The following is a 52,671-nucleotide window of genomic DNA, read 5'->3' as shown; positions in this document are numbered from 1 at the left end:
GTTCGCAGCATGTCCTTCATGAGCGTGCCCCGGCCGGGACCGATCTCCGCAAGAATGGGATTGCCCGGCGCACCGCTGGCCTTCCACGCGGTGTAGAGCCAGACGGCGCACAGTTCGCCGAACATCTGGCTGATCTCGGGCGCGGTGGTGAAGTCGCCTGCCGCGCCAAAAGGCTCGCGCGTCGTGTAGTAGCCCTGTTCGGGGTCGAACAGGCAAAGCGCCATGTAATCCGCGACGCTCATCGGTCCCGTCGTCGCGATCTGCGCCCTGATGCGCTCCTCCAGTGTTTTCATGGGGCTGTCGCCGGAGCGGCCTTGGCCCGCGCCCGCAGCATTGCCCAGACGCCCACCAGCACCATCGGCGTCGAGAGCACCATGCCCATGGTGAGCCAGTCGCCCGCCAGATAACCGATATGCGCGTCCGGCTCGCGGAAGAATTCGACGATGATGCGCGACAGGCCGTAGCCGCACACAAACGCGCCGGCGACGAAGCCGGGCATCTTAAGCTTCAGCCCCTTATGGGTGAGAAGGCGCAGAACCACGAACAGCACCAGCCCTTCGAGTGCGGCCTCGTAAAGCTGGCTCGGGTGGCGCGGCTCCGGCCCGCCATTGGGGAAGACGAAGGCCCAGGGCGCGTCCGTCACCCGGCCCCACAGTTCCGAATTGATGAAGTTGGCAACCCGCACGAGGCCGAGCCCGATGGGCACAACGGCGGAAATCGTGTCGAACAGGCTCCATGCATTGATGCCGCGCTTTTTCGCAAAGAGAAGCATGGCGAGCGTGACGCCGAGCAGCCCGCCGTGAAACGACATGCCGCCTTCCCACACGGCGAGAATGTCGAGCGGGTTCGCGATGTAGCGGGGGAGATCGTAGAAGAGAATGTAGCCAATGCGTCCGCCGGCCACGATGCCGATGGCGGCCCACAGAACGAAATCGTCGAGATCCGTGACCGTCATTGCCGGCTTGCCGCCGGCCCAAAGACGTTCGTTCGAAACCAGCCGTCGCGCATACCACCAGCCGAGCAAAATGCCGACCACATAGCCAAGCCCGTACCAGTGAATGGCAAGCGGTCCCACCTGCAGCGCCACCGGGTCTATGTTGGGAAAGGGCAGGGCGGCCAGCGGCGTCATCAGATAGTCGGTCAATCGGGCCTCCCGGCGCGTGAATTCAGACGCGGCAGGTATTGCGGAGCATCGGGGCGAGGTCAAGGCGCGCAGTGCCGCGGCTTCCCATCTTCAATCTGGAGAAGGCGCTAAGGCTTTCAGCCTAGTCGCTACCTCAAGTCCCGAGGCGTAGAATTCCGGCTCCTCAGTCTCGGCAACAGATTTCTCGATAAGGAGCAGTATCAACCCCGGGAGGTAATGATGACCGATACCAAGTGGATGATCAGGGGACGTGAATTTATTCACTGCAACTGCGCTTATGGATGTCCATGCCAGTTCAATGCCCGGCCCACACATGGAGGCTGTCACGCTGTCGGGGTGGTGCATATCGATGAAGGCCGGCATGGCGACGTCAAACTCGACGGTCTGAGCATGGCCATGATCGTGTCATGGCCTGGCGCCATTCACGAAGGCCATGGGAGTGTCGTGCCCATCATAGATGAGCGCGCCGATGAAAAGCAGCGCGAGGCAATGCTGCGGATCATGAGCGGTGAGGATACGGAGCCCGGCGCAACCTTCTTCCAGGTTTTCTCAACCACCTATGAGAAAGTGCATGATCCTGTTTTCGCAAAGATCGATTCCGATGTGGACGTCACTGGCCGCTCGGCGACGTTGAACGTGCCCGGCTTGATCGAGGCGCGCGGTGAGCCGATCATCAATCCGGTTAGCGGCCAGCCACACAACGCACGCATCAACCTGCCGAACGGCTTTGAATATGATGTCTGCGAGGTCGGACGCGGCTGGGCGGACACGCAGGGGCCGATTGCAATGTCGATACCCGACTCGCACGCCCACTTTTCCAGGGTCCACATGACCGGCGAGGGCGTTGTTCACTGACCTGATCCTTCGAGGAGGACAAAGGCATGGCTTCCACCGCACTGGAAATCACTCTGCGGCGTGATCGCCTGATTGTTGGCGCGGCCCTTGCCGCGCTGACGGTCGTTTCCTGGCTCTACATACTGTGGCTGGTTGAGAGCATGGATATGGGCATGACCATGCCTGCAGGCGACATGACCTCGTCCATGCAGGACGCTGCGCCGATGAGCGACATGGCGATGGGCGAGACGGTGATGGCGGGCCTGCATCCGTGGAGCTTCACCTATTTCGTCTTCATGTTCGTCATGTGGGCGGTGATGATGGTCGGGATGATGACGCCATCCGCCGCGCCCATGATCCTCATCTATGCCCGCGTCGGTCGCGCCGCTGAAGAAAAGGGCAGGCCGCTTGCGGCGACCGGTTTCTTTGCCGGCGGCTATCTTCTTGCCTGGACCGCATTCTCCCTTATCGCGACCCTCGGCCAATGGGCGCTGGAGCAGGCGCTTCTTTTGACACCCATGATGGCAAGCGCGAGCGCGCTCTTCAGTGGACTTGTGCTCATTGCCGCCGGTCTGTTCCAGTGGACCCCGCAGAAGGATGCCTGTCTGAGCCATTGTCAGGCGCCGCTTGCCTTTGTTCATGCCCATGGCGGCTTCCGGCGCGAGCCTCTGGGTGCGCTGGCGCTTGGCTTCCATCACGGGCTTTACTGCATCGGCTGTTGCTGGGCGCTGATGGCGCTTCTGTTTGTCGGCGGCGTGATGAACGTTCTCTGGATTGCCGCCATTGCGATCTTCGTGCTTGCCGAAAAGCTGTTGCCGCCGCGCTGGCCGGTGTCGCGCGTGGCCGGTGGCGTTCTGATTGCGCTCGGCATCTGGGTGCTTGCCGGCGGCACGCTTTAGGCTGCGTTCTTGATGCCGCTGCGACAGCAAATGACCTTGCATTCGGCGCGCTGGGCCACTACCTCAAATGGATCAACCTGAAAGGCGCGCCATGACCAACGGAAGCAACCGGATCCTCGACGAATTCGCCAAGCTGATGACCGATGCCGCAGGCGCGGCCCAGGGCGTGCGCCGCGAGGTGGAGACCGCATTTCAGGCGCAGGCCGAGCGGGCCCTGAACGCGATGGACGTCGTCCAGCGTGAAGAATTCGAGATGGTGCGCGAAATGGCGCTCAAGGCGCGCGAAGAAAACGCTGCCCTGACAGCGCGTATCGAAGCACTTGAGGCTCAGCTTGCTGACGCCGGAGCGTCCAAGGCTGCGAAAACTGATTCTAAGCCGGCGTCATCCACCCGGACGAAAAAATAATTTTTTATTACCGTCGCCTGTGTATGGCGTCGAAAAATCCTTGTTCGAGAGTCGCTTACGCCGCGTTGCCCTTGGCAGCGCGGCGTTTCTATCCACACGCCCCCGGTCCTTTCGGCAAAAAAGGTCTGGTCACGCGACTCTGCATCAATAGACTGAATTTACAGCGTGATTCGTAACTGGTCATGCAGTTGGGCAGGGGCGGGCCCGTAGTAGTTCCATGCGTTGTCGTTGTCGCTCCACAATGTGTTTCAGGTTTGAAACGTCTTGCGGGGGAACCCTCCCGCCGTGGATTCTTGCGGGGTGCTTCGGTGCCTCCAGATACGGGAAAGCAGATTAATGAGCCTTCTTGAACTCGACATGACCCGTGATGCGCATCCCGTGGATGTCATCGAACATGTCGCGAACACCAATGACTGGAGCTTCGAGCGCAATGGCGACGACGAGATCGCCATCGCCGTGGCCGGCACCTGGACCGACTACAACGTGTCCTTCTCCTGGATGGAGGAGTTCGAGGCGCTGCATGTGGCATGCGCATTCGATCTGAAGGTGCCCGCGAAGCGCACGCTCGAGGTCATGCGGCTCCTTTCGCTCATCAACGAACAGATGCTGTTCGGTCATTTCGATCTCTGGGAGCGCGAGAACGTCGTCATGTTCCGCCAGGCGCTCGTTCTGTCCGGTGGCGTCGAGCCCACGGGCCAGCAGGTGGAGACCATGCTGAACAGCGCCCTTGAGGCATGCGAGTGCTATTATCAGGCATTCCAGTATGTCATCTGGTCCGGCAGCACCGCACAGGAAGCGCTCAACAGCGTCCTGTTCGAAACGCACGGCAACGCATAAGCTGCAGGGCAGGGGAGCGGGCATGTCCTCCGACAAGACACCGGAAATCACCTTTGACGATTTCCTGAAGGTCGATATTCGCATCGGCACGGTCGTCGAGGCAGAGCCCTATCCCGAAGCCCGCAAGCCGGCGATCAAGCTGAAGGTCGATTTCGGTCCCGAGATCGGCATCAAGAAATCGTCGGCGCAGATCACTGCTCACTACACGCCGGAGGCGCTCGTCGGTCGCCAGGTCGTGGCGGTGGTCAACTTCCCTCCGCGCCAGATCGGCAAGTTCATGTCCGAAATCCTCGTGATGGGTTTTTCGGATGAAGACGGCGCGATTGTTCTGGCCGGTTCCGACAAGAAGGTGCCGAACGGCAGCCGCCTGCACTAGATCGCCATGCGTTCATCCGGGCGCATGAAGGACGATCCAGACTTCTGCCCGCGCATCTGGCGTCAACGGTCGCAGTCGCCGATTTTCTCTTCATTGCGGCGCCCTGAGCGCTCAGCCGATCACCGGTCTCTTGCTGATGCTGGCGAAGCCGGTTTTCTGATCCGCCAACTCCTTGCTGAACCGACCGTTCTTCGCGCATGAAAAAGGCCGTGCGGAGGTCCCATTCCGCACGGCCCCAGACGACCTTATGGGCCGAATGCAGTGATTTGCGTCAGGCGAGTTCTTCGTCGCGCTGGTTGACGAAAATCAGAACGCCGAGGATCGCGACGTAGAACTTGAAGGCAGCGTCCTGGCCGTTCCAGATCTTGGACTGCCACATCAGGAACCACTCGCCGCCAACGACCATGAAGCCGAAGAACCATACGAGGAAGCCGATGGTTGCACCCGCGATCATCAGCTTCTTCGAAGCGTTGAATTCTGCGGCCGAGCCGTTGCGGGCGCCGAGCATCTTCAGGCCGCCGAGCAGGAACAGGACGAAGGTCAGGCCTTCACCTGCGATGATGAGCCAGTAGCCGGCATGCCAGAACGCGGGCGTCGTGATCGCGCGGTACATGGCCGAGTTGCCTTCGAACGTCGTGTCCATGCTGAACACGTGCTGCACGAACGCGAAGTTCGAGCCGTAGTCGGTGATGTTGTTGAACGTAACCATGAACGCGAAAGCCGCGAGGGCCAGCGTCATGGCGATTTTTGCGTAACGTGAGGTCATTTGCCCCTTCCCTCCGATAAGCGACCGGGCAAAACCATTCGTCTGTGGCCCGGGCGCGACTCAGTGTGTTAGACGAAAGGCGTAGGTGCAATCTTTTGTAAGCAAAACGTCAAGCGCGCGCGTATTTTTCGACAAAAGTTTCGACAGTCTGGAGCGGAATTCTTGAAAACGGCTATTGAACTGACCCAAACCGCGCTCCGGAAGGTGGACGCTGAAGGCCTCGGTGACCGTGTCGCCCGGCTGGTGCTTGGCGAATGGGCGCAGACGGGAGACTTCGTGGAACTCGCAGGCGATGGCGGGGTTCTGGTCTTCATCATCCACGCGCGCCGCATCCGCATTGAGGCTGATGGCCGTCAGACGCTTGTCTTCAAACTGGATCATCCGGCGCGACCGGTCACGCGCTGAACCGGACGGAGCGGGTTCTGCGGCCCGGCCTCAGGCCGGAACCCGGATCACCGCCCGCAGACCGCCAAGCGGACTGTCATCCAGCGACACGTCGCCGCCATGGCTGCGCGCAATGTCGCGCGCGATGGACAGGCCGAGCCCGGTGCCGCTCTCATCCTGATTGCGCGCCTCGTCCAGCCGCACGAACGGCTTGAACACGCTTTCACGCATGTCCTGCGGAATGCCCGGCCCGTCATCGTCCACGGTGATGGTCAGAATGCCGTTTGCATTGCGCGCCGTGATCTCCACCTTGTCGGCATAGCGGAACGCATTGCCGATGACATTGTTGAGCAGGCGGCTGAAGGCATTGGGCCGCACATGCAAAAGCGTGTCGCCCGTTGTCACGATCTTCAGCTCGCAGTCGCGCAGGCCCGCTTCTTCCTGCGCGCGCTCGAAGAAGGCGGCGAGATTGAATTCGCCCGGATCTTCCGCAGCCTCGCCACGGGCGAAGGCAAGATAGCCCTCCAGCATCGAGCGCATGTCCTCGATGTCCTGATTCATCGCCTCAATGTCTTCCTTGCTGCTGGCCACGGCCAGTTGCAGCTTGAAGCGGGTCAGGATGGTGCGCAGGTCGTGGCTCACGCCGGTCAGCATGGCCGTGCGCTGTTCGATCTGTCTTTCGATACGTTCGCGCATCAGCAGGAAGGCGCTGCCGGCGCGGCGCACTTCCTCCGCCCCGCGCGGGTGGAAGCCGCTTGGCGTCGGCCGTCCCTTGCCGAAACTGTCGGCAGCCTCCGCCAGTTGCAGGATCGGACGGATCTGGTTGCGCAGGAAGGCGACGGCGATGGCGATCAGGACAAGCGATGTGCCCACCATCCACAACAGGAAGATGTGCGTGTTTGAGGCATAGGCCTGGCTGCGCCGCGCAAAGACGCGCAGAACCCTGTTGTCGAGCTGGATGCGGATCTCGACAATGTTGGAATTGCCCACCGTGTCCAGCCAGAAGGGGCGGTTGATCTGCCGTGTGATCTCTTCGCCCAGCGTCTGATCCAGGATGGAGAAAAAGGGCTTGGGCCCGGGGGCGGGCAGGGGGTCGGGCGGCAGGAGGTCGATCTTCAGCGCCAGCCGCTCCTGCGCAATGCGGATCACCTGGGCGTAGCCGTCGTCGTCGGGATAGGTCTCGATCATGTCGATGATCGCGGAGATGTCGCGTGTCACCGCCTGGCTGAGGCGCTGCGTGACGGTCTGCCAATGACGTTCCATGAACACGAAGGCGATGACCGACTGCAAAAGCAGCATCGGCGCAATCACGATGATCAGCGAGCGCGCATAAAGCTGTTTTGGCATATAGCGCGAGATGACGCGCCAGAAGCGCCGCCATGGTCTGCGCATCGCCCCCAGTGCCTGCTTCAGGCGCGCCAGCGGCGTGATCTTTTCGTTCGAGTTAACCTGCAAGTTCGCCTTCCGCCCTGTGGGCGCCCATTCCCGAGATGCGATTTCGGTTTGATCGTAGAGCATCAGGCCGAAAAGTGGAATCCGGTCTTGCCACATCAGGTACCCGAAACACTGTCTCTCTGGCAGAGGGTAATTTCTGCGCTTGACTTCAAGTCGACTTGAACTTCGACACTCTGCCTGTCGGTGGATGGGCCGCCGGCATTTCAGAAGGAAAGATGCATGTCGACGATTTCGACAGATGCCGCGTTCGCACCGGTCTACCGGGTCGACAAGTTCGCCGTGCCGGCGGCCGGACGTCAGGAATTTCTGGAGCGCGTATCAGCGACCCACGATGCCCTGCGCAGGCAGGATGGTTTTGTGCGCGATGTCGTGCTGGAGCAGGCCTCGGGGCCGGGCGACTTCAATTTTGTCACGCTGGTGGAATGGCGCGATGAAGCAGCCTTTGCCGGAGCCTCACAGGCTGTCGCCAGCATGCACCGGGAAACCGGGTTCGACCGTCATGAAATGATGGAGCGTCTGGGTATCCGGGCGGACATCGCCAATTATCGGGCGTTGCCGGTCTAAGACTATTCCACGCTCAGCCGGTAGCCGATGCCGCGCACGGTCTGGAGATAGACGGGGTTGGACGGGTCGCGCTCGATCTTGCGGCGCAGGCGATTGATCTGCACGTCGATGGTGCGCTCGCCCACTTCCGAATCCTCGCCCACAAGCTCGTGCCGGGGCACGGTCTCCCCGGCGCGTTCGGCAAAAATGACCATGATGTCGCGTTCGCGATCTGTCAGCTTCACGAGCTTGCCCGTGTGCTTCAGTTCGCGCTTGGCAATCTGGAACGAGTAGGGGCCGAAAACGACCTGTTCCACCTTTGGCGTGGTTTGCGGGCTGCTGCGGCGCAGGATGTTGTTGATGCGCAGAACCAGTTCGCGCGGGTCGAAAGGCTTTGGCAGATAGTCGTCCGCGCCGGCTTCCAGCCCCGATACGCGGCTGTCGGTCTCCGAGAGCGCCGTCAGCATCAGGATGGGGGTTTCCTTTTCCTCGCGGAGAGATTTGGTCAGCGAGACGCCGTCTTCGCCCGGCATCATCACATCGAGAACTACCAGATCGAAGTCGAGCCCGACGAGCTTGCGTCGCGCTTCGGCGGCATTGCTGGCGATGGTGACGCGGAAACCGTTTTCGCGCAGGAAGCGGTTGAGAAGGCTGCGAATGCGTGTGTCATCGTCCACGACCAGCAAATGCGGCGCATCATCGCTCAGGACCGTCTTGTCCTTTTCGAGATTGCCGGTTTCGCTCATCGTGATGACCTCCTGAACTTGTGGCGCCTGAATCGGTGCCTTACTTAGAACGCCCGTTTGGCAGTTTGTCCATCTGGGGGCGCAGTTCCGGGTTCACCATGGCGCGCAGGAAGCGCTCCACTGCGGCGACGTCGCCCGGCTCCGCCTCTTCAAGTGCCGCACGGATGCGGCGGGACTGTGGCAGGGCGAGTTCCATCGCCAGGTCACGCCCCTTCTGCGTGGGATAGAGCTCGCGCTGGCGGCGGTCGCGCGGGCCGGGAACCTGCACGATGTAGCCATCATCGATCAGCTGTTTCAGAACGCGCGCCAGGCTCTGCTTGGTGATCCTCAGAACATCCAGCAATTCGGCCACGGTCAGGCCGGGCAACCGGTTCACAAAGTGCAGCACCCGGTGGTGCGCCCGCCCGAAACCATACTCGGCAAGGATGGCGTCCGGATCGGCGGTGAAGTCGCGATAGGCGAAGAAGAGATGCTCGATAACGGCAAAATCCACGCCATCGTCCAGCGTCAGCGGGGTTTTGATCGGCTCATCGTCGATTGTGCTCATGGGCTGCTTGCAGTCGATTTCATTTGTTGGCGAAGAAATTATGTCAGCCTTATTGACATAATTTCGGCGCGTTGATAATTTTTGACAACGTTTTAGGCCTGTAGCGCACAAATTGGTATCTGGAAGAAGCTTTTACGGAACTTCCTTCAAATTCCTGTCCGCCACAGGTAGGCTAAGACGATTGAAGGCGCCGCCCGAGGGGCGGCATTTCGGTTTGTCCGGTCGTTGGAATACGGACCGGCAGGAGAGGTTACATGGCAGCGGTTCCTTTTGATCAGCTCGAGGGCTTTATCTGGCTCAATGGTGAATTCGTCAAATGGGCAGACGCCAAGATTCACGTACTGACCCATGGCTTGCATTATGCAAGCGCGGTGTTCGAGGGCGAGCGCGCCTATGATGGCGAGATCTTCAAGCTCACCGAGCACACAGAGCGTCTGCATGAATCGGCGCGGATTCTCGGCTTCACCATTCCCTGGTCGGTGGAAGAAATCGACGATGCGTGCCGCGAGCTTCTGGCGCGTCAGGGCTTCTCCGATGCCTATGTGCGCCCGATTGCCTGGCGCGGCAGTGAGCTGATGGGCGTTTCGGCCCAGCAGAACCGCATCAACCTCGCCATCGCCATCTGGCAGTGGCCGAGCTATTTCGATCCGGAGCAGCGCCTGAAGGGCATCCGTCTCGATATCGCAGAATATTGCCGTCCGGACCCGCGCACTGCGCCGTCCCGGTCCAAGGCTGCCGGTCTCTACATGATCTGCACCCTGTCCAAGCACGCCGCAGAGGCCAAGGGTTATGCCGACGCGATGATGCTTGACTGGCGCGGTCAGGTTGCCGAGGCGACCGGTGCGAACATCTTCTTCGTCAAGGACGGCGTTCTCCACACGCCGACCCCGGACTGTTTCCTGGATGGCATCACCCGGCGCACGGTGATCGAGCTCGCGCGCCGTCGCGGCATCGAGGTTGTCGAGCGTGCGATCATGCCTGAAGAGCTGGAAGGCTTCGAGCAGTGCTTCTTATGTGGCACGGCCGCCGAAGTTACGCCGGTTGCAGAGATCGGGCCGTACCGTTTCGAAGTCGGTGAAATCACGCGTCTTCTGATGAACGACTACGCCAGCGAGGTTCGTCCGAGCCTGCGCGTCGCTGCGGAGTAAAAGGGATGCAATCAGAGGTTTATCCTCTGATTCTATACACCCTTTATTTGACATGGGCCGGATTCGCGTTTTCATGGGCGCGCCGGCCACGAACGGTCGGCTCTAGATGAGGGACCGAATATGGAAGCTCTACTTCCGATTATCATTCAGGCGGTAACGGGTGTGCTCGGTGGCGAAGCCATCGGAACAGTTGTGAAGAAAGCCGCGATGGGCCATGGCGCCAAGATTTTGAGCGGCATCATTGGCGGTGTTGGCGGCGGTGCTCTGCTGTCGGGCATGGGCGGTGACGCCGGCGCGCTGAGCGGTCTGCTCGGCGATGCCGTTGGCGGCGCTGTCGGTGGCGGTGTGTTGACGGGCCTTGTCGGTGTCGTTATGGGCGCCATGAACAAGAGCTGAGTTCTGTCGAATTCTCGAAGCGGGCAGCCTTGCGGTTGCCCGTTTTGCATTTTTGCCGCATTGCGGCATCTGTAACCTGGAGGGCTTCATGGGAAATCTTCGCGCCGGTGTCATTCCCGTGACGCCATTTCAGCAAAACTGCACGATCCTCTTCGATGAAGAGACGAAGGTTGGTGTCGTTGTCGATCCCGGCGGCGAGGTGGATCGCATCCGTGCCGCGATTGAGGAAAACGGCATTGCCGTCGAGGCCATCTGGCTTACCCATGGTCATATCGATCATGCGGGCGGCGCGATGGACCTGAAAGAGGCGCTTGGCGTGCCGCTGATCGGGCCGCATGAGGATGACCGCGACCTTCTCTCCAATCTGGAAAATCAGGCGCGCATGTTCGGGCTGGATCAAAGTGTGCGCAACGTCACGCCGGATCGCTACCTGAACGAAGGCGAGACGGTTTCCTTCGGCGATCATGTCTTCGAAGTGTTTCACTGCCCGGGGCATGCGCCGGGCCATGTGGTGTTCTTCAATCGCGATGCGCGTTTTGCCCATGTCGGCGATGTGCTCTTCAATGGCTCCATCGGCCGCACCGACCTTCCGGGCGGCGATCACGACGCTCTGATCCGGTCGATCAAGGACAAGCTCCTTCCGCTGGGCGATGATATCGGCTTTCTGTGCGGGCATGGTCCCGGCGGACGGTTTGGGGACGAGCGCCGCAGCAATCCCTTCCTCGTCTAGTTCCAGGCAGCGTTTCATGGAAACGCTGCTTACGCCATCTCTCCTTACTGCTCGCGCATTCCCGCGAGGGCCGGTTATCTGGCTGACTTGCGGGTTGCTTCGTACGTCAGGCCCGGTTCGGGTTCAGTCGTGCGAGGCCATATCCCGCCAGGGCGAGGGCGATGCCTGATGCAATCGTTCTCGTCTGGTTCCAGAACTGCCAGCGCGAAGAATAGTCGGTCCAGATTTCCTGCGCCGCATCCAGCTCCTTGGGCACGACGACAAGAGCCAGCGCTTCGTTCATCGGCACGTTGATTGCCGCTGTCAGAAGCAGCCCCAGTGCGAGATAGACAAGCGCTCCGACGCCGAAAAAGGCTGCGGATGTCTTCTGCCCGCTGCGCAGGATCAGGAACGCGGCAAGCCCCATCACCACCGGCGTCAGAAAGAATGCCGGGAAGAAAACCGTGTTGCGCACGGAGGCGTTCATCGCCTGCATGGCCTGGATTGCCACGCGGGGATCTGCCTGATCGAGCCCCCACATGGTCGAGCAGACCCAGGCATAGAAGAAGCCGAAAATCGCCCCCGCAAACAGGATCGCGGTTACTGAAACGGCAGTGGTCAATGCGCGCATCATCATCTCCTCGGCTTTCGTACACATATGTACGGTTTTGTAATTCCGTACATTGATGTACGATTTGAGTCAACGAGACCGGAGATTCGGATGCGGGACGAAACGCGGGCGCAGAGACAGCTCCAGATAGAAGAGGCTGCCTACGCGCTGCTTGGCGAGAAGGGGTATGGCGCAACATCGATGCTCAGTGTCGCCAGAGTGGCGCGGGCCTCGAATGAAACGCTCTATCGCTGGTATGGCGACAAGCGCGGGCTCTTCAAATCGATGGTCGAGACCAATGCGCGTGATATCCGGGCCGCGCTCCGCGATGCAATCGACAGCGGGGCTGATCCTCTGGCCAGTCTTGAGAAAGTCGCGCCGGTTCTCCTCACCATGCTTCTTGGAGAGAAGGCGGTTTTGCTCAACCGCGCGGCCGCTGCCGATGAAACCGGCGAGCTTGGAGCGGCGCTGGCAGAGGGAGGGCGCAATGCGGTTGCGCAGCTGATCGAGGCGCTGCTTCGCCAATCTATGAAAAGCGGTGCGATCCGGGCCCCTTCCGCTGCGACGGCGGCCGAGTGGTTTCTCGGGCTTCTCATCGGTGATCTGCAGATCAGGCGGGTCATCGGGGTGCTGCCAGAACCCGGTGCGGACTTTGTTGCGGACAGGGTGGCTGGCGCTTTGGCTGCTTTCAGGGTGCTATGCGCCAATGCGTCTCAGGGTTGAATTTTTTATTAAGAATCATCTATAGGTAAATTCTGCATCCTGAGAATGCAGAATTTGTTCCGAGGGTCGCATTTGTCCCGAAAATCGCATTTGTCCGTGTTGGCGATTTCCGGAGTGGCGACGCGTAATCTGTCCCGCGTCAGTCTCTCGTGTTCTGATCTCGTTTTACGCATGCGTGTTATCCGGGCTGTGTCTTGACGCCCTGATCAGCTTTTTCATGAAGAAAGGCCGGGCAAAGCCCGGCCTCTTTTTCTGGAGCAGGGAAACTCCGGGTGTCTAGCGCGGCTGGCAGAAATGCCGGTTTCCATCATATCCCATGAAGGTGCCGGTCCGGCCATCGAAGCTGCGGTAGCGGTTTGAGCAATAGCGGAACCATTCACGCGACCAAGGTTCCATGCTCGCACGATACTGAACGGGACGTTCACGATAGGCCGGGCGTTCGCGGTAGGCGGGTGCGCTCGGATAGTAATCACGGTAGACCGGCTGGTAATCCGGGTAGCGCGGACGACGCGGCGGATCGATATAGACGCGCTCATTTCCGCGGCTCGATTCCGAGAGCAGACCGCCGACAATGGCGCCCGCAGCCAGGCCGAGCACGCCAGCAGCGATGGCGTCATTGTTGTTGTTGTGCCGGTGGCGATTGCGGTGGCCGGCGTCGGCCGTCGAGATCGCCCCAAGCGTTGTTGCAGCCACGGCAAGCGAAAGAATGCCCGTCTTCAGGATGCGTTTCATGACCTTACCTCTTCAAGTGTCGCTGCCGTGTTCAGGGGGAGGGGGCAGCTGTCACAGAGGGTTTATTCACTGGCACCTGAATGCTGCCTGAATAAGGCTGCCACCTTGTGTTCAACCGTTATGAAGGGGCCACATATTCCGTGTTGCCGCGAGGATGGCTTTACGGGGGCGGTCGGTGCGGGTATCGCGATTGTCATTTCCGCGTCGTCGCGCCTGCGCTAGAATTCGATTCCGGTGCGGCCCGCGCCTCCTCCCTCCATCGGGAAAGCACAGTTCATGCAAGGGCGTTCCCGTTTCGAACCGACTGTTCGGGCAAGCGCATAAGGAGGGATTGCGAAATCCGCTCGCGATAGGAGGTTTCAGATGAAACTCACTGCACCGCTCTATGTCCTGAAACGCAGGGCGAAACTTATCTCCCGCCGTGATGGCCTGCCGCTTCATGCTGCTCTCGACCGCATTGCGAAAGAAGAGGGCTATGGCGCGTGGAGCCTGCTGGCAGCGAAAATGTCGGCGGCTTCGCCGGCCTCAAGGCTGTTCCCCGTCTTGCACCCCGGCGATTGCCTTCTGCTGGCTGCGCGTCCCGGGCAGGGCAAGACGCTTCTCGCTTTCGAGCTTGTAATCGAGGCGATGCGGAATGGACGCCAGGGCGTCTTCTTCACGCTTGAATACACGCAGCGGGATATTGTTGAGCGCTTCGGTTCGCTGGCGGCGCAGGCGGATGGCTTCGCAGATCGCTTCACTTTTGACAATTCGGACGGGATCTGCGCCGGGCACATCACGCGCGTGCTCGCCAATGCCGAGCCGGGCGCGCTTGCCGCCATCGATTATCTTCAGCTGCTCGATCAGAAGCGTTCCAACCCGGATCTTCTGGATCAGGTGCGTGCGCTGCGTGCTTTTGCGCGCAGGCGGGGCATCGTCTTTGTCTTCATTGCCCAGATTGATCGCTTGTTCGATCTTTCCGGTCGGGCCATGCCGGGCATGGCCGATATCCGTCTGCCAAACCCGCTTGATTTGGCCCTGTTCAGCAGAGCCTGCTTTCTGCATGACGGCGAGATCCGGTTTGAAACGCTGATGTGAAGTCGTGCCAGATCTGCTGGCGCGGGGTATTCGCATAACTGTTAAAAGGATGGGGCGTTTGGGCCGGGCGCGGTTCGGGCTGACGCTGCCGCGATCTTCTCGCTCGCCTCGTCTTTACCGTCTTGATTTGGCCGGGCTTCGCTGAGGCAGCGCCTGAACTTCAACGCCTCAAGTTCAATGTGCTGGAGAAGCCCAAATCTGACCGAATAGAACCGTCGCGCGACCATCTGGTGGTCGTGCGTCTTCACCCTCTCCGGGTGCAGGTGGGCCTGCCACGGAGGGCAGGCAATACGGCGCCTCAGGCGCCGCAGGCCCTGGTCAGGAGGCAACCATCAGGTTGACGGCCTTGGGACCTTTGCCACGCTTGTCGGGCTCGGTCTCGAACGTGACCTTCTGCCCGTCTTCCAGTCCCGCCAGACCGGAAGCCTGAACTGCTGAAATATGAACGAAAACGTCCTTCTCGCCATCATCCGGGGTAATGAACCCGTATCCCTTGGCTTGGTTGAAGAACTTTACTGTACCACTCTGCGACATAGGAAGGAGTCCTTTCTCCCTTTATGCTGGTTTCGGCGGGCCAACCTCTTGAAGGGTTTTAGGCCCATGGCGTCATCGGTCGTTTACTGGGGGAGAAGAAACAGTCAGCTTCGCGCCTCGCAGTGGGGACCCGTGATTGTGGGCTCTTCGCCCGCACAAGCATATTGTCCTCTTACTATCGGTGCGACTTCCCAGACGGGCCTAAATGGACCCGCTATTGGGGCATGCCATTCCAGTCTCCGGGCCCGCAAATGCCCGAATGGCAGGGAGCTTCCCCGATTTTTTCAAGGGTATCAAGAGAAAGTTTTATGAATAATACGAATTGCGAAGGTGTCTGCGTCTGCAATTCCAGCGAGCAAAGAAAAAGCGCGGCGTTTGCACGCCGCGCTCAAACTCTACAACCGAGATAACCCGGTATTAGGCAGCCGAAAGGTTGACTGCCTTCGGGCCTTTGCCCATGCGATCGGGCTCGACCTCGAAGGAAACCTTCTGGCCGTCGGTGAGCGTGGTCATGCCGGAGCGCTCAACTGCGGAGATGTGTACGAAAACGTCTTTCGCGCCATCGTCCGGGGTGATGAAGCCGAAGCCTTTGCTCGCATTGAAGAATTTAACGGTGCCTGTCTGGGCCATTGGGAAACTCCTTTTCCCTTTGAGAGTTCGCGCCTGCGCAACGTGCACAGATTAGCGGTGGTTCGAGAGTTTGAAGAAAATCGGGGAAAGGGGCCGTCCAAATCATAAAGCTTCCAGTCTCCGGGTCTGCAATCACCCGAGCGCGGGGAATCTATGACACGAAAGGGAAATGGCTACAAGACTGCGTGTACTAGCTAATTGTCTATGATTTACGCATGCTGAGCCGGCTTCAATCGCGGGCTGCGGCCTCCAGCAGCGCGATGTCGAGCTTCACCATTTCCAGCATTGCCTCCGTCACCCGTCTCGCTTTGGGGTGGTCGGGATCGCTGATGAGGGCGTTGAGCATTGCGGGAACGATCTGCCAGCTCAGTCCCCAGCGATCCCTCAGCCAGCCGCATTGCTCTGTCGCGCCGCCTTCGCTCAGTGCCTCCCAGAGCCTGTCGATCTCGGCTTGCGTTTCGCACTCGGCAACGATGGAGAAACTGTGGTTAAAACTGTCGAGCGGCCCGGCTTCCAGCGCCTGATAGCGCTGGCCTGCAAGTGTGAGTTCTGCGATTTTCACGCTGCCTGGAGGTCCGGCCGGCGTCTCTGCCGGCAGCGTGGTGACGTTGTCGATCCGGGAATTGGGTATCAGCGACGTGTAGAGGCCGATTGCGGCCTCCATGTCCTTCTCGAACCAGAGGTGTTGTATGATGTTCATGGCCGCGTCCTCTCCTTCTGTTTGCCTTGGGGGTGTGAACCCCAAGGACGAAGGAGAGAGCGGTTTTCCGACAGAAGGATGCGGTGACGGTCGTGGCTGATGTTGTTTCAGTCGCTGGCAGTGAGTGTCAGCAGGCTTTCGGCATAACCGTTGCCGGCAACCGATGAGCAGAGCGAAGTCCATTCGCAGCCAAGGCATGCCTGGCGTGTCGCGCCTCTGGCGAAGCTGGTCCGCATCCGGTCGAGAAGCTTTCGGTCGGGCGTCAGCAAATGGCCGATTTCGACTGGTTGTCCCAGCCAGCGTGTCAGCGCCCCTGCGGCGCGCTGGTCGCGTTCGCGGACGCTGACATTCAGGCAATGCGGCGTTGCCTCTTCCGCGATGAGGGGCTGGCAGATGTCGTCCGGACCGTCGACGATCAGGATCTGCTCACCTGCGTTGAGGCGTTCGATGATCCGGTCGTAATTGGCGGTGAAGGCGGGGCTGTAGCCCCGCCCGACATAGGTCAGCATGCACAGGAGATGGTGTGCACGCAGCCGCACCGTCATTACGCATCGCCCCGTTTTGCGGTGCGCGAGAGCGCCACCAGCGACGCAGCGCCCAGTGCCGATTTCAGGATTGCGCCGATAATAAAGGGGGTTACGCCAAGCATGATTGCCTTCTCGAGGCCGATCATGCCGGCAAGCCACAGGCCGCCCATGGCGAGGCAGAGGGCGTTCGCGGCCAGCATGGAGGTGAAGGCAAGGAGCGGGCGTTGCGCATTCCAGCCGCGTTCCGTGAGTGCGCCGACAAGCAGCGCCATGAGCGGGAATGAGGCGAGATAGCCGCCCGTCGGGCCTGCGAAATGCGCAAGGCCGCCTGCGCCGCCGGCCAGAACCGGCATGCCGATCATGGCTTCGCCGAGCCATGCGAGCACCGTCAGGGTGCCGAGCCTTGCGCCGTAAAGTGCGCCGATCATGGCGACGGCGAATGTCTGCATGGTCACGGGGACGGGCACCATTGGAACTTCGATGCGTGACGCCACTACCAGGAAGAGCGTGCCAAGCACGACTGCCCCGGCCTTGAAGGCGAGCGACTTCTCGTTGAGCCGGAGTGCGCCGGCATGGCCGATGAGGCCGGTGGTCTGCTGTGAAGCTAAGCTGTGAGGCATGGTCTCTCTCAAATTATAGATAATTATGAGTCTTCATCTATTATTGAGTCCATATTCGCGTCGGCTTGGCAAGGGGGTGTGCAAAATCTCACGCATTGCGTCTTCTGCGCTGCGCCCAGACGCAATTGCGCCACGGCAGGGCAGTGTGACGCTCGGGGAGCAGGTTGGACGCGATTTGGTGTGGCCGTCGGGCCGGAATGAGCCTTAATTAGCCTTCGATCACGAAGGCTTCGCGCCGCTTGCCGGATGCGGTTTCAACTGGCCTGCGTCCGATCCATTGCACATGCCGCGCGAGCACGGCCGAGGCCGCATCCACTTCGCCGCGCCGCAGGTGCTCAAGGATCGCGCGATGGTCGCGGTCCGTGCGGGTTTCCCAGTTCGAGCGCCAGGCCGAAAAAAGAAAGCGCGCGCTTGCCGCATGCAGATCGTCGATCGCCGCCAGCAGGCGGGGCATGCTGCACGACGTGAGCAGAAGTCTGTGAAACCGCCGGTTTGCGGTCTCCCACGCGATCACGTCGCGCGCCTGATCGCCTTCAAGGATTGCCTCTTCTGCAGCCTTGAGGATCGCCGGTGTCAGGTGCTGCGCTGCGTTGCGCAGGGCGAGAACTTCGAGCGCGGCGCGCATCTCGGCCACTTCGCGCACCTGGTTCAGATCGAACGCCGCCACCCTCACGCCGCGGCGCGGTTCGCTCTTGGCCAGCCCCTGCGCTTCGAGCAGCCGAAAGGCCTCGCGCACGGGCACATGGCTTGCGCCAAATTCTTCGGCTATGTGGTCCTGCCGCAGGCGTGCACCCGGCTCCAGCGCGCCGGAGACGATGCGGTCGGCAAGCGTGCGCGCGATCTGTGCGGCTTTGGTCTCTTTGCGATCACTCATGATTATAGATAATTTGCTTCGCGCTGATTTGTCGAGCCATCTTTCTCGCTTCCCCGTTCGGCTTCGGATGGATGGGCAGCTCGCCCGACGCTTGACGGATTTCATATCCGGGATAATTTCTCAAATATGGATTCTGTCTCGATACCCGACCCCACGATTGATCAGCGCATTGCAGAGCGCCTGCGGGCGCTGCGTCAGGAGCGTGGCTGGTCGCTTGACGATCTTGCCGGTCGCAGTGGCGTCAGTCGCGCCACGCTTTCGCGGCTTGAGAATGCGGAGGTGAGCGCCACGGCCAATGTGCTGGGCAGGCTCTGCGCCGCTTATGGCATGACGCTCTCGCGGCTGATGCATCTCGTGGAAGACGATTTCCCGCCGCTGGCGCCACGCGCGGCGCAGGCGCTTTGGGAAGATGCGCAGTCCGGGTTCGTTCGCCGCGTCGTCTCGCCACCGGCCCGTGCGCTTGCCGGAGAGGTGATGGAGGGGTGCCTGCGTCCGGGCGCTTCCGTCTCATATGATGGTCCGCCGCGCCCGGGCCTGGAGCATCATCTCGTCATGCTTGAAGGTGCGCTCCGCATCACGGTCGATGGTGCTGTTCATATGGTTCATCCGGGCGATTGCCTTCGCTATCAGCTGCGCGGCCCCAGCCGTTTCGAGGCCGGGGAAGAGGGCGGCGCGCGCTATCTCCTCTTTACGGTGTGACCATGCAGGATGCCGCCGCCTTTTCGATTGATCGCCTCGACGCTTCGCAGGCTGAAGGCATGCTGCCCGAACTGGCGTCCCTTCTTCATGCATGCGTGCATGACGGGGCAAGCGTCGGCTTTGTCCTGCCCTTTGATGTGCATGAGGCGGAGGGCTTCTGGCGTGAAAAGACCCTGCCTGCGGTCAGATCCGGTGATCGCGTGCTGTTCGTGGCGCGACAGGGGGCGGTGCTCGCGGGAACGGTTCAGCTTGTGGTGGACATGCCGCCCAATCAGCCGCACCGGGCAGAAGTCTCCAAGCTTCTGGTCAGTCCGGCGTTCCGTCGTCGCGGGCTCGCCCGGTCTTTGATGCTCGCGCTCGAGGCCGAAGCCCGCATGCGTGGCCGCAGCCTCATCACGCTCGACACCCGCACGGGCGACAGCGCCGAGCCGCTTTACGCAGCACTTGGTTACGCGGTTTCGGGCGTCATTCCGGATTTTTGCCGCGATCCCTTTGATGATCGTCTCGATCCAACGACGGTGATGTACAAGCGGTTGGAGGTCTAGGGTCAGGGCCCTGTTTTCCGTAGGCGGACGGTGCTCCACCTCACGCGCCTGACACCGTTGCGAACAGATCGTGATGGCGTTGATGGAACCCGCACATGGTACCCGCGCTTGTCCACGGGGGTGGTTCCAAGTCTGCGGAAGAGAATATGCGACGCCTGGAAATACTGGACGGCATGCGAGGATATTTCCTCGTCTTCATGGTGTTGAACCACCTGACCTTTGCCGGCGGATATCTGCTGGTCAAATTCAATCACGGCGAACTGGGATATGTGCAGGATGCGCAGGGCTTCGTGTTCCTGTCCGGCCTGCTTGTCGGCATGGTCTATGCGCGCCGCATGCTCCGCGATGGTTATGCTGCGGGTGCGGCGAAGGTAAGAAAGCGCGCTTTCGAGATCTATCGCTATGCGGTGGCCTGCCTCGTGATCGTCTTTCTGCTCGGCTTGGTGCTCAGCGCCTCTTCCACCTATTGGGAGCCGTGGCTCTGGGATCTCGCCGACCACAATCCGTTCTATGCGCTGGCCTCGCTGCTTCTGCTCTACCAGCCCACCTATATGGATATCCTGCCGCAATACATCGTCTACATGCTGGTGTCTCCGCCGCTGATCTGGCTTTGCGTCACAGGGCGCTGGATGTGGGTTGCGGCACTGTCCGCGTTTCTCTGGGCGGCCGTTCAGCTGGGCCTTCATTTCCCGGTTGCCGGCGGCATTCGCGCGCTGCTTGATGAGGTGCATGAGGGCGAGATGTTTCGCACGGCCTTTAATGTGCTTGCCTGGCAGGCGGTCTTCATGTCGGGCCTCGTTCTCGGTGCGCTCACCGCCACCGGCAGGATCGACTGGGAAAAGGTGATGAACCCGAAGCGCACGGCGCTCGTCTGGCTGGCCTTCGCTCTGGTGCTGGTCTTCATGGGTTTCCGCTTCGGTTTCACCTTCAAGCTTCTGCCCGAGCCGATGATGGAGCGCTTCAGGAGCCTCGACAATCGAACCGAGTTCAGCTTCGTCTATCTGGTGAACTTCATGGCCACCGGTTACCTCGTGGCCTGGATGGTCATGGCGGGGTCACTCGCGGACAACCGGATCGTGCGGGCGCTGGGCAATGGCCTGCGCTGGATATTCAGCCTTTCCTTCCTGCGGCTGATCGGTCGCCATTCACTGCAGGTCTATGCCTGGCACGTGATCGTGATCTACCTCCTGAAAGGGTTCGAGCATCACTATGGTCCGTTCTCGGAGTGGACCAAGACGGCGATTGCGCTCTCGGCCATCGCCTCGCTTGCCGTGCCGGCGCTTTATCGCGAGCGCGCAACCTATTTCAGCAGGGTTCCTTTTCTGCGTGACCGGGCCTCGTCTGATGACGTGAAAGCCCGGGCCGCACCCGCCAAGTGATCCGCCGTCCGGCGGTTCACGCAATTTCACTCCAGCATTTCATGAATGAGCAAGGGACTGTACATCCATGACCGATCTTAACCGACGGGATTTTCTTTCGTTCGCGCTGTCGTCTTCTGTGGTCGCAGGACTGTCGGGCAGCGCGTTTGCCGCAGCCGAAGCGCCGGGGCTGACCTTCGGTCCCGCAAAGACCTTCAGCTTCGATGCACTGAAAGAAGAGGCCGAGGCGCTGGCCGCGGCCCCGTGGCAGGATGGCCGCTCGCCCCATGGCGAGATCCTTGAGCAGATCGATTACGACGCCTTTCAGAAGATCCGTTTTCGCAAGGATCATGCGCTCTGGGCGGATGGGAAAGGCGGCGCGCCGGTGCAGTTCTTCCATCTCGGGCGCTACTTTCAGGAACCGGTTCTCATGCATGTCGTGGAGAATGGCGAGGCGCGGGAAGTGCTTTACCGGCCGGATTATTTCGATCTGCCCGAAGATCATCCCGCGCGCGAACTGCCCGACAATATCGGTTTCTCCGGCTTCCGCCTGCATGAGCCGTCGCAGAAGACCGACTGGCTGGCATTCCTCGGCGCATCCTATTTCCGGTCTTCAGGCGAGCTGAACCAGTATGGTCTCTCTGCGCGTGGTCTTGCCATCGACACGGCCCTGCCGAAGCCGGAGGAGTTTCCCCGGTTCAGCCGCATCTGGCTTGAGCGCATGGAGGGAGAGCCGGACCGCGTTCTGGTCTATGCGCTGCTCGACAGTCCCGGTATCACCGGCGCATATCGTTTTGACTGCGCGCGGGGCGACGGCCCGGTGATGGATGTCTCGTCCTGGCTCTATCCGCGCAAAACCGTCGAGCGGCTGGGCGTTGCGCCGCTCACCTCCATGTACTGGTATTCCGAAACGAACCGAAAACAGGCTGTCGACTGGCGGCCGGAAATCCACGATTCCGACGGGCTTGCCATCTGGATGGGTAATGGCGAGCGCCTCTGGCGGCCGCTCAACAATCCGCCCGAAACCGTCACCAATGCCTTCATGGATGAGCGCCCGCGCGGTTTCGGCCTGCTGCAGCGCGACCGTGATTTCGACCACTATCAGGATGACGGCGTCTTCTACGAGCGACGTCCCTCCGCCTGGATCGAGCCGGTCAATGAGTGGGCTTCCGGTCAGGTGCAGCTTGTCGAAATACCCACCGATGACGAGATCCACGACAACATTGTCATGTATTGGGTGCCGGATGCTCCGGTCGAGCCGGGCAAGCCGCTCCAGTTCGATTATCGTCTTTACTGGACGGCGGACGAGCCATTCCCGGCAGAGCTCGGGCGCGTCATGGCGACCTATACCGGCATTGGCGGCATTCCCGGCCAGCCGCGTCCGGAAAACACGACCCGCTTCGTGGTTGACTATCGCGGTGGAGAGGTGGGCGCGCTGGAGCGCGGCGATGCCGAGCCGGTGGTCGATCTCTCACGCGGCGAGGTGACGCTGGCGGACGCCCATCCCGTTGTCGGTCAGCCGGGCCTCTACCGCGCTTTCTTCGATGCGCGGATTGAGGGTACGGACCCCGTCGATATGCGCATGTATGTGAAGGGCGGGGATGACCGCGCGCTGACCGAGACATGGCTCTATCAGTATTTCCCGAACCGGGATGATGTCAGAGGCGGGGCCTGATCCGGCTCACCCTCCGGTCAGCCAGTTCGCGCCAAGTGCGGCCAGATAAAGCCCGATACCGAAGGAGGTGTGGGCGATGAGGCTGCGCAGTCGCGCCGTGTTGGGCGCTGGCGTTTTCGCTGCGGCGATGCCCGCGCCCATGCCGGGCTGCAGGATGAGAAAGGGCGCAAGCACGGTCACGATGCCCATGGCGAGTGCGGGCAGAAAGCTTGGCTGGCGCGCCCAGCCCAGCCCCGCCATTGCGATCAGAATACCGGCGAAGAGCACGCCGATGGCATAGTGTGCGGCCCAGCCGATGGCGCGCTCGCCGGGGATGGGCCGGGCAGCGCCGATAGCCTGATGGCAAAGGGTTCCCGAGCCGAGATGTCCGATCCAGCGTCCCACCATTGCGTAGTTGAGGGCGGGAATGCCGAAGGCCCGTTTCTGAAACAGCGCCCATAGATCCATGAAGGCGGTAGCGCCCACGCCGATCAGAAATGCGCGTATGCTGAACTCGATTGCTTCGGCCGTCATGCTTGTTCCGTTTTCTCGTTGCCCTGACCGGGCGTTGCTTTTTTTTGCCGCACATGGCCGTGTCCCGCGTTTGGGAAGGCGCGCGCAGCAGCACATCTCACTTGGTGAAAGCACTTCACATAAACATTCAATTGTTTTATTGATTGATTGCGTAATGAAGGAGGACTTGTCAATGGCGGATCGAACCGGGCAGCAGCTTTATGCCCAGGCGGCGGAGCTTGCCCGCGCGCTCGCAAGCCCGCACCGCATTGCGCTCTTGGAGCATGTTGCTCAGGGTGAGCGCCCGGTGGAGCGGCTCGCCGCGCTGGCAGGGCTTTCCATGGCCAATGCCTCGCAACATCTGCAGCATCTTCGGCGTGCCGGCCTCGTTCTGGCCCGGCGCGAGGGCAAGAATGTGCTTTATCGTCTGGGGGAGGGGCCGGTGGTGCCGCTTCTGGCAGCCCTGCGTGCGCAGGTGGCGCACACCCATGCCGAGGTTATGGCGCTGGTCACCGGGGGCGAAAACGGCATGGGGGCGGTGGAAACCGTCTCGCGTGACGAGCTTCTCTCGCGCCTGCGCGACGAGACGGTTCTTTTGCTCGATGTCCGCCCGGAGGAGGAGTTTGCGCAGGGGCATCTGCCCGGTGCGGTGAATGTGCCGCTCGATGCGCTGGAGAAGCGCCTTGCCGAATTGCCGCGAGACCGCGAGGTCATCGCCTATTGTCGCGGCCCCTATTGCATGCTGTCGCTGGACGCCGCCCTTCTGCTCCAGCGTGAAGGTCTGGCGGCCAGCCGTCTTTCCGATGGTTTCCCGGACTGGAAAGCGGCTGGCCTGCCTGTTGAACGACTGAACTGAGTTTCAGTTCGTGTCAAAGGCTGGCGCCGCAAGGCGCTCCAGATGTGTTCTGAGATCTTTCGGCCAGTTGTTGATCCGGCTCTTGAAGGTTTTTGCATCGCCTGCATAGAGCGCGCGCGCCGCTTCCTCGTAGCCGGGTTTGTCGCCGAGCATCGCCATCATGAACCTGTCGGCCGCGGTCTTCGCCCTGCGGATCTGCTCGCGCGGCATATCGGCTGTGCGGGCGGCGTCCACCAGTTTGCGCAGGGTTGCCGACGCGCCGCCGGGCTGTTCACTGAGCCATTCCCACTGGCGCGGCAGCAAGGTGATCTCACGGGCCACCACGCCGAGCCTCGGGCGCCCCGGCGCGCGCTTCTCGGGCGCTGCCTCCTGCGGTTTCGCGGCCAGCCGCTCCAGAACCTCGGCCTCGCTGCCCGTCAGGTTGAAGTCGGTCTGCCGGCCAGTCGCATCATTGAAGATAAGCACATCCGCGCCGGGATAGTCGCTGAGCAATGCTTTGGCTGCCAGGGCAACCTCGGTTGCGGTGCCGCTTGCGAGAAACTTCTCGCCATGAAAACCTGTGAAGCTGGACATCGGGGTGGGGCTCCGTTGAATGTCGAATGGCTTTTACCCGGGTATAATATTTCTGTCAATATACCCGGATAAAATGCAGCCTTGACGCTGGCTGAGCCTCTGTGCCTAGCGTTCTGGCGCGCTTGAAGGCTGATTCAACGCGTTTCTTGGAGGGCGAATGAAAGAGCTTCTGCTTTTACGGCATGCGAAATCGAGCTGGGATGAGCCCGGCCTGAGCGATGCCGAGCGTCCGCTTGCGCCGCGTGGACGACGCGCCGCGCCACGCATGGGGCGAGAACTCGCGCAGCGTGGCTGGTTGCCGGATCTGGTGCTGGTGTCGCCGGCGCGCAGGGCGCAGCAGACATGGCGACTGGTCTCGTCAGCGCTGAAGGGGCCTGCTACGGCGATTGGCGATGGAAGCGGGCTTTACATGGCAACGCCCGGGCAATTGCTGGCCGCTCTCCACAAAGTGCCGGAAGAGGCGGGGCGCGTGCTCGTTGTCGGGCACAATCCGGGCATGGAGGACTTCGCCAGCCTTTTGGCCGGAAACGGTTCCGGGGAAGACGCGCTGGAGCGCATGCGCGAGAAATTTCCCACCGCTGCGCTTGCCCGGTTCGCCTTTGATGGACGGTGGGACGCTCTGGCCTTTGGCGGTGCGCGACTGCTCCATTTCATGAAGCCGAAAGATTTCAGCGCATCGGCCTGAAAATCGGAACAGGTTTTCGGAAAGCACCATGCGCAGGTTCAACAGGTTAGAGCGTCCTTTGTGCGTCCGAATGGACGCACGGCGCTCTAGCTGACAGCCGACGCAATCGAAAAACGATAGATCGTTTCGTCCGTGTCGCTGCTTTTCTCGATGTTCTCCGCACCGGCGGCAATGATCGCTTTTGGCCAGAAGATCTGTGCTGCCTGATTGCCGGCCATGATGCTGACCTCCCACGTGCCGGGGTGCCGGTGCATGGTGCTCACGGCCATCGACCGGCCAAGTCCTCTGCGGCGTGCGTTCGACAGAACCGCGAACTCCGCCATGGAGAAGGTGACGCCATCTTCCTTCAGCGCCCGCACGAACGCGAAACCGGTAACGGTCTCGCTGTCGCGGAAGAGATAGGGCCAGCGCCTGTCGGTCTCCTGCCAGTAGAGGTCCAGATAGGGATAATCGTCATCGACGCCGCCATGGGGCGAGAGTTCTTCAAGGTATTCCCGCAGCATCCGGTCGATCAGCGGCCTGTCGGTGTTTTTCGCGAGGATCAGTTGCATGAGAAGTGGCGCTCGACTGTTCTTGTGGCGCGCAGCATATCACCCTCACATGTCCGCGCGTGGCTTCTGCAAGCTTGCCTTTCCTACATGATCGCGCTAGATCGCGCCAAAATGTCTGGAGGTTTTATGTCCCGGTGAAGCGGGGGCGGGTCTCGCCCCGGAAATGGATGATGGATGGCGCAGTTCCGTCCCGCGCATCCGTTTCGCTTTCAAACCAAATTATTCTGCAGTGCGCGTGCCGTTGTCGACGCGCTTGATGCTGCATAGCTGGACATAAACGAAAATGATCAAGACCTATCAACCCGGCGTCGATGACGACGCCATTGTCGACATCTGGCTCAAGGCGAGCCGGCTCGCCCACGCGTTTCTGGATGATGATTTCCTGACGCGCGAAGCCGAAAACATCCGCAATGTCTATCTGCCCATGGCTGACACCCGCACCGTTTGGGCGGATGACCGGCTTGTCGGCTTCATCTCGCTTCTGGGTAACCAGGTGGGTGGCCTCTTTCTCGACCCGGATTGTCACGGTCGGGGGCTGGGCCGGGCGATGGTGGACGATGCGGTTGCACGCATGGGCGCGCTGGAACTCGATGTCTTCGTGAAGAATGACATCGGCAGGCGCTTCTATGAACGCTACGGCTTTGCCGAAGTGGAGCAGCGCATCGACGAACCCACGGGCGAGCCGGTTCTGCATCTGCGCTACCCGGCCTGATATCCGGACAGGCGGGGGCTCCTGACACCCTTGTGTCAGGAGCTGTGCGGGGTGATGCTTTCCCCATGCGTCACCCCTTTCCATTTGAGGGCAGCGATTCCATATTCAGGGCATGGCCAAATCATCCGAAAAGAAGAATGGCGGCTTCGCCGAAGCCCCTCAGCCCGAGCTTTCGGGCACGCCGCTGACCGGTTCCATCGCGGACTGGGCAAGCGAGATAGCGCAGGAAGCAGAGAAGCCCGCGCCGGCGAAGGCCAGGGACAAGGCGAAGAAACCGAAGAAAACGGCTGAGCGTTCCGCCGGCGGCTCGAAGACCGCGCGCGGCACCTCCATGGGCGGCGCGGCCTCTGCGCGAGAGCGCGCGGCTGCCGGCATGATGCCCGTCGCCGGTCTCGACGTCACGCTGGAGGAGGCCGAGGGGCTTTCTTCCTCGGGCGTTACCGCCACGGTCGCCGCTCTTTCGCGGCTGATCGAGGGTGGCGATCCCAACCTTCAGTCCAACTGGACCCCGCACCGCCCCTCCCGGCCCGCAAAGTCGGAAGGCGGCGTGCCGATCAAGATGGTCACGGAGTTTACGCCCTCCGGCGACCAGCCGACGGCCATTGCCGATCTGGTCGCGGGCGCGAACGAGAACGAGCGCACCCAGGTGCTGCTCGGTGTTACCGGCTCGGGCAAGACCTTCACCATGGCCAAGGTGATCGAGGAGACGCAGCGTCCGGCCATCATCCTCGCGCCGAACAAAACGCTGGCCGCCCAGCTCTATGGCGAGTTCAGGTCCTTCTTCCCCGACAATGCGGTCGAGTATTTCGTTTCCTACTACGATTACTATCAGCCGGAGGCCTACGTTCCGCGTTCCGACACATTCATTGAGAAGGAATCCTCGATCAACGAGCAGATCGACCGCATGCGCCACTCGGCCACGCGCGCGCTGCTCGAGCGCGATGACGTGATCATCGTCGCTTCCGTGTCCTGTATCTACGGTATCGGCTCTGTCGAAACCTACACGGCCATGACCTTCCAGATGCAGATTGGCGACCGGCTGGACCAGCGCCAGCTTCTGGCCGATCTGGTTGCCCAGCAATACAAGCGTCAGGACATCAATTTCGTGCGCGGCTCCTTCCGGGTGCGCGGCGACACGATCGAAATCTTTCCTGCCCACCTTGAGGATCGCGCCTGGCGCATTTCCCTCTTTGGCGATGAAATCGAGACCATCACCGAGTTCGATCCGCTTACCGGCAAGAAGACCGGCGACCTGGAGTCGGTCAAGATCTACGCCAATTCGCACTATGTCACACCGCGCCCCACGCTGAATCAGGCCGTGAAGGGCATCAATGCCGAGCTGAAACAGCGTCTGGCGGAGCTTGAGCGCGCCGGCCGTCTGCTGGAGGCGCAGCGCCTCGAACAGCGCACCCGCTTTGATCTGGAAATGCTGGAGGCGACTGGCTCCTGTGCCGGCATCGAGAACTATTCGCGCTATCTGACCGGCCGTGCGCCGGGCGAGCCGCCGCCGACCCTGTTCGAGTACATTCCCGACAATGCGCTGGTCTTCATCGACGAGAGCCACGTCACCATTCCGCAGATCGGTGGCATGTATCGCGGCGACTTCCGCCGCAAGGCGACGCTTGCCGAATACGGTTTTCGTCTGCCCTCCTGCATGGACAACCGTCCGCTGCGCTTCGAGGAATGGGACGCGATGCGCCCCGCCAGCGTCGCCGTTTCGGCCACGCCTGGAAACTGGGAGATGGAGCAGTCTGGCGGCGTGTTCGCCGAGCAGGTCATTCGCCCCACGGGCCTCATCGACCCGCCCGTCGAGGTGCGTCCCGCCAAGACCCAGGTGGACGATGTTCTGGGCGAAATCCGCGAGACCGCAGCCAAGGGCTATCGCACGCTGGTGACCGTGCTGACCAAGCGCATGGCGGAGGATCTCACGGAATATCTTCACGAGCAGGGCGTGCGCGTGCGCTACATGCACTCCGACATCGACACGCTGGAGCGCATCGAGATCATTCGCGATCTGCGTCTTGGCGCGTTCGACGTTCTGGTCGGCATCAACCTTCTGCGCGAGGGCCTCGACATTCCCGAATGCGGTCTTGTCGCCATCCTCGATGCCGACAAGGAGGGCTTTCTCCGCTCCGAAACATCGCTCATCCAGACCATCGGCCGTGCGGCGCGTAATGTTGATGGCCGGGTCATGCTCTATGCCGACCGCATCACCGGTTCCATGGAGCGCGCGATGGAGGAGACCAACCGCCGCCGCGACAAGCAGCTCGCCTATAATGAGGAGCACGGCATCACGCCGGCTTCCGTCAAGAAGAACATCGCCGACATTCTCGACTCCGTCTATGAGCGCGACCATGTCCGCGCCGATATCGGCGGTCGCGGCAAGGGCGAGGACCTCAACAACCTCGTGGGCAACAATCTTGCCGCACATCTGGAGCATCTGGAGAAGGCGATGCGCGATGCGGCTGCCGATCTCGACTTCGAGGAGGCCGCGCGCCTTCGCGACGAGATCAAGCGCCTCAAGGAGACTGAGCTCGCCATCATGGACGACCCGCTGGCCCGCGACGCCGGTGTGGAGAACACCCAGAAGTCCCGCCGCGACAAGGCGCGCAGCAGGAAGGCACCGCAGAAGCAGGCGCAGGGTGAGGGTGGAGCGGCCTCCGCTTCCTCTCTCTTCCACAAGCCGGATCTCGATGAAATGGGCACGTCCGGCGCGCATGCAGTGCCGGCTGGCAAGGGGCTCTTCCGCAAGAACGATCTGGATGAGATGACGGTCGGGCGCACGGAAAAGCCGGTCCGCAAGCCGGTTCCGCAGAAGCCGGAGGATGACGCCAAGCCCGTTCGACGCCATAAGATCGGCCTTGGCTCTTATGAGGACCCGGCCGACGACCGCGCCCGCAAGCGCCGGCCAGGAAAGACCGGGCGGCCGGGACGGTAGGGAGCTGGGTTTTCACGGTGGTGCGTTAGGGGACGGACGTTTCATCTGTGGTCGGTGCCAAGCGCCCCCGCCCTTCGACAGGCTCAGGATGAGGGCTGTTGAGATGAGGCTCAGGATGAGGGGTCTTGAGATGTGAAGCGTCCCTCTTCGGGGCCTCCGCCAGCGTAGAAGTAACCCTCATCCTGAGCCTGTCGAAGGGCGAGGGTGCCTGGCTCTATCCAGTACGGACACCTATCGAACAGCGACTGAAATCGAGTGCATCATGAAACGTATTCTTGCCTGCGCCTTCGCGCTTCTTCTGTCGGGCGCGGTGGTGGCGCAGCCGATTGATGATTTTGATTCACTGTCCACGCCGGAGCTGATTGACGTCGCGCCGGAGGCACATCCGGCTGCACTCTACGTTCTTTCTTCGCGCCTCATGGCGCAGGGGCGCGGACTGGAGGCGGCAAAGTGGATGTATGCCGGCCAGTTGCGCTACCGGTTTCTTGTAACGGCGCTCGGCGATGCCGGGCAGGATGAAAACATCCTGCTTTCCGCCCTGACGGAATCCGTCGGGCGTCCGGTGAACGAATATATCGCCGCCGATCCTGATGAGTGGATCGAGGCGATGAAGTGGGCGCTGGACTGGGACGCCGCCCATGGCAATGCCCTGACCTCGAAAACGACCCATGCCTCGGATCTCGCCGCGATCCGCTCGGGACTGCGCGACTTGATCGTGCAGGTGGACGGAAACCGCGATCTTATCCGCAAGAGGCGCAGGGAAGCTGGTCTGCCTGTCCGATGAGGGACGGGCGCCGGATGCGGGGCCGGTTCAGTGTGGCTGGTCGTCTTCCCGGTTCCGCTCGTATCGTTCTTCAACCGGAAAGGGCGGGAGCCAGGCCTCGCGCCTGATGCTCCACAACTCATAGGAGGGGCTCAACTGGTTGGGTTCGTCCAGCGTGCCGAGATGCACCTCGGTTTCATCACCGGTCTTGGCGAAAACGGATGAACCGCAGCGCGGGCAAAAATGCCGCCCCTCATAATCGCGTGTCTCGCCGGTGATGGTCACCCTGTCCTGCGGGAAGACCGCCGCAGCATAGAACAGCGCGCCATGGTGCTTGCGGCAGTCAAGGCAGTGGCAGATCCCGACCCTGTCGGGCTGGCCCTTCGCTTCGACGCGCACGGCGCCACACAGGCACCCTCCTGCAAAATGATCCATGCCGCCTTTCCTTCGCTGTCGATACGTTGCGCGAACTCTGACGCCTGATCAGAAAGGCTGCAAGCGTTCACGGGGGCTGTGAGGCAGGGGGGGGAGAGGGGCTGGTCTGTCTCAGCGCTTGCCCGCCAGCTTATGTAATCCTGAAGCAGATCGGCTGAACGGCTGAAAAACCGCCCGTCACCGCGCCTTTGCGCGCTGCGTATCGAGATCAGCGGGAAAGGGGCATTTGGCATTACCTGCCGGTGTTTTGGGGAATGACTGTCTTCGCCGGGCCAGAACTTGCCGAACATGAGGCCGGCTTTCGTGTAGTCCCGCTTCAATGGCCAGTGCAGCGCGCCGAGAAAGGATGCGTGATCGGTGTTTTCCGGCAGGTCGGCGAGAACCACATTGTAGCAGAGCAGGCGTCCCGGAACGCGGTCAAGCCTTCTGCGCTCGGCAAGGAAAGCGTGGGTCAGACCGTGGAGAGCATCACGAAAGAGCTCCAGATGCGCCGTGCCGGCGGCGCATGTGGGGTCGTATGTGGGGGCGCATGCGGCGTCGCGCTGCGCCAGCTTGAACGTTCTGATCGTGCCCGCAGCCCGTGCCTGCTGGATGAAGGGGCAATAGCGGGCGGAGGCGGTGAGAAAGCCGTCAATCTCGGCTCCTCCCGTCTCCGCAAGTCGCATCCGTGCCCGGACTTTGCGCATTGCCGGGCCTACCCGCCGCGCGAGGAGGTTTTCTTGTCCTTGTCGCTGTCGCGTATCGGCTTGGGAGGTGCTGTCTTCCCGCTGTCCTTGCCGTCATCCTTTGGCCTGCGTTCCATCGGATCGGGCTGAAGCGGGCTGCAATCCCACGAGGCGATGACCATGCCGGTTTGCAGATAGTGGTCGCGGGCAGGGCGATCCACCACACCGCCCTCGTTCATGAACCAGATCTCGGGCAGTTTCCCAAACCGCTCTTCATATTCAGCAGTCCATGAAATCAGCCCGTGGCCCTTGCCTTCGGCGTGGATGATGCGCCGGCCGCATGCCTCGATGCAGAACCGGTCATAGGCTTCATGGGCTTTCGAAGAGGATGTGCCCGGCTCGGCGGTGTCGCTGCCGGGCAACATGTCGTGCCAGTGCCTGTCGATGCGCTCCGACCACATTTCGATCGGGCGGTCGAGCGCGACATGGAGTTGGAAGAAGCGCGCCAGTTCTTCGGCAGCTGCTGCGTGATGTGTGTCTTGTCCGGGCATTTTCATACTCCCTCAGCAGCCATTTCTTCCGGATCCACGCTGTAGAAGCGGGGCGCCACCAGTGTGAGGTGCAGGATGTGGGGATGGCTCACCGAGAGTGCGCCCAGATGCCAGTAATTGTGCGCGGCGAGGTGTTCCCACAGGGCTCCATAGGCCGGGAAACGGCAACCGGATGGGGTTGGCTGGTCCCACTTGGCCACATCGAAGGCGTTCAGTGCAGCAATCGTGCGGTACTGCTCATTGGCGAAGGCGTTCTCGATCTCTCGCCTTGTGCCGAACCGGTCGCGGTCTTCATCGTAAACGGCGCGCCCACCCTTGAAGGCTTCGCGGGACGCGCGGTCGACCCTTGGTTCAACACCGCCAAAGACGCGGTTCCGCGCCCAGTCCTGCAGCGTAAAGAGATGTGTCAATGTCCAGGCCATGGAGCCGCCATTGGCGGGCTCATCGAAAAAGCCGTCGTCTGAAAGTGTTTTGGATACACGTAATAGCAGTGTTCCACTCGTGTCGATCTGACGCCTGATGGCATCCTTGATTCCGCTCAAATTCCCCTCCCATTGGATGTTCGCCCGGTTTTCGGTTTCCGGGTAAGCGTGAGGTTGCACCCCATGATTGAGGTGCCCCCCGGTAGAGGAAGTACTCTGGAGGCAATTTTACGGGTGCGTTACGCGCTCTGAATGGAGGAGGCAGGGCCGGAAAGCGTCGGCAGGGTTGTGCCAAAAATGCGCTGGAGCGGCGTCAGAAGCGGAGAGTGAAGCGGGTTTTCAGCGTCTGCTTTCTGCCGCTGCCGCGCGTGTCGGCGCTCAGGCCGTAATCCGTGGTCAGCGTCGCGCGCGGATTGAGCGCCCAGTCGAAACCCGCCCGGGCCGTGATCTTTGCGCTGTCTTCCAGGCGGCGCACCTTCTGCGTTGCGACGGGCGCGGTGCGTTCGCTGCGGGCGGCGCTCCATTCCAGACCTGCGCGCGGCGTGACCCGTCCGCGCCGGGTTTCAATCCGGGTTTCGCCGGTCAGGCCGAGTTTCATCTTCGCCGCTTCATTGCGGTGGCCGCTGGCCGCGCCGCTGAAGCGCATGTGCGAAAACGTGGCTTCACCATAGCTGCGCAGCTTTAGCCGATCCAGTGTGAAGGCGCGGCTGGCGCGCAGCATGGCGAACAGTCGGTCGCCATCGCCGCCCGGAGCCCGGACGCCACGCGAAGACCATCCCGAAAAGCTGCTGCGCGATGCGCCCAGCGCCACATCCAGATAGGTCCGGTCGCCGGTAAACAGCGTGCCATAAAGGGTCTGGCTCAGGATGCGTGTCGAATAGGTCATGTCGGTGGCAAGCGGCGAGCGGTCATAGGCAAGGCCTGTTGCATGGCCGATCAGGAGCCGGGGGCTCACCCGGTAATCTGCGCCAAACGCCAGCCCCTTGGTGGAAAACGCCGAAGCGCGGCGGTCATTGGCGCGCGTCTCGCTCAGCACGGCCTTGCCGCCCATCCAGCGGGCGAGCCTTGGTGTGCGTCGCAGCTTCTCCGCCGCGACGATCCGGCGGGTGTCGAGCAGCCGGCTTTCAGCATCATGACCGTGCCTGCGCTTCACATGCAGCCGCACGAGGCTTGCCTCGGCATTGCCGCCACGCGCCCTGAGCTGGCGCGTATTGGCCATCCGCTCACGAACGATGGAGAGCTGCCGCGCTTCGCTGTCAGCCGCGCGCGCCCGCTGCCGCGCATGGATCGCCGTCATGTCGAACGACAGTTCCGCCGCACGTGCTCCTTCCGGAGGCACGGATGATAATGCGACAGTCATGGCGAGCGCCGCCACCACGGGGGTGGAGCGTTTGCGGGCGAAGAACATTCCTGAAAGGCCCCGGTCATCGTTTGGGACGAACACGCCCACGAAGATAGAATGATCGGAGCGCGGGCGGAATGATCACGGCGTGTTTCTGTGTGAAATACTCCGTTTTCGCCCGGCCCTGTTGTCGATATGCCATAGGAGGCAATGCAGGGGCTCCTCAGCAGGCCCGGGGTCCCGGGGGGAAAGGCGGGAGTTCTCTTGTTCCGGGCAGGCGATGATCGCCTTCTTCGCATCGGTTGCCTGTTGGCGCATGGCGAAGAGCCTGATGTGCGGTCGCAATGGCTGGCGGCCGGACTGCGCCGTTACGCCATCGGAGTTTCTGAATCTGGAGTGCGTTTCGATTGCAGCGCTGCCATGGTTGCTGGCCGCACTGCTTGTAATTCTGGCCTGACGGCGGGCAAAGCGAGAGACGCAGTCATGGACAGCGTCCGCTGGATCTCCGAGAGTTTTCGGGGGAGGAGCTGGGCGCAGCAAAACCCTTTCGCGCCACGGCGCGTCGGGCAGTCTCTGTTCGGCTGATGCTCTAGGCTTCCAGCCGCGTTCCGCCGTCCAGTCCGGCCTGAACCAGGTTGAGCGGTGTGCGGCGTCCATCGGCCCATGATCGCATGACATGTCCTGCCACACGTTCGCGGGTCTTGTTGTCGCTACGCTTTATGCCAAGTTCGCTGCAGACAGCTTCGATGGCGCTTTCCATTTCAGCCATCTCTGCTGCGTCATAGATGCCGGCGCTGATATGCGGTACTCCAGACTTGGCCATCGTCCGGCCCTCCTCTGTCGTTGAGCTGCGGTCGGCGTGCGTTACCTCCTCTGCCGCCGTCCACCTTCGCCCCACGCTATACGGTAACACGTTTATTTCCTCTTTCCATTATGGCGAATCTATGTTGCGCCCATGCGACAGCCCTGCGGCAAGAAAAAATGCCCGGGCGCATGAACCTTTTCGCTTACCTCCGCGACAGACGCATATCGGACGGCCGGGATGGCCGGCCCTTCATTGCAAAAGGAGGATGATGAAATGACCCTGACCCTGAAACGCACTGTTACCCGTGGCCTGCTGGCTCTCGCGCTCACCGCTTCCGCGCTTTCGTTTGCGCCGTCAGAGAGTCGCGCCGGCAGCCTGTCTCCGGGTGAGGCGGCTGCGATTGCCGGGCTTGGCGGCTTCATCGCCGGTGGTCTGATAGCTGACTCCCGCGCCCGGTATTACGGCCCTGCACCTGTTTACGGCGTTCCTTCCGCCTGGGACCGCCATGTGGCGCGCTGTCATGCGCGGTACCGCTCTTATGACGCCTACAGTGATACGTTCCTTGGTTACGACGGCTACCGTCATCGCTGTCGCCTGTAACCCTCATTTCTGAAGTGCAACAAAGGAAAGGAGGTGCGAGCGGACGCCGGATGACCGCTTTCTCCCTCTCTCCCATTCATCGCGGTCATTCGCGGGCCGGTGCTTCCCTCAGGCGCCGGCCCGATTCACGTGTCGGGTGCGTTCGGTAACCGTTGTTTATCGGGCTTTGCCCGAACGCGGAAAAAAACACGCGCGGATGTGAACGCGCATTTCATGGATTTTGTCTGCTTTGCAGCACGGCTTGATTGAACCAAAGCTGCCATTGCGCGTTGTTGCGCGGAGAGTGCCCGCCGTAGTGGCGATTGCGGCAAAGCTTTGGCGCAGGCCGTGTTTTGGATGGTCACTCTGATTGATTTGAGATTGGCGGTGTTCCGCCCCATCTTTCTGTCCGTCGGCCTGGTTCCCGCTTCCCCCAAGAACTGTCACCGGGGACTGGGCCGACAGTTGAGCAACAAAGGGAGTTCTGTTGATGAAGAAGATCCTCGCAACCCTGGCCGCCACCGGTTTTCTCACGCTCTCGGCCTATGCCGCCGAAGTGCAGGGCACGGTGCAATCCGTGGATGCGGAGACCCGGACGATCGCGCTTGACGACGGCACGGTCTACACCGCTGGTGAGGGCGTCGATCTTGCCAGCATAGCGTCCGGAGCGGCGGTTACGCTGACCATCGATGACACGACCAATGAGGTGACGTCCGTAGACGCGCAAATGTAATCCTGCCCACTCTCACCTGAACGGAAAGCCGGTCTCCACGCGAGGCCGGTTTTCTTTTGTTTGTTGTTTCGGAACAAACTGTCATAAAACTTTGCTAAGGGGGCTCTCTGAAAGGGAATCGAATGGTTCCCATAGCCCGATGCTTTGATTACCGGAGGCAGAATTCCATGAAGATTGCAGTTCTTGGCGGCGATGGATTCGTCGGCTGGCCGACCTCGCTTCACCTGTCGGCACGCGGACATGATGTTCATATCGTTGACAATCTGTCCCGGCGCTGGATCGACACCGAGCTCGGTGTCCAGTCGCTGACCCCGATGGATTCGATCCAGGAGCGCACGCGCATCTGGCATCAGGAGACCGGACGGCGCATCCATTTCCACCTGATCGATCTTGCGCGCGATTACGATGTGCTGAAGGCGTGGCTCGATGAGCATCGCCCCGACGCCATCGTGCACTTTGCCGAGCAGCGCGCCGCGCCTTATTCGATGAAGAGCGACCGGCACAAGAATTACACGGTCAACAACAACGTCAACGCGACGCACAATCTGCTCAACGCGATGACGGAGATCGGCCTCGACGCGCATCTGGTGCATCTGGGCACGATGGGCGTTTACGGCTATTCCTCGGTCGGCGCAGCCATTCCCGAAGGCTATCTGCCGGTTGGCGTCGAGACGCTGTCGGGCGATACGGCTTCGCTCGATATCCTCTACCCGACCAATCCGGGCTCCATCTACCACATGACCAAGTCGCTGGATCAGCTTCTGTTCCAGTTCTACGCCAAGAATGACGGCGTGCGCATCACCGACCTGCACCAGGGCATCGTCTGGGGCACGCACACGGAAGAGACGAAGCAGCATCCGCAGCTCATCAACCGCTTCGATTACGACGGCGACTATGGCACGGTGCTCAACCGCTTCCTGATCCAGGCGGCCATCGGCTACCCGCTGACCGTTCACGGCACGGGCGGTCAGACGCGCGCTTTCATCCACATTCAGGATTCCGTGCGCTGCGTGGAGATTGCGCTCGCCAATCCGCCCAAGCGCGGCGACCGCGTCGAGATCTTCAACCAGATGACCGAGACGCACCGCGTTCGCGATCTGGCCGAAATGATCGCCCGCATGACCGGCGCCGAGGTGGCCTATCTGCCCAACCCGCGCAAGGAAGCCGCTGAAAACGAACTCGTGGTCAAGAACGACAAGTTCCTTGCGCTGGGCCTCAACCCGATCACGCTCGAGGAAGGGCTTCTGGCTGAAGTGGTGGATGTGGCCAAGAAGTTCGACTACCGCGTCGACCGTTCGCGCATCCCTGCCGTTTCCGCATGGACCAAGGACATCGCGCCGACAATCGAGCGCGATCCCGAGGGCAAGCGCCTCAAGAGCGTCGGTTAAGCGGCGCTCCCAATGCCGAAACAGGCCTATGTGACGCTCGTCACCAATGCCGATTATGCAATGGGCGCGCTGGCTCTGGTGCGCTCCTTGCGGCTGACGGGCACCGATGCCGATCTTGTGGTGATGCACACCGGCGGCACGCCGGCCGAGGCGCTGGAGCCGCTTGCGGCTCTTGGCGCGCTTCTGGTGCCGGCGGAGCTTCTGCCGACCTCCGATGCCTTCAATGAGCGGCATCAGCGGGCGCGGCTTCACGCCAATGCGCCCTTCACCAAGGGCAACAAGCCGGCCTTCCACACACCGCTCGACAATTTCGCCAAGCTGCGCCTGTGGCAGCTCACCGAATATGAGCGGGTGGTGTTCATCGACGCCGACGCCGTTGTCGTGCGCAACATCGACCGGCTGTTCGGCTATCCCGAATTCTCCGCCGCCCCCAATGTCTATGAGGGCTTGGCGGATTTTCACCGGCTGAACTCCGGCGTGTTTGTCGCGCAGCCTTCGCAGGCGACCTTCGCTGCGATGCTTGAGCGGCTCGACCGGCCCGACGCCTTCTGGCGGCGCACCGACCAGACCTTCCTGCAGGATTTCTTTCCCGACTGGCATGGCCTGCCGGTGTTCTTCAACATGCTGCAATATGTCTGGTTCAACCTGCCGGAGCTGTGGGACTGGACGTCCGTTTCCGTGGTTCACTACCAGTATGAAAAGCCGTGGGAGCGCGATCATCCCAGGGCGGGCGAGCTCAAGCCGCTCATCGATCTCTGGCACGCCTATCATTCGGGCGAGAACATTCCCGACATCGATACGCTGGCGAACCCTGCGCCATGAGCATGCCGCACAGCATCGTCTCCGGCGGAACCGGGCTTGTCGGCCGCTTCATCGTCGAGGCGCTGCTGACGGCCGGGCACCGGGTCACAATCATGGGGCGCAACGCCCCGCCGGATGGTTTCTTTTCTGAGCCCGTTGCCTTTGCCCCGCTTCGCCTCGAACCGGCGTCGATATCGACTGCCCTTTTCGAAGGGGCGGATTTCTTCGTTCATGCAGCCTTCGACCATGCACCCGGAAAATACCGGGGCGGCGAGGGCGATGACGCGGAAGGGTTTCGGCGGCGCAATCTCGATGCCAGCCTTGCCCTTTTTCGCGCGGCAAGGGCCGCTGGGGTTTCCCGAACGGTGTTCCTCTCCACGCGCGCTGTCTATGGGCCGCGCGCGCCCGGCGTGATGCTGGACGAGATGGAGACCTGCCTTCCCGATACGCTTTATGGCGAGGTGAAGCGCGCTGCCGAAGAGGCGCTTTCAGCGCTCTGTGATGACCGTTTTCTCGGCGTCAGCCTGCGGGTGACCGGCGTCTACGGGCCGGCTGGCATCGGCCGCCGGCACAAATGGGCAGGGCTCTTCGAAGACTATCTGGCCGGCCGTGAGATCACGCCGCGCGCGGCGACCGAGGTGCATGGCGAGGATGTCGGATCCGCGGTGCGGCTGATGCTGGAAGCACCGGTGGCGGCGCTTGCGCAGGGCCTCTTCAACGTGTCCGATCTGGTGCTCGACCGTCGCGATCTTCTGGCGCTGGTGGTGCGTGAAACAGGATGCGGTAATGCGCTGCCGGAGGCTGCCGACCGCAGTGCCGTCAACGCGATGCACACCGAACGGCTGCGCGCACTGGGGTGGAACCCCGGCGGTGAAGCGCTTCTGGAGCGCACCGTCAGGACGTTGTTAAACGGCTATTAACCGTGTTGTGGTAAGATCGTGTTGTGTCGCCGTTCGGTATGAGCGGCGGCAGACCACCACCGAAATTTTCCCCGTGAAGCATTTCTGGTGAAAAGTGGCGAGACCGGCGGGCGCTGCCTGCGGTTATGCGAGTCGTTGCCGCACGTTTACGGTAAAACCTCATCCATCGATTCAAGATGTTGATGTATTGATTCACGTTTTTCGCGCATTGATTCACGTTGTTGCGCCAAGGCTTTGACGCAGAATCGAAAAATCGCGCTGCATTCTTTGCGTAAAGGAGCGGCGTGCCGGATATTGGCGCGGGGCCATGCGGCAGGTTTCTTGACCTGTCATTGGCGCGCAGCTACGCCCGGCTCAGACAGGATGAAGGGACCAGGAACCATGAATGCACCGGAAAACCCCACCGGCGATCTGACGCTGCGCACGCAGGCAATGCCCGGCGACGCCAATGCCGCCGGCGACATTTTCGGTGGCTGGGTCATGGCGCAGATGGACCTTGCCAGCGGCATACGCGCTGCCGAGCGCGCGCATGGCCGCGTGGTCACGGCAGCCGTGAAGGAAATGGCCTTCGCCAAGCCCATGAAGGTGGGCGACACGCTGTGCATCTACACGCACATCGAAAGCGTGGGGCGCACATCGATCCGGCTCAAGGTGGAAGCCTGGGCGCAGCGTTATCTGTCGCCGACCATCGAGATGGTGACGCATGCGGATTTCGTGATGGTGGCGCTCGACGTCAATGGCAAGCCGACGCCTGTCCCGCCGGAGGAGTGAGGCTTGGCGCATCGGCCCGAAAATCGGAATCGATTTTCAGAAAGCACGGTGCGCAGATTCAACAGGCTGGAGCGTCCTTTGTGCGTCCGAATGGACGCACGGCGCTCAGGCCTCCGGCGTCTCGTCGAGGCGGGTCGCCAGAACACGGTCGATGCGGCGATTGTCGAGATCCATGATCTCAAACCGCCAACCCATCGCATCGGTGCTTTCGCCGGTCTTCGGCAGATGCGTGAACTCGGACAGAAGGAAGCCGGCGAGCGTCGTGTAGCTGCGCTCAAGCGGCAGGGTGAAGCCCAGATGGTCCGCCATTTCGTCGGCGGGCATGGAGCCCGGCAGCAGCCACGAACCGTCAGCGCGCTCGACAATGTCCATCTCGCCTTCTTCGGCATCGGCGCGGAACAGGCCGGCAATCGATTCCAGAATATCCGACGGCGTGACGATGCCCTCGAAATGACCGTGCTCGTCATGCACAAGCGCCATGGGCATGTCGGCTTCGCGCAGGATGGAAAGCACATCCAGCGCATCCGCCATGTCATGCACGACGGGGGCAGGGCGCACATGGGCGCGAATGTCGAGGGGCTCGCCCGCCAGATCGGACGCCAGAAGGTCGCGCAGTTTGACGACGCCCACAATCTCGTCGATCGAGCCTTCGCCGGCTGGCAGGAGTGAGTGTCCCGAGGTCTTCAGGTTGCCCGCCAGCGCTTCTTCGCCCGCCGAAAGGTCCAGCCAGTCGATTTCGCCACGCGGCGTCATGATGGCGCGCGCCTTGCGGTCGGCAAGACGCATCACGCCGGCGATCATGCGGCGTTCGTCGGATTCGATGGTGCCGCTGCTCTCTGCTTCGGCGATCAGGGTCCTGATCTCCTCGTCCGTCACGCGCTGGCTCGATTCCGCGCTCTGCCCGAGCAGCGCCAGAACCAGACGGCCCGACACGTCGAGCAGCCAGACGAGGGGCAGGGTGATGCGTGACAGGAGCCCCATGATCGGCGCAACCTTGACCGCAATGCCTTCGGCATTCTTGAGCGCGATCTGCTTGGGCACCAGCTCGCCGACGATCAGCGACACATAGGTGATGAGCGCCACGACGATGCCGACGCCAAGCGGGTTTGCCACGCTGGTCGAAAAGCCCTGCGTAATCAGCCATTCCGAAAGCCGGGTGCCCAGCGTTGCGCCGGAGAAGGCGCCGGAAAGGACGCCGACCAGCGTGATGCCGATCTGCACAGTGGAGAGAAAACGGCCGGGATCGGCGGAAAGCGCCAGTGCGCGGGCCGCACCCCGCTGCCCCTGATCGGCGCGCGACTTGAGGCGCGCGGGCCTTGCCGACACCACGGCAAGCTCCGACATGGCCATGAAGCCGTTGAAGAGAATGAGGACGAACAGAATGACGATTTCAACGATGAGCATGGTTGCTCTTTAGCACCCCGGAAAGAACGGCGCGAGCCTTGGCGTGTGTGTATGACTGTTTCAGCGCACAGCTTTACTTGCAGGCGCGATAGCCGTTGCGGCGGCCCTTCAGGTCGAAGTGGAAATGATCGCGGTGGTCGTAATTGTAGCCGGGGCCGAGAACGGTGGTGAAATAGTCGCAGCCTTCGGCGCGAACCGAGTTGAGCAGGCCGCGCTGGCGGAAGGCGAAGAAGCCGGGCTTGCGCACATCGACTTCGCGTCCGTTCTTCAGTTCCACACTCATCACGTCGAGCGCGTTGCCCTTGGAATGCTCCGAGGCGACGCTGGTTCCGGCGATCCGTCGGCACGAATAGCTCGAGCCTTGGCGGATCTTGCCGATGCCGGTGAAATAGCGGGTGCGTGCGGCTGGTGCGAGCTCGTTCTTTGTCCAGCGGGCGAAGGTTTCTGCCATCTGGCAGTTAAGCGTTGCGGCGGGCGCCATCTCGATGCCGCCGGACAGTCCGCTGACCTTGATCGGCCAGTCGATGCGGCATGCGCCGCCATCATTGATCGGCTCAAGATCCTGATACTGGACGCCCAGGCGTTTCAGACGTTTGCGGCATGCGACCTCTTCCGGCGGCATGACGCGCGCGGAGCTTTCGTCACGCGGTACGGTAAAACGCGGATAGGACACCATCATCGGATTGGACGGGACGAGCGCCTGAAGGCCCTGCGCCCTGGCCGGCGCCGGTGATGCAGCAGGTGCTGGGGGTTGCACCAGCTGAGCCTGAACCGGTGCCGGCGGCGCAACCTGTTGCATGACTGGCGCTGGCGGTGCGATCTGGCTCACCGTGGCCGTGGGAACGGCAGCGGTGCGCACACCGAGATCCACGGACGGGCGCGGCGACATCACATCGCTGACGGAACAGGCGGAGAGGGTTGCAAGCGTCAGGCCGGCGAGCATGAGCCGCACGCGCGGACGCCGCACCGGTGCAACCAGCCTGTCAACTCGAATACCCGCCATGAACACGCCCCCGTCACCTCTCGAATTTGCTGAGAGAAGCTGAAGCTTAGCGCGTCAAGGTAAAGGAAGTATCAGTGACGCCGTTCAGACCTGTGACGTCTTTGTGGCGAGGGGGAGGACCTATCGGCAATAGGGGCGGTCGTTGCGTCGCGATTTCATGTCCAGATGAAAGTGATCGGCGTGGTCCGCGTCGCTGCCGGGACCGAGCACGGTGAGGAACGGGCCGCAGGCCGCCTTGCGGAACGCGTCGAGAAAGCGCGCACCGTCGCTCTTGGGGTCGTCCTTCTTGGAGACGGTCAGTGTGGTGCCGTCTGCCAGCGTGAAGGCTGCAATGTCGAGCGCATTGCCGAAGGCGTGTTCGGAGAGCGTGTTCGTGCCGTTGCGCGCGCGGCAGACATAGGCGGAGGCGTGACGCACGGAACGAATGGGTTGCTTCAGGTGCTTGCGTGCAAGGGCAGGCACCTGTCCGGCGAAGAAGCGGGCCAGCGCCAGCGCAGTCGTGCAGTTGAGCGTGGCTTCAGGCTCCAGCGAAATCTTCCGCGACAGGTCTTTGATGACAAGGGGATGCGGGATGCTGCAGCCGATGTCCTTGTCCCCAATCGGCTCCCGATCCTCGAAGGTGACGCCAAGCTCGGACAGCGCCTTGCGGCAGGCTGTTTCTTCCTTCGGTGTGCTTTGTGGTCTGGGCTGATCCTTTTTGGTCCCGGCCTTTTCTTTTTCTTTGCCTTTGTCTTTGTCGGTCGGGCGCGGAGAGGGGATCGGCACAACGACCGACATCTCCTGACGCTTTACCTCACCCCGCATATGCGGAATGGGTCCCGAAGGGGGAAGCGTGATGCGCCCGCCCTTTTCGGCAAGGACACTCTGCGCCGGAGACAGTGTCAGCGCGAAAAGACTGAGCAGAATGGGCCGAAAGGCGCGCCGGACGGCAGGTCTGTGGATCATGCGGGTTGATTGCATCAAAACCCGATAATCGGGAAATAAGCGCTTTTTCTGATCGGCATTTTATCGCGCGCCAATGGCGTCGAGGGCTTCATCCAGCCAGTCGCCGAGCATCGGCATGCCGAGAAGATAGGTCGCCACCCGTTTTGCGCCGTGCTGTTTGGCGTCATTGACGGCATTGGACCATTCGCTGATGTCGTAGTCGCCCCGACCGATCCAGGCGAGCGCCATCAGTTCGGCCGCTTCATCCACGTTGAGGTCGGCCACGAGTTCGCGGAACTCCTCTTCCGTCAGATCCTCTTCTTCCTCTTCAATGAGGCCGTCATGCTGGTGAGTGTCGCGCGCTTCGCCATCGATCTCCACTTCATGCTCATGGCCATCGTCATAGTCGCTGTTGAGGCCGGCGCTGATGGCGCGCGCCTTGCCTGCGAGCAGGCGCACTGTGTCGGGATCGATCGACAGTTCCCATTCTCGTTCGACAGGCTTCTGCACGTCCATATCCTCCAGCAAACGCTGTCATGATAGCGCAGAAAATGTTGAAAGCGCGATGCCTGTCGATCGCTCCGTGAGAAAACCCTCAGGCCACGCTTCGCCGGCGGCTGCGGATGGCGGGAACGATCTCGACGGCAAGGATCGCCGCAAAGATCAGACCGCAGCCCGCAAGGCCGAGCGGCGGAAGCCGTTCGCCAAGGAAAATCGCGCCAAACAGGGCGGCAAACACGGCCTCGGTGGAGAGGAAAATGGCTGCCTGCGGCGCTGTCGTGTAGCGCTGGCCGATGACCTGCAGCGTGAAGGCGATGCCGCCGGAAAAGACGCCTGCATAGAGGATTTCCGGCAGCGCGATGCGGATGGCGGCAAGATCGATGGGCTCTATGAATGAAGCGATGGCGAGCGCGATGACGGCAGTTACCCCGAACTGTGTCACGGACAGGGTGACGGGACGCCCCGTGTGGCTGGCGCTGCGCCCGATCATGATCACCTGAAGAGCCCAGAACAGGGCGCAGAGGATCGTGAGCCAGTCGCCGATCTGGAGCGAAACCTTGCCTGCGCCGGAAAGGAGCCAGATGCCGGCAAGGGCGGAAAGTGCTGCCGGCCAGACAATCCGGTGCGGCCATTGCCGAAACAGGAGGACGGCGAGAAAGGGGACCATCACCACATAAAGTCCGGTCAGAAAACCGGAATTGGTGACGGTCGTTGTAAGAAGCCCCACCTGCTGCGCAGCCATGCCGGCAAAGAGGAGCACGCCGATTACCACGAAATTGCGCTTGTCCAGAACCGTCAGGCTCGCTGTGCTGCGGCGGCTTTCCCACAGGGCGAAGGGCAGCACCGAGAGGCAGGCGATTGCAAAGCGCAGACCGATGAAAAGGAACGGGCCAATCGCATCCATGGCCGTGGACTGGGCAACAAAGCCCATGCCCCACATGGCGCCGGCAAGAAGCAGAAGAAGATTGGCCTGAACCCGTGTCATGCGCGTATCCGGATCGTAGAAAGAGCGTATTCCTTACGCAGCGCAACCCTGCGGCGCAAGGGCCGCAGGCCCGGCGGCCTATGGTCCAGAACGGCAGGAAAGTTTCGGGCTATTCCGGTCGGAATATGCGGATGATCTCACCCTTGCGCTTGTCGGTCAGAAGCCAGATCGAACCGTCAGGCGCGACATTCACATCGCGGATACGGCCGAACGCGCCCCGGAACAGGCGTTCCTCACCGGTGATTTCCCCGTCCTCATCGCGTTCGAGACGGGCAACGAGGTGGTATTTAAGGGCCGCAACCAGAAGATCACCTTCCCATTCGGGGAACATTTCGCCTTCATAGACAGCCGCCCCCGACGGGGCGATGGAGGGGTCCCAGTAATATTCCGGCTGTTCGTAGCCGGGGGCTTCGGTTCCCTGACCGATCTGCGTTCCGCTGTAATTGACCCCGTAGGAGATGACCGGCCAGCCATAGTTCTTGCCGGCCTCGGGGCGATTGACCTCATCCCCGCCGCGCGCGCCATGTTCCACCGTCCAGATCGACTGGGTGACGGGATCGAAGACCATGCCCTGCGGGTTTCTGTGCCCCATGGACCAGATCTCGTGCGCGGCGTCGGGCGTGTTTGCAAATGGGTTGTCCTGCGGGATGCTGCCGTCGCGATTGATGCGCAGGACGGAGCCGGCATGATCCGTGGGATCCTGCGCGCGGCCGCCTTCGCCACGGTCGCCGATGGTGAAGAACAGCGTTCCGTCGGGATGCAGAACGATGCGCGAGCCGAAATGCTGACCGGCCCCGGTTTTCCGGTTCATCGAAAAAATGGTGGTCACGTCTTCAAGTCGTGGGGTCTCGCCGTCCAGAACCAGTGTGGCGCGTGCGATGGCCGTGCCGGCTCCGCCCTCACCAGGTTCTGAATAGGAGAGGAAGATCGTTCCCGTCTCGGCAAAGTCCGGCGCGACTGCAACATCCAGAAGCCCGCCCTGTCCGGTTTCGGCGACGGCGGGCACACCCGGAATGGGAGCCGAGAGGGCGCCATCGGCGTAAAGGCGCAACTGGCCCGACCGCTCCGTGACGAGAGCGCTGCCGTCGGGCAGGAAATCGAGCCCCCAGGGATTGGAAAGACCGCGCGCGAGCGTTTCGGAGGAGACGGTCACCTTGTCCGTGGCAAACGATTTGGCAGCCGCAAATGAGGGCAGGGCCAGAAGGGCGGAAGCCAGAGCTGTTCGCAGGACCAGGTTGTGCATGAAACTTTCTCCCATTACGCGATTCCGTCAACAGACAGGATGTAGCCACATTCAGGCAAGACAGATTTGTTCGCGATTGGAGCAGTTGTACGTTCGGAACGCAAAAATTTGCGTGAAAAACGTCATGACCTTGTTATATTGACAGGGGTCATGAGAAGCGGTTCCGCAGGCAGAAGCTTTCGGACCGTTTCTTTTTATGTCTGCGCCTGTGGCAGGGCGGCGTTTCGCGCATCGCGTGCGGAAGCTGTTCCTGTTTTCATGTCTGGAAGGTGAATGAAATGATCAAGGTTCCGATGACGCTCGCCGGAGCTGCGGCGTTGAAGGAAGAGCTGCGTTGGCGTCAGCAGGAAGAGCGCCCGCGCATCATCGAGGCAATTGCCGAGGCGCGCGCGCATGGCGACCTTTCGGAGAATGCTGAATATCATGCAGCCAAGGAGGCGCAGAGCCTCAATGAAGGCCGCATCGGCGAACTCGAGGATTACATCGCCCGCGCTGAAGTGATCGACGTGTCGAAGCTGTCCGGCGACACCATCAAGTTTGGTGCAACCGTGATGCTGGTCGACGAAGACACGGAAGAGGAAAAGACCTACCAGATCGTTGGCGATCAGGAAGCCGATGTGAAGGCCGGTCGTATTTCCATTTCCTCGCCCATCGCGCGTGCACTGATCGGCAAGGCCGTTGGTGATTCCATCGAAGTGAATGCTCCGGGCGGTGCACGGGGCTACGAAGTGATAGAAGTCCGCTACGGCTGACCATGTCCGGCAAAGTGCCCGCAAGCGCGAGCGGCCAGCCACTTCCCGTCAGAGACGTGGAAGTGGTGGCCCCGAACTTCAAGAAGCGGCTTTCGGGCGTCACCAGCACAATCGTGCAACTGGTGCCCAAACAGGCCGAGAGCCTGGCCATCACAACCGTGGGGCCGGGCCTTCCCGACACACTGCCGAAGCTGCGCTGGTGGCAGGTGCCGGGTCTTTTGCTGAAACCCGAAAACCGTCCGTTCCGTGTCTGGCATGCCCGGCGCAATCCGGAGATGCTGGCCGGTGTGGTGCTGCGCGATGTTTTCCGCGCGCCCCTGAAACTGGTTTTCACCTCCGCCTCCCAGCGCCATCACACGCGCTGGACGCGCTTTCTGATCAACCGCATGGACCGCGTGGTGGCGACGAGCCGCAAGACGGCGAGCTATCTCAAGGTCCCCAATCAGGTGGTGATGCATGGCATCGACACCACGCGCTTCTCGCCGCCGTCAGGCCCCGCCGAGGCTGCGGCGGCCGTCGGCATGCCCGAAGGGCAGCGTTATGTGGGTTGCTTTGGCCGGGTTCGGCATCAGAAGGGCACGGATCTCTTCGTCGATGCGATGATTGCGCTGCTGCCGGAGCGGCCGGGCTGGTCTGCTATCATCGCCGGTCAGGCGACGCAGCCGCACGCCGCTTTCGAGGCGGGGCTGAAGGAAAAGGTGCGCGCTGCCGGACTTGCCGACCGTGTTCATTTCGTCGGCACCCGCGAAGACATTCCCGCCTGGTACCGTGCGCTTTCGCTTTTCATCGCGCCGCAACGCTGGGAAGGGTTTGGCCTGACGCCGCTTGAAGCGATGGCGACGGCGGTGCCTGTCGTCGCCACGGATGTGGGCGCATTCTCCGAGTTATTGGAAAATAGCGGTGCGGGCACGCTTGTTGCCGTTGATGATCTCGGAGCGATGGTTTCTGCGGCAGCGCATTACATGGATGACGACGCCTTGCGGGGCAGGGCAGCCGATGCAGCGCTTTTGCATGCACGGTCGCATTTTCCCCTTGAAGGTGAGGCAAAAACGCTGAACGGGATCTATGAGGATCTGTGGCGAAAGGCTTCAAAGTGAAGATCGAAGGCTTCATCATTCACCTTCAGCGCGCGACCGCCCGGCGACAGCAGGTGGATCATCTTCTGAAAGAACTGCCGGTCAAGGCCAGCGTGGTGGACGCGGTGGACGGTCAGGCAATGAGCGATGAAGAGATCGCAGGCCATTATGTGAAGGAGCTTCACAGGCCGGCTTATCCGTTCGCCCTGCGCAAATCCGAAGTCGCCTGCTTCCTGTCGCACCGCAAGGTGTGGCGCATGATCGTGGAGCGCGGGCTCGATGCGGGGCTGATCATCGAAGACGATGTGGCGCTCGACGTCGCGCTTTTCGGGCGCTGCTTCGAGATGGGGAAGGCCGCCTGCAAGGGGGCTGCCTATGTGCAGTTTCAGACGCGGCCTGTGAAAGGCGCTTTTCGCACTGTCGCACGCGGTGATGGGATTGACGTGGTTTCGCCCGAAATCACGCAATTGCGCACGTCTGCCCAGCTGGTTTCGCGCGAAACGGCGGAAAAACTGCTCAGTCTCAGCGAACGTTTCGACCGTCCGGTGGACACCTTTCTCCAGATGCGCTGGCTGACGGGCATTACGCCGGTCTGCGTTGTTCCGTCTGGCGTTTCCGATCGCACGCAAGAGACGGGCGGCAGCACGATTCAGGGCGGCAAGACGCCCTGGCAGCGGGTCTCGCGTGAGTATCACCGCTTCATGTACAGGCAGGCCGTGCGACGCCTGTCGGCTGCAGACCGATGCTGATCCTGGTCATCAATCTCGACCGGGAGAAAAAGCGTCTTCAACACATGCGCAAGGAGTTCTCCGCGCATGGGCTCGCGTTTCAGCGTGTTGCGGCGGTTGATGCCGCCCGGCTTTCCGACGAGACGATTGCTGCGTATCGAAAGGGCAAACCGAATTTCTACGAACTCGGCGTCGGTGAGGTGGCCTGTTTTCTTTCCCATCGAAAATGCTGGGAAATCGCGGCGGAAAGTGCGGAAAACCACACGCTTGTGTGCGAGGACGACCTCTTTCTGGGCGAGAATGCCGGGGAAGTGTTGGCCAGTGGAGACTGGATGCCTGCCGACGGCGGGATCGTGAAGGTGGAAGCGTCACGCTTCAAGACCCTTGTGGGCAAGGTTCCCGTAGCGGAAATTGCGGACCATGGCGTCTTTGCGCTTCATCGCGATTATGCGGGTGCGGGTGCCTACATCATCTCCCGCGACTGCGCGCGCGAACTGCTGGCGCTGACGGAGACGTTTTGCGATCCTGCGGATCAGTTTCTGTTCAACCGTACGGTGCCGGGGTGGCATGGCAGGCCGATCTATCAGCTGATGCCCGCAGTGGCGATCCAGGAAGTTTTTCTGAAACCGGCATCCGGTCAGGCGCTTGGCAGCGCTCTGCAGGGTGAGCGGCGCACCAAGCGGCGTACGGGCTTTGACAAGCTGCGCCGTGAAGCGGCGCGCCCCTTCGAGCAACTGGGTGGGGTGATCAGCGGCGTGGTAACCGGACTTTTCTCCGACCGTCGCTGGGTGCGTGTCCCTTTCCGCTGAAAGGAAGGGACGGATCTCACCACAATGATGGGCTCTTGTTGGTTAAATTAGATCTCGCCCGATTTATGCGGCAATTGATATTTTATAAGGTCGTTTATTGCGACTCAGGAGTCGGTTTAATCTGATTTCTGCAATAAATTGGCAGTGTCGAGTAAATGAAGCTATACCTGATAAACCTTCGCAGGGCAGAAGATCGCCTGGCGCTGCTCCGCGAGCGTTTCGGGGCGGCGGGGCTTGAGGTTACGCGCGTCGAAGGCGTCGACGGCAGATTGCTGGACCAGTCCGAGCTGGATCGGCACATTTCCGGGGAAGGGCGCTGGGGACGGCTGACGCCGGGCGAGGTCGGCTGTTTTCTGAGCCATCGGGCCTGCTGGCGCGCCCTGCTTGAGGATGGCGGGCGCTTTGGCGCTGTCTTTGAGGATGATGTTCTGCTTGGCGAAAATGCCGGCGCGGTTCTGGGCGACACTGCCTGGATCCCCGAGGACGCGGATATCGTGAAGATCGAGACGACCGCATCCCGTGTCTTTTTGGACGCAGAAGCCCGTGGTGCTGTCGATGATCGAGCGCTCCATCGTCTGCGTTCGTCGCACTATTGCGCGGCGGGTTACATCGTCTCGCGCGATTGCGCGCAGAGGCTTCTGTCGCAGAGCGAAGCATTCTGCGAGGCGCTGGACGATTTTCTCTTCAGTGGTCTCTCGCCGGTCTTCAAGTCATCGAGGATCTATCAGCTTTCACCGGCGATCTGCGTTCAGCAATGGGAAACGACGGGCGACGGCAGAACGCATGACCCGCACACCAGCATTGAAGGGCGCGACGACAAGGTGAAGCGCAGGCTGCCGCCAGGCGAGAGGCTGCGCGAGGTCTGGGGCAAGGAAAGCCGGACGCTGACAAACAAACTCATGGGACTTGCCGGTAAACGCCGGCGGCAGGTCGTGGAGTTCCGTTAAGATGCAGGATCCGTCTTCCTGGCTTTCCAGCCGTGATCAGATCGCACCTGATTGGCGAGACCGCATTTTCGTGTTCTGGCTGGGGCCAGCGGAGCTTTCCGAAACGCGGCTTGAGGGGCTGCGAACACTGACAACAAGCGAATGCAGGGTCCACCTCGTGACCGAGCAGACGCTTGCGAGCTTTGTTCTGCCCGGACGGCCCTTCCATGCGGCGTTCGCGTTTCTTTCGCCGATCCACCAGTCCGATTATCTGCGCGCCTATTTTATGCATCATTTCGGTGGCGGCTATACGGACATCAAGCGCTGCCACGCTTCATGGAAACCCGCATTTGAGGCAATCGAGCGGGAAGAAGCGCTTGGCGCGGGATATGGTGAAGTGCCGGGTGGCACGGCGCGTTTCCATAAGTCGAAAATCGCGGGCCAGCGGTATTTTCTGGATAGGCCGGCCGGTGCGCTGGAGATGGCCTGGCGCTATCGCAGGACAAAGCGGCTGCGTGGGCATGTGATCGGCAACGGCGCTTTCATCTTCCGGCCTGACACGGAACTGACCGGTCGCTGGCTTTCGATTGTCGAAAAGCGGCTGGATATTCTTCTGCCGCATCTCAAGGCCAATCCCGCGCGATACCCGAAGGAAGTGCCGGGCGTTGATTATGGCGACGGGCCTTCACGCTACCCGGTGCCGTGGAGCTTTCTGCTTGGGGATGTGCTTGCGCCGCTCACGCTCGAATATCACCGGCGCATTCTGCAACTGGTGCCTGCGCCCGATTTCGAAAACTACGAATAGCAATGCCGGGTAAGTGCAGGAAGTCGCGATATGCAGCTTCCGCGTGCCTAGTCTATGGCGACGAGGCCTTCGTCCTTGACCTGGCGGATGGTGAGCGCGGTGCGCACCGTGTCGACATTGGGCGCGGAGGTTAACTGCTCGATCACGAAGGTCTGGAAGGTGGTGAGGTCCGGGGCCACGCAATGCAGCATGAAGTCGGAATCGCCTGACACCATCCATGCGCGGCGCACGATTGGCCATTTGAGCGTGCGCTCGGCAAACGTCTTGAGCTCCGTCTCGGACTGGTAATGCAGCCCGATGAGGCAGAACGCCACCACGTCGAGACCAAGGGCCGGTGAATTCAGGAGGGCGCGGTACCCCTTGATGATGCCGCTCTCTTCGAGCCGTTTGACACGGCGAAGACAGGGCGGGGCGGAAATGCCGACGCGCCGCGACAGTTCCACATTGGTCATTTTGCCGTCGGCCTGAAGCTCGCGCAGAATTTTCCAGTCGATTGCGTCAAGATCGGCCTGTAGCGGCATTGTGTTTCCCAATTCTGTTGCCATATCGCCGTGCGTCCATCTCGGCGCACAAAGGACGATCTACATTTTACTGGAGCATCGGAACAGCCCGAAAAGCGGAAACGCCCCAGCGCGCGAGAATCTCTCCTGCACGCAGACCGAAATTAGGGCATGCGTCATGGCAAGCCAAGCAATGCATTTGTTTGCGACCGGCTCTATCCACCGTGTTTGAGGGTATGCAGACTGCGATAAACAGCGGTAGCGGCGTTCGGTAGCTGTTGGAAACGCATTCCTCGCCTTGCACAATCGGGTGGTGAATACTTAGATCATGTCACCGAATTGTCCGGATGGTGGCCTAATAGGTCGGCCGTCCAAAAAATGCGTATCGTTGGCGGGTGGCTGCTTTGATGCGCGCAGAGCCAGAATTGCAGCCGGCAAGCGACCAGATGTCAGCTTCTGCGGGCCATCGAGGAAGAAAGGATTCACTCCATGTCACGTCGTCATGCACCCGTTCTCATCATTGGTTCGGGTCCGGCCGGATACACGGCCGCCATCTATGCGGCGCGCGCCATGCTGAAGCCTCTTCTCGTTGCGGGCATGGAGCAGGGCGGTCAGTTGATGATCACCACCGAGGTGGAGAATTATCCGGGCTTTGCCGATCCGATCCAGGGCCCTTGGCTGATGGAGCAGATGCGCGGCCAGGCGGAGAATGTCGGCGCGGAAATCGCCAACGACCTGATCGTGGAAGCGGATCTTTCCTCGCGCCCCTTCCGGCTCAAGGGCGATTCCGGCACGGAATACACCTGTGACGCCCTCATCATCGCCACCGGCGCAAAGGCGAAGTGGCTGGGCCTGCCCTCCGAAGAGACCTTCATGGGCTTCGGTGTCTCGGCATGCGCCACCTGCGATGGCTTCTTCTATCGCGGGCGCGACGTCGTGGTGGTCGGCGGCGGCAATACCGCGGTCGAGGAAGCGCTTTATCTTTCCAATCTCGCCAAGACCGTAACGCTGGTTCATCGCCGCGACGAACTGCGCTCCGAGCGCATTCTGCAGGAGCGCCTGCTGGCGAAAGAGAATGTGAAGGTCATGTGGGACACGGTGATCGATGAAATCACCGGCACCCCGGCCAAGCCGCCAATGCCGGCATCGGTAACGGGCGTGCGCCTCAAGAATGTGCATTCGGGCGAGGTTTCCGAGCTGGCAACGCATGGCGTGTTCGTGGCCATTGGCCATGCGCCGGCGGTTGAGCTGTTTGAAGGCAAGCTGAAGCAGAAGCCGAATGGCTATCTCTGGACGCAGCCGGGCACGACACAGACCGATGTGCCGGGTGTGTTTGCAGCGGGGGACGTGGCCGACGATGTCTACCGCCAGGCGGTCACGGCGGCGGGCCTTGGTTGCATGGCGGCGCTTGAAGCGGAAAAATACCTGGCGGCGCTGGAAACAGAAAAGGCGGCTGCCGAATAGAGCGGGAACAACACGCAACGACAGCCGGGCGGCAACGCCCATAACGGTACGAGCGCCTGACAGAGGAGAACGAGG

64 protein-coding genes (1 of these 64 running past the window's edge) are annotated in these 52,671 nt (G+C 61.5%); 34 read left to right on the top strand and 30 right to left on the bottom strand.

Annotated features, from left to right (window positions below):
- Both ACRTG1_RS08010 and lgt read right to left on the bottom strand, forming a co-directional pair.
- Positions 1–293, bottom strand: partial view of a class I SAM-dependent methyltransferase gene (locus ACRTG1_RS08010; protein ID WP_206994080.1) — the start only. 796 nt of this gene lie to the left of the window's left edge; 293 of the gene's 1,089 nt are visible here — the first part of the coding sequence; it begins with the start codon at positions 291–293; its stop codon lies off the left edge, out of view.
- Complete coding sequence (lgt, locus tag ACRTG1_RS08005; protein WP_432516203.1) at positions 290–1,129, bottom strand: prolipoprotein diacylglyceryl transferase; 840 nt, start codon at positions 1,127–1,129, stop codon at positions 290–292. The genes ACRTG1_RS08010 and lgt overlap by 4 nt, the downstream gene beginning before the upstream one ends.
- Before the next feature lie 234 nt (positions 1,130–1,363).
- Between lgt and ACRTG1_RS08000 the strand changes: the two genes are divergently transcribed.
- From ACRTG1_RS08000 to ACRTG1_RS07980, 5 genes are all read left to right on the top strand, one after another.
- Complete coding sequence (locus ACRTG1_RS08000; protein ID WP_113156387.1) at positions 1,364–1,999, top strand: DUF1326 domain-containing protein; 636 nt, start codon at positions 1,364–1,366, stop codon at positions 1,997–1,999.
- A gap of 26 nt (positions 2,000–2,025) precedes the next feature.
- Positions 2,026–2,877 (top strand): DUF2182 domain-containing protein, encoded by an 852-nt coding sequence (locus ACRTG1_RS07995; RefSeq protein ID WP_432516049.1) that lies wholly within the window; start codon positions 2,026–2,028, stop codon positions 2,875–2,877.
- Positions 2,878–2,968: 91 nt separating this feature from the next.
- Positions 2,969–3,283: an accessory factor UbiK family protein gene (locus tag ACRTG1_RS07990; RefSeq protein ID WP_113155809.1), complete on the top strand. Its 315-nt coding sequence runs from the start codon at positions 2,969–2,971 to the stop codon at positions 3,281–3,283.
- 336 nt (positions 3,284–3,619) lie between these two features.
- Positions 3,620–4,120, top strand: a complete 501-nt coding sequence (locus ACRTG1_RS07985) for a YbjN domain-containing protein (RefSeq protein ID WP_113155808.1) — start codon at positions 3,620–3,622, stop codon at positions 4,118–4,120.
- A 22-nt stretch (positions 4,121–4,142) separates the two neighbouring features.
- The gene (locus ACRTG1_RS07980) at positions 4,143–4,496 is read left to right on the top strand and encodes a tRNA-binding protein (RefSeq protein ID WP_113155807.1); all 354 of its coding nucleotides are present in this window, start codon (positions 4,143–4,145) and stop codon (positions 4,494–4,496) included.
- 271 nt (positions 4,497–4,767) lie between these two features.
- On the opposite strand, the gene ACRTG1_RS07975 is transcribed toward ACRTG1_RS07980, so the two are convergent.
- Positions 4,768–5,262, bottom strand: coding sequence for a DUF2165 family protein (locus ACRTG1_RS07975; RefSeq protein ID WP_113155806.1), 495 nt, complete (start codon positions 5,260–5,262; stop codon positions 4,768–4,770).
- A 162-nt stretch (positions 5,263–5,424) separates the two neighbouring features.
- Here ACRTG1_RS07975 and ACRTG1_RS07970 point away from each other — a divergent pair, with 162 nt between their 5' ends.
- Complete coding sequence (locus ACRTG1_RS07970) at positions 5,425–5,667, top strand: hypothetical protein (protein WP_432516048.1); 243 nt, start codon at positions 5,425–5,427, stop codon at positions 5,665–5,667.
- Positions 5,668–5,697: 30 nt separating this feature from the next.
- Here the strand turns inward: ACRTG1_RS07970 and ACRTG1_RS07965 are convergent, their stop codons facing one another.
- Complete coding sequence (locus tag ACRTG1_RS07965) at positions 5,698–7,038, bottom strand: ATP-binding protein (RefSeq protein ID WP_113156386.1); 1,341 nt, start codon at positions 7,036–7,038, stop codon at positions 5,698–5,700.
- A gap of 282 nt (positions 7,039–7,320) precedes the next feature.
- Between ACRTG1_RS07965 and ACRTG1_RS07960 the strand changes: the two genes are divergently transcribed.
- Positions 7,321–7,665, top strand: coding sequence for an antibiotic biosynthesis monooxygenase family protein (locus tag ACRTG1_RS07960; RefSeq protein WP_283799518.1), 345 nt, complete (start codon positions 7,321–7,323; stop codon positions 7,663–7,665).
- A gap of 2 nt (positions 7,666–7,667) precedes the next feature.
- Here the strand turns inward: ACRTG1_RS07960 and ACRTG1_RS07955 are convergent, their stop codons facing one another.
- Both ACRTG1_RS07955 and ACRTG1_RS07950 read right to left on the bottom strand, forming a co-directional pair.
- Positions 7,668–8,390, bottom strand: coding sequence for a response regulator (locus ACRTG1_RS07955; RefSeq protein ID WP_113155803.1), 723 nt, complete (start codon positions 8,388–8,390; stop codon positions 7,668–7,670).
- Between the two features lie 40 nt (positions 8,391–8,430).
- On the bottom strand, positions 8,431–8,937 hold the full coding sequence (locus tag ACRTG1_RS07950) for a MarR family winged helix-turn-helix transcriptional regulator (protein WP_113155802.1): 507 nt from the start codon (positions 8,935–8,937) through the stop codon (positions 8,431–8,433).
- Between the two features lie 254 nt (positions 8,938–9,191).
- Between ACRTG1_RS07950 and ACRTG1_RS07945 the strand changes: the two genes are divergently transcribed.
- The 3 genes from ACRTG1_RS07945 to ACRTG1_RS07935 all read left to right on the top strand — a co-directional run bounded on the left by ACRTG1_RS07945 (position 9,192) and on the right by ACRTG1_RS07935 (position 11,211).
- Complete coding sequence (locus ACRTG1_RS07945; RefSeq protein ID WP_113155801.1) at positions 9,192–10,085, top strand: branched-chain amino acid aminotransferase; 894 nt, start codon at positions 9,192–9,194, stop codon at positions 10,083–10,085.
- 120 nt (positions 10,086–10,205) lie between these two features.
- Positions 10,206–10,481, top strand: a complete 276-nt coding sequence (locus ACRTG1_RS07940; protein ID WP_113155800.1) for a hypothetical protein — start codon at positions 10,206–10,208, stop codon at positions 10,479–10,481.
- A gap of 88 nt (positions 10,482–10,569) precedes the next feature.
- Positions 10,570–11,211, top strand: a complete 642-nt coding sequence (locus ACRTG1_RS07935; protein ID WP_432516047.1) for an MBL fold metallo-hydrolase — start codon at positions 10,570–10,572, stop codon at positions 11,209–11,211.
- Positions 11,212–11,317: 106 nt separating this feature from the next.
- On the opposite strand, the gene ACRTG1_RS07930 is transcribed toward ACRTG1_RS07935, so the two are convergent.
- On the bottom strand, positions 11,318–11,821 hold the full coding sequence (locus ACRTG1_RS07930) for a DUF1772 domain-containing protein (protein WP_432516046.1): 504 nt from the start codon (positions 11,819–11,821) through the stop codon (positions 11,318–11,320).
- Positions 11,822–11,911: 90 nt separating this feature from the next.
- Between ACRTG1_RS07930 and ACRTG1_RS07925 the strand changes: the two genes are divergently transcribed.
- On the top strand, positions 11,912–12,523 hold the full coding sequence (locus tag ACRTG1_RS07925) for a TetR/AcrR family transcriptional regulator (RefSeq protein WP_432516045.1): 612 nt from the start codon (positions 11,912–11,914) through the stop codon (positions 12,521–12,523).
- A 276-nt stretch (positions 12,524–12,799) separates the two neighbouring features.
- On the opposite strand, the gene ACRTG1_RS07920 is transcribed toward ACRTG1_RS07925, so the two are convergent.
- A complete protein-coding gene (locus tag ACRTG1_RS07920) occupies positions 12,800–13,255 on the bottom strand; it encodes a BA14K family protein (protein WP_206544013.1) in 456 nt (151 codons plus the stop codon).
- Between the two features lie 363 nt (positions 13,256–13,618).
- On the opposite strand from ACRTG1_RS07920, the gene ACRTG1_RS07915 reads away from it, so the two are divergent.
- Complete coding sequence (locus ACRTG1_RS07915; RefSeq protein ID WP_432516044.1) at positions 13,619–14,332, top strand: DNA helicase; 714 nt, start codon at positions 13,619–13,621, stop codon at positions 14,330–14,332.
- Between the two features lie 318 nt (positions 14,333–14,650).
- On the opposite strand, the gene ACRTG1_RS07910 is transcribed toward ACRTG1_RS07915, so the two are convergent.
- The 6 genes from ACRTG1_RS07910 to ACRTG1_RS07885 all read right to left on the bottom strand — a co-directional run bounded on the left by ACRTG1_RS07910 (position 14,651) and on the right by ACRTG1_RS07885 (position 18,217).
- Positions 14,651–14,866, bottom strand: coding sequence for a cold-shock protein (locus tag ACRTG1_RS07910; RefSeq protein WP_113155796.1), 216 nt, complete (start codon positions 14,864–14,866; stop codon positions 14,651–14,653).
- Between the two features lie 417 nt (positions 14,867–15,283).
- Positions 15,284–15,496: a cold-shock protein gene (locus ACRTG1_RS07905; RefSeq protein ID WP_113155795.1), complete on the bottom strand. Its 213-nt coding sequence runs from the start codon at positions 15,494–15,496 to the stop codon at positions 15,284–15,286.
- A 229-nt stretch (positions 15,497–15,725) separates the two neighbouring features.
- Positions 15,726–16,196, bottom strand: a complete 471-nt coding sequence (locus ACRTG1_RS07900) for a VOC family protein (RefSeq protein ID WP_432516043.1) — start codon at positions 16,194–16,196, stop codon at positions 15,726–15,728.
- 107 nt (positions 16,197–16,303) lie between these two features.
- Positions 16,304–16,741, bottom strand: coding sequence for a DUF1284 domain-containing protein (locus ACRTG1_RS07895; protein WP_432516042.1), 438 nt, complete (start codon positions 16,739–16,741; stop codon positions 16,304–16,306).
- The gene (locus ACRTG1_RS07890; protein WP_432516041.1) at positions 16,741–17,343 is read right to left on the bottom strand and encodes a biotin transporter BioY; all 603 of its coding nucleotides are present in this window, start codon (positions 17,341–17,343) and stop codon (positions 16,741–16,743) included. Before ACRTG1_RS07890 ends, ACRTG1_RS07895 begins: the two co-directional genes overlap by 1 nt.
- Before the next feature lie 208 nt (positions 17,344–17,551).
- Entirely contained in the window at positions 17,552–18,217 is a 666-nt protein-coding gene (locus ACRTG1_RS07885) for a GntR family transcriptional regulator (RefSeq protein ID WP_432516040.1), read from the bottom strand.
- 126 nt (positions 18,218–18,343) lie between these two features.
- Between ACRTG1_RS07885 and ACRTG1_RS07880 the strand changes: the two genes are divergently transcribed.
- The 4 genes from ACRTG1_RS07880 (at position 18,344) to ACRTG1_RS07865 (ending at position 22,494) form a co-directional block, all read left to right on the top strand.
- Positions 18,344–18,916 (top strand): helix-turn-helix domain-containing protein, encoded by a 573-nt coding sequence (locus tag ACRTG1_RS07880; RefSeq protein ID WP_432516039.1) that lies wholly within the window; start codon positions 18,344–18,346, stop codon positions 18,914–18,916.
- A gap of 2 nt (positions 18,917–18,918) precedes the next feature.
- Complete coding sequence (locus tag ACRTG1_RS07875) at positions 18,919–19,461, top strand: GNAT family N-acetyltransferase (protein WP_432516038.1); 543 nt, start codon at positions 18,919–18,921, stop codon at positions 19,459–19,461.
- 146 nt (positions 19,462–19,607) lie between these two features.
- The gene (locus tag ACRTG1_RS07870; RefSeq protein ID WP_432516037.1) at positions 19,608–20,840 is read left to right on the top strand and encodes an OpgC family protein; all 1,233 of its coding nucleotides are present in this window, start codon (positions 19,608–19,610) and stop codon (positions 20,838–20,840) included.
- A gap of 67 nt (positions 20,841–20,907) precedes the next feature.
- Positions 20,908–22,494 carry a glucan biosynthesis protein gene (locus ACRTG1_RS07865; protein WP_432516036.1) on the top strand — a complete coding sequence of 529 codons (1,587 nt, stop codon included), beginning with the start codon at positions 20,908–20,910 and terminating at the stop codon, positions 22,492–22,494.
- A gap of 6 nt (positions 22,495–22,500) precedes the next feature.
- Here ACRTG1_RS07865 and ACRTG1_RS07860 read toward each other — a convergent pair whose 3' ends face one another.
- The gene (locus tag ACRTG1_RS07860; protein WP_432516035.1) at positions 22,501–23,007 is read right to left on the bottom strand and encodes a DUF2938 domain-containing protein; all 507 of its coding nucleotides are present in this window, start codon (positions 23,005–23,007) and stop codon (positions 22,501–22,503) included.
- Positions 23,008–23,179: 172 nt separating this feature from the next.
- Here ACRTG1_RS07860 and ACRTG1_RS07855 point away from each other — a divergent pair, with 172 nt between their 5' ends.
- Complete coding sequence (locus ACRTG1_RS07855) at positions 23,180–23,842, top strand: ArsR/SmtB family transcription factor (RefSeq protein WP_432516034.1); 663 nt, start codon at positions 23,180–23,182, stop codon at positions 23,840–23,842.
- Positions 23,843–23,845: 3 nt separating this feature from the next.
- Here the strand turns inward: ACRTG1_RS07855 and ACRTG1_RS07850 are convergent, their stop codons facing one another.
- On the bottom strand, positions 23,846–24,415 hold the full coding sequence (locus ACRTG1_RS07850) for a DUF2239 family protein (protein ID WP_432516033.1): 570 nt from the start codon (positions 24,413–24,415) through the stop codon (positions 23,846–23,848).
- 157 nt (positions 24,416–24,572) lie between these two features.
- Between ACRTG1_RS07850 and ACRTG1_RS07845 the strand changes: the two genes are divergently transcribed.
- Positions 24,573–25,100 carry a SixA phosphatase family protein gene (locus tag ACRTG1_RS07845; RefSeq protein ID WP_206554238.1) on the top strand — a complete coding sequence of 176 codons (528 nt, stop codon included), beginning with the start codon at positions 24,573–24,575 and terminating at the stop codon, positions 25,098–25,100.
- An 86-nt stretch (positions 25,101–25,186) separates the two neighbouring features.
- On the opposite strand, the gene ACRTG1_RS07840 is transcribed toward ACRTG1_RS07845, so the two are convergent.
- A complete protein-coding gene (locus ACRTG1_RS07840) occupies positions 25,187–25,651 on the bottom strand; it encodes a GNAT family N-acetyltransferase (RefSeq protein WP_432516032.1) in 465 nt (154 codons plus the stop codon).
- A gap of 283 nt (positions 25,652–25,934) precedes the next feature.
- Here ACRTG1_RS07840 and ACRTG1_RS07835 point away from each other — a divergent pair, with 283 nt between their 5' ends.
- The 3 genes from ACRTG1_RS07835 to ACRTG1_RS07825 all read left to right on the top strand — a co-directional run bounded on the left by ACRTG1_RS07835 (position 25,935) and on the right by ACRTG1_RS07825 (position 30,085).
- Positions 25,935–26,363 carry a GNAT family N-acetyltransferase gene (locus ACRTG1_RS07835; RefSeq protein WP_206554236.1) on the top strand — a complete coding sequence of 143 codons (429 nt, stop codon included), beginning with the start codon at positions 25,935–25,937 and terminating at the stop codon, positions 26,361–26,363.
- Between the two features lie 112 nt (positions 26,364–26,475).
- On the top strand, positions 26,476–29,301 hold the full coding sequence (gene uvrB, locus ACRTG1_RS07830) for an excinuclease ABC subunit UvrB (protein WP_113155782.1): 2,826 nt from the start codon (positions 26,476–26,478) through the stop codon (positions 29,299–29,301).
- 262 nt (positions 29,302–29,563) lie between these two features.
- On the top strand, positions 29,564–30,085 hold the full coding sequence (locus ACRTG1_RS07825; protein ID WP_432516031.1) for a hypothetical protein: 522 nt from the start codon (positions 29,564–29,566) through the stop codon (positions 30,083–30,085).
- 27 nt (positions 30,086–30,112) lie between these two features.
- Here ACRTG1_RS07825 and ACRTG1_RS07820 read toward each other — a convergent pair whose 3' ends face one another.
- The 6 genes from ACRTG1_RS07820 to ACRTG1_RS07795 all read right to left on the bottom strand — a co-directional run bounded on the left by ACRTG1_RS07820 (position 30,113) and on the right by ACRTG1_RS07795 (position 34,302).
- Positions 30,113–30,463 carry a GFA family protein gene (locus ACRTG1_RS07820; protein ID WP_432516030.1) on the bottom strand — a complete coding sequence of 117 codons (351 nt, stop codon included), beginning with the start codon at positions 30,461–30,463 and terminating at the stop codon, positions 30,113–30,115.
- Positions 30,346–31,164, bottom strand: coding sequence for a DUF6875 domain-containing protein (locus tag ACRTG1_RS07815; RefSeq protein ID WP_432516029.1), 819 nt, complete (start codon positions 31,162–31,164; stop codon positions 30,346–30,348). Before ACRTG1_RS07815 ends, ACRTG1_RS07820 begins: the two co-directional genes overlap by 118 nt.
- 29 nt (positions 31,165–31,193) lie before the next feature.
- On the bottom strand, positions 31,194–31,715 hold the full coding sequence (locus ACRTG1_RS07810) for a hypothetical protein (RefSeq protein WP_432516028.1): 522 nt from the start codon (positions 31,713–31,715) through the stop codon (positions 31,194–31,196).
- A gap of 2 nt (positions 31,716–31,717) precedes the next feature.
- Complete coding sequence (locus tag ACRTG1_RS07805; RefSeq protein WP_206543993.1) at positions 31,718–32,257, bottom strand: DinB family protein; 540 nt, start codon at positions 32,255–32,257, stop codon at positions 31,718–31,720.
- A 193-nt stretch (positions 32,258–32,450) separates the two neighbouring features.
- Positions 32,451–33,545 (bottom strand): autotransporter outer membrane beta-barrel domain-containing protein, encoded by a 1,095-nt coding sequence (locus tag ACRTG1_RS07800; RefSeq protein ID WP_432516027.1) that lies wholly within the window; start codon positions 33,543–33,545, stop codon positions 32,451–32,453.
- 523 nt (positions 33,546–34,068) lie between these two features.
- Positions 34,069–34,302, bottom strand: a complete 234-nt coding sequence (locus tag ACRTG1_RS07795; protein WP_113155775.1) for a hypothetical protein — start codon at positions 34,300–34,302, stop codon at positions 34,069–34,071.
- A 255-nt stretch (positions 34,303–34,557) separates the two neighbouring features.
- On the opposite strand from ACRTG1_RS07795, the gene ACRTG1_RS07790 reads away from it, so the two are divergent.
- The 6 genes from ACRTG1_RS07790 (at position 34,558) to ACRTG1_RS07765 (ending at position 39,476) form a co-directional block, all read left to right on the top strand.
- A complete protein-coding gene (locus ACRTG1_RS07790; protein WP_224924598.1) occupies positions 34,558–34,884 on the top strand; it encodes a BA14K family protein in 327 nt (108 codons plus the stop codon).
- A gap of 469 nt (positions 34,885–35,353) precedes the next feature.
- Positions 35,354–35,596, top strand: coding sequence for a DUF1344 domain-containing protein (locus ACRTG1_RS07785; protein WP_113155773.1), 243 nt, complete (start codon positions 35,354–35,356; stop codon positions 35,594–35,596).
- 167 nt (positions 35,597–35,763) lie between these two features.
- Entirely contained in the window at positions 35,764–36,984 is a 1,221-nt protein-coding gene (locus ACRTG1_RS07780; protein WP_113155772.1) for an NAD-dependent epimerase/dehydratase family protein, read from the top strand.
- 12 nt (positions 36,985–36,996) lie between these two features.
- Positions 36,997–37,806 (top strand): glycosyltransferase, encoded by an 810-nt coding sequence (locus ACRTG1_RS07775; RefSeq protein WP_206548217.1) that lies wholly within the window; start codon positions 36,997–36,999, stop codon positions 37,804–37,806.
- A 2-nt stretch (positions 37,807–37,808) separates the two neighbouring features.
- Positions 37,809–38,705 (top strand): NAD-dependent epimerase/dehydratase family protein, encoded by an 897-nt coding sequence (locus ACRTG1_RS07770; RefSeq protein ID WP_432516202.1) that lies wholly within the window; start codon positions 37,809–37,811, stop codon positions 38,703–38,705.
- A gap of 381 nt (positions 38,706–39,086) precedes the next feature.
- Positions 39,087–39,476 carry an acyl-CoA thioesterase gene (locus ACRTG1_RS07765; RefSeq protein WP_113155770.1) on the top strand — a complete coding sequence of 130 codons (390 nt, stop codon included), beginning with the start codon at positions 39,087–39,089 and terminating at the stop codon, positions 39,474–39,476.
- A gap of 105 nt (positions 39,477–39,581) precedes the next feature.
- Here ACRTG1_RS07765 and ACRTG1_RS07760 read toward each other — a convergent pair whose 3' ends face one another.
- The 6 genes from ACRTG1_RS07760 to ACRTG1_RS07735 all read right to left on the bottom strand — a co-directional run bounded on the left by ACRTG1_RS07760 (position 39,582) and on the right by ACRTG1_RS07735 (position 45,536).
- On the bottom strand, positions 39,582–40,880 hold the full coding sequence (locus tag ACRTG1_RS07760; RefSeq protein WP_432516026.1) for a hemolysin family protein: 1,299 nt from the start codon (positions 40,878–40,880) through the stop codon (positions 39,582–39,584).
- 73 nt (positions 40,881–40,953) lie between these two features.
- Positions 40,954–41,883 (bottom strand): extensin family protein, encoded by a 930-nt coding sequence (locus ACRTG1_RS07755; protein WP_432516025.1) that lies wholly within the window; start codon positions 41,881–41,883, stop codon positions 40,954–40,956.
- Positions 41,884–42,003: 120 nt separating this feature from the next.
- Positions 42,004–42,828, bottom strand: a complete 825-nt coding sequence (locus ACRTG1_RS07750) for an extensin family protein (protein ID WP_432516024.1) — start codon at positions 42,826–42,828, stop codon at positions 42,004–42,006.
- 60 nt (positions 42,829–42,888) lie between these two features.
- On the bottom strand, positions 42,889–43,317 hold the full coding sequence (locus ACRTG1_RS07745) for a DUF3775 domain-containing protein (protein WP_206543986.1): 429 nt from the start codon (positions 43,315–43,317) through the stop codon (positions 42,889–42,891).
- A gap of 85 nt (positions 43,318–43,402) precedes the next feature.
- Positions 43,403–44,293 (bottom strand): DMT family transporter, encoded by an 891-nt coding sequence (locus ACRTG1_RS07740; RefSeq protein WP_113155767.1) that lies wholly within the window; start codon positions 44,291–44,293, stop codon positions 43,403–43,405.
- 109 nt (positions 44,294–44,402) lie between these two features.
- Complete coding sequence (locus ACRTG1_RS07735; protein WP_206554226.1) at positions 44,403–45,536, bottom strand: PQQ-dependent sugar dehydrogenase; 1,134 nt, start codon at positions 45,534–45,536, stop codon at positions 44,403–44,405.
- A gap of 278 nt (positions 45,537–45,814) precedes the next feature.
- On the opposite strand from ACRTG1_RS07735, the gene greA reads away from it, so the two are divergent.
- The 6 genes from greA to ACRTG1_RS07705 all read left to right on the top strand — a co-directional run bounded on the left by greA (position 45,815) and on the right by ACRTG1_RS07705 (position 50,632).
- The gene (greA, locus tag ACRTG1_RS07730) at positions 45,815–46,288 is read left to right on the top strand and encodes a transcription elongation factor GreA (RefSeq protein WP_113155765.1); all 474 of its coding nucleotides are present in this window, start codon (positions 45,815–45,817) and stop codon (positions 46,286–46,288) included.
- 2 nt (positions 46,289–46,290) lie between these two features.
- Complete coding sequence (locus tag ACRTG1_RS07725) at positions 46,291–47,385, top strand: glycosyltransferase family 4 protein (protein ID WP_432516023.1); 1,095 nt, start codon at positions 46,291–46,293, stop codon at positions 47,383–47,385.
- Entirely contained in the window at positions 47,364–48,113 is a 750-nt protein-coding gene (locus tag ACRTG1_RS07720; RefSeq protein WP_317560341.1) for a glycosyltransferase family 25 protein, read from the top strand. The genes ACRTG1_RS07725 and ACRTG1_RS07720 overlap by 22 nt, the downstream gene beginning before the upstream one ends.
- Complete coding sequence (locus tag ACRTG1_RS07715) at positions 48,107–48,901, top strand: glycosyltransferase family 25 protein (protein WP_432516022.1); 795 nt, start codon at positions 48,107–48,109, stop codon at positions 48,899–48,901. Before ACRTG1_RS07720 ends, ACRTG1_RS07715 begins: the two co-directional genes overlap by 7 nt.
- A 155-nt stretch (positions 48,902–49,056) precedes the next feature.
- Positions 49,057–49,848 carry a glycosyltransferase family 25 protein gene (locus ACRTG1_RS07710; protein ID WP_206543981.1) on the top strand — a complete coding sequence of 264 codons (792 nt, stop codon included), beginning with the start codon at positions 49,057–49,059 and terminating at the stop codon, positions 49,846–49,848.
- 1 nt (position 49,849) lies between these two features.
- On the top strand, positions 49,850–50,632 hold the full coding sequence (locus tag ACRTG1_RS07705; RefSeq protein ID WP_283799557.1) for a hypothetical protein: 783 nt from the start codon (positions 49,850–49,852) through the stop codon (positions 50,630–50,632).
- 47 nt (positions 50,633–50,679) lie between these two features.
- Here ACRTG1_RS07705 and ACRTG1_RS07700 read toward each other — a convergent pair whose 3' ends face one another.
- Positions 50,680–51,153 carry an Lrp/AsnC family transcriptional regulator gene (locus tag ACRTG1_RS07700; RefSeq protein ID WP_113155759.1) on the bottom strand — a complete coding sequence of 158 codons (474 nt, stop codon included), beginning with the start codon at positions 51,151–51,153 and terminating at the stop codon, positions 50,680–50,682.
- Positions 51,154–51,621: 468 nt separating this feature from the next.
- Here ACRTG1_RS07700 and trxB point away from each other — a divergent pair, with 468 nt between their 5' ends.
- Complete coding sequence (trxB, locus tag ACRTG1_RS07695) at positions 51,622–52,596, top strand: thioredoxin-disulfide reductase (RefSeq protein ID WP_113155758.1); 975 nt, start codon at positions 51,622–51,624, stop codon at positions 52,594–52,596.
- The last annotated feature ends 75 nt before the right edge of the window (positions 52,597–52,671 follow it).

The organism is Nitratireductor sp. PBL-C9, assembly GCF_050877045.1.
In the GTDB taxonomy this organism is placed as follows: domain Bacteria; phylum Pseudomonadota; class Alphaproteobacteria; order Rhizobiales; family Rhizobiaceae; genus Nitratireductor; species Nitratireductor aquimarinus.
This window is presented reverse-complemented; position numbering and strand designations above follow the sequence as displayed.

Excerpts from the sequence above, each read along its gene's own strand:
- lgt (WP_432516203.1), bottom strand. The coding sequence starts at position 1,129 with ATGACGCCGCTGGCCGCCCTGCCCTTTCCCAACATAGACCCGGTGGCG.
- ACRTG1_RS08000 (WP_113156387.1), top strand. The coding sequence starts at position 1,364 with ATGACCGATACCAAGTGGATGATCAGGGGACGTGAATTTATTCACTGC.
- ACRTG1_RS07995 (WP_432516049.1), top strand. The coding sequence starts at position 2,026 with ATGGCTTCCACCGCACTGGAAATCACTCTGCGGCGTGATCGCCTGATT.
- ACRTG1_RS07990 (WP_113155809.1), top strand. The coding sequence starts at position 2,969 with ATGACCAACGGAAGCAACCGGATCCTCGACGAATTCGCCAAGCTGATG.
- ACRTG1_RS07985 (WP_113155808.1), top strand. The coding sequence starts at position 3,620 with ATGAGCCTTCTTGAACTCGACATGACCCGTGATGCGCATCCCGTGGAT.
- ACRTG1_RS07980 (WP_113155807.1), top strand. The coding sequence starts at position 4,143 with ATGTCCTCCGACAAGACACCGGAAATCACCTTTGACGATTTCCTGAAG.
- ACRTG1_RS07975 (WP_113155806.1), bottom strand. The coding sequence starts at position 5,262 with ATGACCTCACGTTACGCAAAAATCGCCATGACGCTGGCCCTCGCGGCT.
- ACRTG1_RS07965 (WP_113156386.1), bottom strand. The coding sequence starts at position 7,038 with ATGCGCAGACCATGGCGGCGCTTCTGGCGCGTCATCTCGCGCTATATG.
- ACRTG1_RS07960 (WP_283799518.1), top strand. The coding sequence starts at position 7,321 with ATGTCGACGATTTCGACAGATGCCGCGTTCGCACCGGTCTACCGGGTC.
- ACRTG1_RS07955 (WP_113155803.1), bottom strand. The coding sequence starts at position 8,390 with ATGAGCGAAACCGGCAATCTCGAAAAGGACAAGACGGTCCTGAGCGAT.
- ACRTG1_RS07950 (WP_113155802.1), bottom strand. The coding sequence starts at position 8,937 with ATGAGCACAATCGACGATGAGCCGATCAAAACCCCGCTGACGCTGGAC.
- ACRTG1_RS07945 (WP_113155801.1), top strand. The coding sequence starts at position 9,192 with ATGGCAGCGGTTCCTTTTGATCAGCTCGAGGGCTTTATCTGGCTCAAT.
- ACRTG1_RS07940 (WP_113155800.1), top strand. The coding sequence starts at position 10,206 with ATGGAAGCTCTACTTCCGATTATCATTCAGGCGGTAACGGGTGTGCTC.
- ACRTG1_RS07935 (WP_432516047.1), top strand. The coding sequence starts at position 10,570 with ATGGGAAATCTTCGCGCCGGTGTCATTCCCGTGACGCCATTTCAGCAA.
- ACRTG1_RS07930 (WP_432516046.1), bottom strand. The coding sequence starts at position 11,821 with ATGCGCGCATTGACCACTGCCGTTTCAGTAACCGCGATCCTGTTTGCG.
- ACRTG1_RS07925 (WP_432516045.1), top strand. The coding sequence starts at position 11,912 with ATGCGGGACGAAACGCGGGCGCAGAGACAGCTCCAGATAGAAGAGGCT.
- ACRTG1_RS07920 (WP_206544013.1), bottom strand. The coding sequence starts at position 13,255 with ATGAAACGCATCCTGAAGACGGGCATTCTTTCGCTTGCCGTGGCTGCA.
- ACRTG1_RS07915 (WP_432516044.1), top strand. The coding sequence starts at position 13,619 with ATGAAACTCACTGCACCGCTCTATGTCCTGAAACGCAGGGCGAAACTT.
- ACRTG1_RS07910 (WP_113155796.1), bottom strand. The coding sequence starts at position 14,866 with ATGTCGCAGAGTGGTACAGTAAAGTTCTTCAACCAAGCCAAGGGATAC.
- ACRTG1_RS07905 (WP_113155795.1), bottom strand. The coding sequence starts at position 15,496 with ATGGCCCAGACAGGCACCGTTAAATTCTTCAATGCGAGCAAAGGCTTC.
- ACRTG1_RS07900 (WP_432516043.1), bottom strand. The coding sequence starts at position 16,196 with ATGAACATCATACAACACCTCTGGTTCGAGAAGGACATGGAGGCCGCA.
- ACRTG1_RS07895 (WP_432516042.1), bottom strand. The coding sequence starts at position 16,741 with ATGACGGTGCGGCTGCGTGCACACCATCTCCTGTGCATGCTGACCTAT.
- ACRTG1_RS07890 (WP_432516041.1), bottom strand. The coding sequence starts at position 17,343 with ATGCCTCACAGCTTAGCTTCACAGCAGACCACCGGCCTCATCGGCCAT.
- ACRTG1_RS07885 (WP_432516040.1), bottom strand. The coding sequence starts at position 18,217 with ATGAGTGATCGCAAAGAGACCAAAGCCGCACAGATCGCGCGCACGCTT.
- ACRTG1_RS07880 (WP_432516039.1), top strand. The coding sequence starts at position 18,344 with ATGGATTCTGTCTCGATACCCGACCCCACGATTGATCAGCGCATTGCA.
- ACRTG1_RS07875 (WP_432516038.1), top strand. The coding sequence starts at position 18,919 with ATGCAGGATGCCGCCGCCTTTTCGATTGATCGCCTCGACGCTTCGCAG.
- ACRTG1_RS07870 (WP_432516037.1), top strand. The coding sequence starts at position 19,608 with ATGCGACGCCTGGAAATACTGGACGGCATGCGAGGATATTTCCTCGTC.
- ACRTG1_RS07865 (WP_432516036.1), top strand. The coding sequence starts at position 20,908 with ATGACCGATCTTAACCGACGGGATTTTCTTTCGTTCGCGCTGTCGTCT.
- ACRTG1_RS07860 (WP_432516035.1), bottom strand. The coding sequence starts at position 23,007 with ATGACGGCCGAAGCAATCGAGTTCAGCATACGCGCATTTCTGATCGGC.
- ACRTG1_RS07855 (WP_432516034.1), top strand. The coding sequence starts at position 23,180 with ATGGCGGATCGAACCGGGCAGCAGCTTTATGCCCAGGCGGCGGAGCTT.
- ACRTG1_RS07850 (WP_432516033.1), bottom strand. The coding sequence starts at position 24,415 with ATGTCCAGCTTCACAGGTTTTCATGGCGAGAAGTTTCTCGCAAGCGGC.
- ACRTG1_RS07845 (WP_206554238.1), top strand. The coding sequence starts at position 24,573 with ATGAAAGAGCTTCTGCTTTTACGGCATGCGAAATCGAGCTGGGATGAG.
- ACRTG1_RS07840 (WP_432516032.1), bottom strand. The coding sequence starts at position 25,651 with ATGCAACTGATCCTCGCGAAAAACACCGACAGGCCGCTGATCGACCGG.
- ACRTG1_RS07835 (WP_206554236.1), top strand. The coding sequence starts at position 25,935 with ATGATCAAGACCTATCAACCCGGCGTCGATGACGACGCCATTGTCGAC.
- uvrB (WP_113155782.1), top strand. The coding sequence starts at position 26,476 with ATGGCCAAATCATCCGAAAAGAAGAATGGCGGCTTCGCCGAAGCCCCT.
- ACRTG1_RS07825 (WP_432516031.1), top strand. The coding sequence starts at position 29,564 with ATGAAACGTATTCTTGCCTGCGCCTTCGCGCTTCTTCTGTCGGGCGCG.
- ACRTG1_RS07815 (WP_432516029.1), bottom strand. The coding sequence starts at position 31,164 with ATGCGACTTGCGGAGACGGGAGGAGCCGAGATTGACGGCTTTCTCACC.
- ACRTG1_RS07810 (WP_432516028.1), bottom strand. The coding sequence starts at position 31,715 with ATGCCCGGACAAGACACACATCACGCAGCAGCTGCCGAAGAACTGGCG.
- ACRTG1_RS07800 (WP_432516027.1), bottom strand. The coding sequence starts at position 33,545 with ATGTTCTTCGCCCGCAAACGCTCCACCCCCGTGGTGGCGGCGCTCGCC.
- ACRTG1_RS07795 (WP_113155775.1), bottom strand. The coding sequence starts at position 34,302 with ATGGCCAAGTCTGGAGTACCGCATATCAGCGCCGGCATCTATGACGCA.
- ACRTG1_RS07790 (WP_224924598.1), top strand. The coding sequence starts at position 34,558 with ATGACCCTGACCCTGAAACGCACTGTTACCCGTGGCCTGCTGGCTCTC.
- ACRTG1_RS07785 (WP_113155773.1), top strand. The coding sequence starts at position 35,354 with ATGAAGAAGATCCTCGCAACCCTGGCCGCCACCGGTTTTCTCACGCTC.
- ACRTG1_RS07780 (WP_113155772.1), top strand. The coding sequence starts at position 35,764 with ATGAAGATTGCAGTTCTTGGCGGCGATGGATTCGTCGGCTGGCCGACC.
- ACRTG1_RS07775 (WP_206548217.1), top strand. The coding sequence starts at position 36,997 with ATGCCGAAACAGGCCTATGTGACGCTCGTCACCAATGCCGATTATGCA.
- ACRTG1_RS07770 (WP_432516202.1), top strand. The coding sequence starts at position 37,809 with ATGCCGCACAGCATCGTCTCCGGCGGAACCGGGCTTGTCGGCCGCTTC.
- ACRTG1_RS07765 (WP_113155770.1), top strand. The coding sequence starts at position 39,087 with ATGAATGCACCGGAAAACCCCACCGGCGATCTGACGCTGCGCACGCAG.
- ACRTG1_RS07760 (WP_432516026.1), bottom strand. The coding sequence starts at position 40,880 with ATGCTCATCGTTGAAATCGTCATTCTGTTCGTCCTCATTCTCTTCAAC.
- ACRTG1_RS07755 (WP_432516025.1), bottom strand. The coding sequence starts at position 41,883 with ATGGCGGGTATTCGAGTTGACAGGCTGGTTGCACCGGTGCGGCGTCCG.
- ACRTG1_RS07750 (WP_432516024.1), bottom strand. The coding sequence starts at position 42,828 with ATGATCCACAGACCTGCCGTCCGGCGCGCCTTTCGGCCCATTCTGCTC.
- ACRTG1_RS07740 (WP_113155767.1), bottom strand. The coding sequence starts at position 44,293 with ATGACACGGGTTCAGGCCAATCTTCTTCTGCTTCTTGCCGGCGCCATG.
- ACRTG1_RS07735 (WP_206554226.1), bottom strand. The coding sequence starts at position 45,536 with ATGCACAACCTGGTCCTGCGAACAGCTCTGGCTTCCGCCCTTCTGGCC.
- greA (WP_113155765.1), top strand. The coding sequence starts at position 45,815 with ATGATCAAGGTTCCGATGACGCTCGCCGGAGCTGCGGCGTTGAAGGAA.
- ACRTG1_RS07725 (WP_432516023.1), top strand. The coding sequence starts at position 46,291 with ATGTCCGGCAAAGTGCCCGCAAGCGCGAGCGGCCAGCCACTTCCCGTC.
- ACRTG1_RS07715 (WP_432516022.1), top strand. The coding sequence starts at position 48,107 with ATGCTGATCCTGGTCATCAATCTCGACCGGGAGAAAAAGCGTCTTCAA.
- ACRTG1_RS07710 (WP_206543981.1), top strand. The coding sequence starts at position 49,057 with ATGAAGCTATACCTGATAAACCTTCGCAGGGCAGAAGATCGCCTGGCG.
- ACRTG1_RS07705 (WP_283799557.1), top strand. The coding sequence starts at position 49,850 with ATGCAGGATCCGTCTTCCTGGCTTTCCAGCCGTGATCAGATCGCACCT.
- ACRTG1_RS07700 (WP_113155759.1), bottom strand. The coding sequence starts at position 51,153 with ATGCCGCTACAGGCCGATCTTGACGCAATCGACTGGAAAATTCTGCGC.
- trxB (WP_113155758.1), top strand. The coding sequence starts at position 51,622 with ATGTCACGTCGTCATGCACCCGTTCTCATCATTGGTTCGGGTCCGGCC.